A 57,671-nucleotide genomic window follows, 5' to 3' on the forward strand; every position below is an offset into this window, starting at 1 on the left:
AACCAGCAGGATCGTCGCTACGGTACGCGCTACCACCGGACCACAGGGGCCAGGCTGCTCGTCACCAACGAAACGCAAGTTCACAAAACCAGCTTCGATGTCCCGTGGGCCAGGGATGTACCGCGCCCTACCGGGAACCGTGCCGTCAGTAACAAACTCACCATCACCCAGGCTCTGGAACTCACCGCTTGCATCGGCTGGCGTCAACTGGATCTGTTCGCCCAAATTAAAGCCCGTCGTACAGCCCGTGAAGTCCGTCAATTCGGCCATCACGGCTTCCTCGACGGTGATGTTCAGCGTGGAGGTTCCCATACACTGGCCGTCGTTGAAGGAGAATTCTACATCGTAGCTCATGTCCTGCTGCAGATCGGTAATGACCGGCTCAACGCTGTTAGGGTTTTCGATACCAACGGGGTTGATGATCTCAACGGTGATGTCTTCCTGCAGGGCCTGCGGGATGTTGAGGTCAACTACCTGCGATCCCATATTACATACCGCGTAATCGTAGGGACCGAAGTCCAGATCGGGTACGGAAGAGAAGCCGATGGATTTCTCCAGGCTACAGGAACCGAAAGCACCCGTGATGTTCAGCGGAACGGGAGCGTCCTCACCGAAGCCAGGGTTCAGGCTTACCGTCACCTCATTCGTCATCTCATCAACCGTCACCGTTCCGGCGCTAACGGGTTCGAAGGCGTAGTTGAGGTCCGCACACAGGCCACCAAAGGTGAAGGGCTCGCCGGGGCAGAGTACTACGTTGTCACCCAGGTCGTCCAGGAAGTCGGGCAGTACCTCGGGGAAGGGAAGTACGGATTCAGAACAGGTACAACCATCGGCTTCGATCACGAGGAGAAGCGGACAGATATCTGCCTGATCTACACCGGTGAAGGTGCCCATGAAGGTTTCCGTAGCGTCTTTCTCTAACATAACTGCTTGGACTTGCTCGGTACTCACCATTCGATCAATGTCGCGGTCCAGTTCACCGTCGCCATCTACGTCAGTAAAGAGGCTCAGCGTTACGTCGTCGTCGAAGTCGTCGCTTTCGGCGGTGAAGTCGAAAGTGAAATCAACGTCGAATACGCCGGGTACGTCCGTACAGGCGGCATTGAGTGTCGCCTCTTCGGCCGTGACGGCGGGAACTACCTCGAGTTCGAAGTACAAATTATCCGTTGTGCTGACGGGGATCTCACAAACTTCACCGGAAGTAGCACAGGTCACTTCGATGCGCGTGATTACCGTTGCGCCAACGAAGTAGGGGCCACAATCCAAGTCACCCACCACAAATGGGATCTTGAGGCAGACGAAGCCACCTTGCGGCAGTTCAGGAGCGGGGAAGCAGAGTTGCTGATCACCGCTAGAATTGATGTCAGTCGTAGTGATATCACCCGCTTCAACTTCGTAGCCGGTTGGTGCGATTGCCATCAGGCTGTCGAGGTTGAGGCTGATGCCCGCGGGGAGGCGGACACAAATTTCGGCTTCGGCAATGTCAGCCTTGCCGACGTTAGCTGCCGTTACGGTGATGGCGTCGCCAGCTTCGGAACAGCTAACCGATAGTGGATCCTGGTCGGCGTCCACCTGGAAGAAGACGGCGGGTTCGGTACCCGGTAGCATTACGTCGATGTTCTGGCTGAAGGCCAGGTCACCTTCGTAGTCGATTGCACAAGCGGCGTCACCGCGAGGGCGGCTTACAATGGGTACACCGGAGGTAAAGTCACAGCTCGTTGCGGCCGTGAAGGTGATCGTCAGTACCTGGCCGGGCTCGAATCCGTCGGGGCCGAAGAGTGCGTTAATCTCTGCTTGGTCGAAGACGCTACCGGTGCCGAAGACGGCATCAGTGGTTGGGTCGTTCGTTGGGTCAGCCAGCGCGCTCATGGCACCACCGGTGACGCTACCCATAAAGTTGCTTACGTCGAGCCCTTCGGGGATGTAAACTACTGGGCTGAAATTGCCAATGGGAGAAGTACCGTCGTTGAAGAACTGAATGTCAAACTCTTCTTCAGTACACAGCGGCACGCTCATTGGCTCGTCGTAGCTCGTCGAGATATTGGCCTGGCCACCGATGTAGCGGTAGCATTCGCCGGTTGAGCCACAATCGGGCATAAAGGCTACGAAGGCAGCAGCGGCTTGCTCAGCGTCGTCGCTACATCCGATGATGGGGAAGGCACAAATTTCGGCGGCGGCACAGAACTCCAAATCAGTCTCTAAATCGAAGACGAAGGCTTCTCCGGCGGCAAGGCCGGGAGGGATTACCAGGGCGTAGACAGTGCTGGAATCCGTAACGAGCGCCTGGGTGAACATGAGGTCGTCACCGTTATCGCGGGTGATGCCGTTGAGCACCGCACCATTACCGACTGTTATTGCGATTACGCCTTCCAGTGGAATGGCGGGGTCGTTATTAATGACCGTTGCGGTATTAACCTCATCCATCATCGGTGCATCCTGCAGTGCACCACCGGGTGCAATCGTCAGCGTAGCCGACTGGGGTTCGGGAGCGTTGATGATCTGGTACATGACCTGGTTGCCGATACTCCGGTGAGGGTTGATCTCGTCCGCGTCATTATCGGGAAGACGCTGGAAGGGGAAGTATAGTAGGACATTACCTCGAGGGGTTCCGTTTAAGAATCCTTGATCGGGCTCTACTACGTCGCCGTTGTTATCTCTCACCTTACCATCCCAGTAACCGGCACCTGTGGTAGTACGTTGCCGGTAGGGGAAGAATTCGTAGTCGGGAAGATGCTTATTAGCCCAAGAATAGGTGGCCGTAAGAGTCGGCAGAGGTTCGTCCGCACACACTCGTAGTAATGGGACTCTAATGACTACACTATCCGTAGTCGGGCCACCTACGGCAATCAGAGGAATACTACCTCCTACCGTGGTCACGTCATCTTCGCCAAAGTCGAAATTATCGTAGCCATCCGCACGGACACCATCCGCGAACTCAGCGTCCGTAAACCGTACTTGGCCAATCCCCGCGTTGGGTGCAAATGCGGGAACACCACTGACTATTGCGGAATCAACCGCCGTGCTGGTATCAGCGAATAGCGGAATTGGATCCTGTCCAATTACATCCACGAAAGCGCCACCATTAAAGTAGTAGGGACTAGATATATCTAGTACAATCTGCTCAATACCGGTGATGGGACGCACCTCATTTGGGTACCAACCTGCGGGCACAGCATCATTAAAGAATGGAATTGCGATTTCAGCATCACAACCATCTTCTGAGTATTCAATTCTGGGTTGAGCGGAAATTTGGGGATCAAAGAAATTGAAAACCGTAGGGATCTGAGGGCAACCCTGTTCAAAAACTCCAGCAAAGATATTTGCGCCACGGTTGGAGTACTGTTCCGCGAAGAAGTACCCAGTAAATGTTGTCGGAATTTCTGGATTGGGAGCGCCGTTCACCATATCCACCTGTCCGGGGTTATCAATTAAGACAGTAGTCCAGACGGCTTCAAATTCGTCGCCAGGAAGAAACTCTCCTCCAATGGCATCCAATAGCTTCTGGGCTGCATTGGGTTCTCCATTTCGACTTGGATCACCACGAAATAAAAGACTCAGGCGTTTACCATCTCGCTGGTCTAAGCTATTATCTCCACCACGACTATAGGTATATCCGCCATTAGGGAAGCCAGGATTAAACACCTCACCTATGCCATACGTGTTGTCAAATCGAGGGTCACTTCCTTCGGTACCAGCGACTAGCACACCCGTTTGCCCTGTTGGCCCGTTTACAAGACCTGAAAATTGACTACCAATATCAATTCTCATCCCATCCCGAATTAAGGTGAATGACTGTAAGCGAGTTAGTTGGTGGTCTAAGACCGTAGGAAAATTATCAGCTGCATTCCAGTTACGGTTGCCGGGAATCTCCATGTTAGTTTCAAAACCAATTTGACGGAAATCGTTGCCTGTACCGCCTAATTCTCCGGCAAATCGGGAGCTCATGGCAGCTTGATCTTGGATGCGCCACAGCGTAGTCAGTTCGATGGTATCGCCCGCTAGTACGTTTTTACCCTGAGGGTCAAGGGTATCGATTTCCGGTACCAGCGTGGAGCGGGTATCATCCGTAAATCCACGGCTTATCCGTCGGCCGAATACTTGAGTGTCGAGGTAGCAGTCACAGTCACAGTCATCGGGGTTTGCTTGCAAATTACTGGAGGATCCCGTAAGGGTTGGGCTACAAGCACAGTCACCAGTAGGACAGGTTGATGAAATAGACCCTGCCAAAATGAGAATTTGGAGGGGGGAACAGTAATTCGTGTCCAACGTCACATCAAAAGTGAAGAAATTATCCTGCCCTTCAGCCGCTGAACCCGCAGGTCCTTCAATGGTAAAGGTTAACCCTTCCTCGGTATAAATCAACGCGGTGTCAGCATCAGCAATTGGCGTTACTACACCTCCGGTTTCAAAGTTGATGTTGGTGATGACTATGTCGTCCGTCAACTGAGGGGTACCTACGAACGAAAATACCCCATTTGCCTCGCCATCATTGTTGGGACATTCAGTTAATGGATTAGGACCAAGGTTATACTGAAAACGCAGATTGCGGGTACTTACAAGCGGCACATTACATCCGTTCGTTTCGTTACGCCCGATGAATCCAAAATTGTATCCCTCCAAAGTACCGGCCAGATCATCCGTGCCGTTAACAAAGGACGAGGTAGAAGTAGCGTTGAACTCCGGTGCCCCCGTATTTGTATCGCGCGCGTTTGTTCCACGAGTACCACAACCACGACGACCGTCTACACGGACTTCGTTGATCTGGCAATCCTGGTTACTGCCAGCTGCGGGTGGCGTAGCGCTGTCTTCAGCATCGCAGGTGATCTCATAGAAGTAACGTAGGGTGAACATATCACCAGCCGCGAGGTCGTCAAAGTTCCCATCGCCGTCGAGATCCTGAAGGGTGGTATTGGTCAGCGCAGAATTACCACGAAGATCAATTCGAATGGTACCCGCAACGTTGGCGGTGGCGACACCTTGAGCGTTAAATTCATCTGCGGTGAAACGGCGAATTGTAGACTCTGGTAACGTTCCTTGCTCGTTGCCATCTGCATCCAATACGAGGATGCGATCTAAAGCAAACGTTGTAGATGCACATGCACGCAAAGTGATGATCAGATCCCGGATCTCACCGATCACTTCGTCATCGTTAGTAGTACCAATGTTTACGTCAAATACGTAGGGTGCATCCGCACATACATTAGGTAGTCCATCTTGAGGAAACTCCATATCGTCGGCCTCTACCGCAGTGCGGTCGTATTCTATTGTTAAGAAACCGGGCAGATTAAAGGTGTTGCCAACGGTAGCCGTCTCGTTAACGTCGGCCGGGCCAGTACACACTTCACCGTCACAAGCGCTCACGACTGTGTAAATTGGGCTGAAGTCAATGTCGGGGTAACACTCTTCAAAAGTGTAACAGACGGTGATTGCATCCGTCTCGTTGAACATGAGCGGGTCATCACTTAAATCAACGTTGGCCTCCAGGCGGCCGGTGGCCGGGTCGATAGTAAAGTCCGCGCCTTCTGCTAAGTCAGCACCATCATAAACAACACGCGTAATCGTAATACCTTCATCAAAACCATAATTATCAGCGGTGAAGATGAATCCGGTTGCACCACTGTTTAATCCAGAATTAGTCACCGTGATCGCCTGACAGGCGTCATTGCCCGGTAGACCAAGTTCAACGAGACCAGGTAATGGGGCCGTAAACTGTACCCGCGGAATAGCCACGTCGCCACCGTAAGACTCCGGTGCGGTATACTCTCCTTCACAAGCTACTCCAGCGGCGCTGGTGTACTCCCACTGATAAGTAATATTTGGTGGATTGGCCTCCAAATCCGAGCCACACTCCGCGCGGATACCGAAACAAACGTAAACGGCGCCACTATCGCGGCTCACTGAAGAGATCAAGAAGCTTGGTGCTTCGGGGTTTTGAACGGAAATTTCCCGCAGGTCCGTTTCGGAACTGGGGAAGACAGCGTCGTCACCTTCGGGGATTTCGGCGAAGCCACCGTACTCAAGCCCTTCGTCGAAGAGCAGCGTCAGTTCGATGTCCAATAGTGGGTCCTCGCTTTTCGTAAAGAGGAGGATACAGGTCGTATCGGCTGCACCACAAACCTCAAGTGCGTCCGGCACCGGGTAGCAATCCGTTCCGCGGAGGTCGATGATGCGGAGTTGGTTGGGGTCCGGTGACAAAAAGGGTGCCGTGAACACTACTTCACCACTCGCCAACGTTACGGAAGGCATCGTGACGAAAGGGTGTTCTGACGCCAATTCTTCGTTAGATCGCTCCTGAGAAAGGACGGATTCAGGCAAGAATCCCCCAAAATTTTCCGCCCGCAGGTTAGTGGAGGCACAAATAAGAAGGAGAAAGGCCCAACAGGAGAGGAGCCTAAAAGCTTGTGGACGTAAATTCATGAGTTACAATTATAAATTGTAGAGTGCTGTGAACCAGTAAGTTACAGAGTAGAAAAGGTATGAGTATAAGGTCGGCAGGCGGTCGTACTTACACTATGGGTAAAACCTGCGTACCAAAAGTACAAAGTGACGCCCTAACTACAAAGCACTTCCCCTGCGTGGGAGACGTTAGATTTTAGAGGTTAGATTTTGGACACGCGGCGACCGGGTGCTTACATCCTACCCCGAAAGTTTAGTAGCATTCAAGCTCGGACTCCCATCATTTTCAACCTTTGGAAGTAGGAATTCAGGCTGTAGCTTCTCTTTGGTAACACTAGCACCTATCCCATTCAGCCCCTTCCATTTTCTTAGCACCCGCGGCAGCGCCCGTTTCAAAATGCTAGGAGTTAGACCTTAGATCTTAGATACCTCCCTGGTCTAAGATCTAAAATCTAACGTCTAAAATCCCTGACCCGAAACGAGCGAAGAACTGTCTAGCAGCTTAATTTGCTCAACCCTTCCGCCACTGCTTATACGCTCCAATCAGTCCATTCGTGCTGCTATCGTGGCTGGTCACGGCCTCGTCATCAGTTAACTCGGGAAGGATGGCCTTCGCAAGTTGTTTACCTAACTCAACGCCCCACTGGTCGAAACTGTAGATGTTCCAGATGATGCCCTGGACGAAAATTTTATGTTCGTAGAGGGCGATCAATTGGCCGAGTACGTAGGGCGTGATCTTTTTTACCAGCAGCGAGTTAGTGGGGCGGTTGCCGTCAAAGACCTTAAAGGGGACCAGTTCAGCAATTTCCGCGTCGCTCTTGCCGGCATCCCGTAGCTCTGCACTGACCTGATGGGCCGTCTTGCCATTCATGAGTGCTTCCGTCTGCGCAAAGAAGTTGCTGAGCAGGATGGCGTGGTGGTCACCCAGGGGGTTGTGGCTGATGGCGGGGGCGATGAAGTCGCACGGGATCAGCCGGGTACCCTGGTGGATTAACTGGTAGAATGCGTGCTGGCCATTGGTTCCCGGCTCGCCCCAGATGATGGGCCCGGTTTCGTAGTCGACCGGGTTACCGTTGCGGTCCACCGATTTTCCGTTAGATTCCATGTTGCCCTGCTGGAAGTAGGCCGGGAAGCGGTGCAAATACTGGTCGTAGGGCAAGATGGCCTCTGTTTCCGCACCAAAGAAATTGGTGTACCAGATACCGATGAGCGCCAGCTTAGTAGGCAAGTTTTCTTCGAGGGGCGCGTGGCGGAAGTGCTCGTCCATGCTGTACATACCGTCCAACAAACCTTCAAAGTTGTCGTACCCGACCGTCAGCGCGATACTCATACCAATTGCGCTAGAAAGGGAGTAGCGGCCGCCTACCCAGTCCCAGAAGCCAAAAATGTTGTTGGCATCAATCCCGAATTCCTGAGCGCCATCGATGTTGGTGCTCAACGCCGCGAAGTGCTTGGCCACGTCTTTTTCAGCGCCACCCTGTGCGTAGAACCAGTCGCGGGCGGACCGCGCGTTGGTCATCGTTTCTTGGGTCGTAAAGGTTTTGGAAGCTACCAGGAACAGGGTCATTTCCGGGTCAACCTTTTTCAGCACCTCGGAGAGGTGGGTGCCGTCGATGTTGGAGACGAAGTAGACTTCGCGGCCTTCGATCCAGTAAGGTTTCAGGGCTTCGGTAACCATTACCGGGCCGAGATCGGAACCACCGATGCCGATGTTGACGACCTGCGTCAACTTCTTACCGGTGTAGCCAGTATGGTCGCCACTGATGACCTTTTCGGAGAAGGTTTTCATCCGGCTCAGCGTATCTTTTACGTCGGGCATCACGTCTTCTCCGTCGACCAGAATCTTGCCTTCTCCACGATTGCGCAGCGCGACGTGCAGTACGGCGCGGCCTTCCGTCCCGTTGATCGTTTCCCCCGAAAACATCTTCTCAATGGCCTCCTTCACGCCACATTCTTCGGCCAGCCGGTACAGCGTATCCAGGGTTTCCTGGGTGATGATGTTTTTGGAGTAGTCCAGTAAGATGTCCTCGAAAGTCTGGCTGAAGTGCTCGAAACGTTGGGGGTCCTGCGCGAAGAGGTCCTTCATGTGCCGCGCTTCCATTTCGTGGGCGTGCATTTCTAGTTCTTTCCAGGCGAGGGTTTGGGTGGGGTCAATTGCGGGTAACATGGGTCAATTTTTGCGGTCTGTGGCTAGGGCAACAAACTTAGTCAATTTTTGTGCGCTGCCGCGGGTGCGAAGAAATGGGATTTACCGGTCCCCAGGCTAAGGTGCAACAGCCACGCAATGGGCATTCTTAGACGGAGGATAGAGCGCAATGCCAACAAGGAATTGATCGTTAGCTTTGCACCTTTACTTTCCGCCCCAACCCCAATGAGTGTAAGCGTACAGAACCTGACCAAGATCTACGGCGACCAACGGGCCGTGGATAATATCTCCTTCGAGGCCCACCCCGGGCAGATCCTCGGTTTCCTCGGGCCCAACGGCGCCGGGAAGACGACCACGATGAAGATTCTGACCTGCTACCTCAGCCAGAGCGCGGGGAAAGCCTCAGTCTGTGGCCACGACGTGGAGACCGACAGCCTGGCCGTCCGCCGGCAGGTAGGCTACTTGCCGGAGCACAATCCTTTATATAAGGACATGTACGTGCGGGAGTACCTCCAGTTTGCCGCCAATGCCAACAAGGTGCCAAGCGCCAAACGGAGGATTGAAGAATTGGTAGACATGACCGGCCTGGGCCGCGAAGCCCACAAGCAGATCGGAGCCCTTTCCAAAGGCTACCGCCAACGGGTTGGCCTCGCTCAGGCGATGCTCCACGACCCAAAGGTGCTGATCCTCGACGAGCCAACCTCCGGGTTGGACCCGAACCAACTGGCGGAGATCCGACAGCTCATCAAGCAATTGGGGAAAGAAAAAACGGTTATCTTCAGTACCCACATCATGCAGGAGGTCCAGGCCCTTTGCGATCGGGTGATCATCATTGACCGCGGCCGCCTCGTTGCTGATGACCCAATCGAGATGTTGAAGCGACGCCTCAGTGGAGGTTCCTCCCTGATCGTTTCCTTCGATAAGGAGGTGGACCAGCAACGACTGAACGGCATTCAGGGTGTCACCAAAGTGGAAAATCAGGATAGCCCCTTCACCTACCGCCTTTACCTGGAGGGGAAGGCCGACGCACGGGCGGAAGTATTCCACTTTGCCGTAGCGAACTCACTGGTGCTGCTCGCCATGCGGCAAGAAGACCTCAGCGTGGAGGAAGTATTCCGCGCCCTCACCAGTAAAGCGACCGCTTAATCGGCTTAACCAACCATTCGCCGCCGCGGACAACCCTTTAGCGCATGACTCTACGCTTACTCCCTTTCCTCTTCCTACTGGCTTGCGCCTCTTCGTTGATGAGCCAGACCAAGCTTACTGCGGACTTCTCTTTCCCGGACGGGATCTACCTGAGCCACGCAGCCGTACTGGCCGTCCAACCGGACCTGGGCTGGGAGGCCATTAACGGGGAAATGGTCCAGCTACCAGAAGCCTACCGGGTTCAGATTGAGGGTTACCAGTACAAGGACGCTACCCTTGACCCGGGGATGATGCCTTACGCGATTGGGCTGGACGGTGAGCTTTACCTATTCGTACAACGTAATGTGGCGCGCAATTTTTACGAGTTCACCGGTTTACGCTTGGTGGGAACGCTCTCTACCATTGCGTTCGATACGGTGGTAACCACGCGCCAACTGATGAAGGCCTACAACCCGGCGAATGGGTACGCCTTTCGGGAAGCCTGGGTAGAGCGGGAAAAGAACGTGGTGATGCATAAGGTCCTCCACTTCCCGAGTGGTCGCCTTTTTCGGAAAGAGCAAGAAAGTCTAATGGTGTCCATGTCTGAAGACAAGGAACTCAGCCAGGCGCTGCGTGAGTTGCCGGAGGTGACCGATGAGTACCTCGACCGTGCGGTGCGGTTGTACAATGAGCGCTACCCTACCCTGCTGCGGCCGGAGTGAGCCGTCCCGCTGCAAAGCTTTAAGTTTCAAGCCAATTATTATGCTAGCCATTTTTCGCAAGGAGATCAATTCATTTTTCAGTAGCCTCATCGGTTACCTGGTGATTGGAGTTTTCCTGTTGGTGACGGGCCTGTTCATGTTTGTTTTCCCGGATACAAGCCTGCTTAACTTTGGCTACGCGAGTCTCGGGCCCTTCTTCTCACTGGCGCCCAACATCCTCACTTTCATTATCCCGGCCATCTGTATGCGGGCCTTCGCGGAGGAACGGCAGACGGGAGCCATCGAACTGCTTGTCACCAGGCCGCTGAAGGATATTGAAATCGTGCTGGGGAAATTCCTGGCCTGCCTCGGGCTGGTCCTCATCGCGTTACTCCCCACCCTACTCTACTACTATACCGTGTACCAACTTGGCTCTCCGGTGGGTAATATCGATGCGGGTGGGACGATTGGAAGTTACATTGGTTTGGTCTTTCTGGCCATGGCCTTCGTGAGCATTGGGTTGTTTGCGAGTTCGCTAACGAGTAACCAAATCGTCAGTTTTCTATTGGCCCTGGCGCTGTCCTTCTTCCTCTACTTTGGTTTCAGCCTCGTGGCGAGCCTACCGATCTTTTTCCTGAATGGGGAGAATTTCATCGCCGGGCTGGGGATGCAGCAACATTTCCACAGTTTGGGCCGGGGTCTGATTGACAGCCGCGACGTAATCTATTTCGTTTCGTTGACCGCGTTCTTCATTCTCCTCACCGTCATCAGTCTGGAGCGGCGTAAGTGGTAGCAGCGTGGCGGTTTACGGCTAAAGAACTTGCGCTGCGTACGTCAGCTTACTTTTCTGCCAGTCCTACCGTTAAATAATTGTCTACTGACGGTAGTACCTTTGCCGTTGAAATTATAAGATTCGAAATCCAACGTGGTTTCCCAGCCCAGCCAACCTATGTTAAACCGCCTTTTACTCTGTACCCTCGTTGCCGGCCTCCTCTTTTCGTGTAAGGATGACTTCAGCCTGGAGGGTGATTTTCAGGATGTCCCAACGGCTTATGCCTTCCTGGACGCCGATGATGATCGCCACTTCGTGCGGGTCCAGAAGGCTTTCCTGGAGGCGGGTGGTGACGCTAACCAAAACGCGGCCATTGCGGATTCTATCTTTTACGGGGAGAACGACGCCATGGTGATCCTACGCAATCTAACGCGCAACGATAGCACGGAATTAATGCGCGTCAACGGAGAGGACTTCGGTCTGGACCGTGAAGATGGCGTCTTCGCTACCTCGCCCAACATCCTGTATACCCTGGAGGACGGAGATCTGGAGCTCCGTGGTGGCGACGAGATCAACCTGATCGTCCGCCGGCCTGGGGAGACGGATGCGGTGGCAGAGACTTCCATGCTGCGGGAGATTGAAATTACCCGCCCTGTGGAGCCCTTTGCCGTGATTGACGACTACCGCCGTTCCCTGAACGTCACCTGGTCTAAGGGAGACAACGCGGCGGCCTACGCCGTGAGTGTAGTATTTAAGATCAATGAGATCAACCTTAACGATCCCGCGCTGACCCAGGAAGTCGAGCTGGAGTGGATGGTAAATAATGAATACATCCCCGGCGATGACGAGGAGTCCGGACGTTTCGTGACGATCCGCATCGATAATGAAGCCTTTTACCGATTCCTGGGGGAGAACCTGGAGCCTGATGATAATCTCCGCCGTCGCTTTTTAGGGATGGACATCAACGTGGTAGCCGCAGGTGAGGAGATCGTCGAGCGCCGCCAACTCGATAACGCGAATCAGGGGATCACTTCTTCTCAGGTTACCCCCACCTACACCAATCTGGAGGGTGGCCTCGGTCTGGTAACCAGCACCACGCGCACCTCCCTGGAGAACGTGGCCCTGGATAATTCCAGCATCGACAGCTTACGCGACGGCATCTACACCCGCCTGCTGAACTTCTAGGTTCCTACTAACAAGCAACCCTAGCCTGAATTGGCGCTACTTGGTGTTCGAATCCTCCATGATGGATTTGCGCCGGTAGTATTCGATGATCTTCTTCGCCGTGCTCAAGTTGGTCACCTCCGCAATTTCAGAAGCCAGCGCGTTTTGCACCTTTTTGGGGCTACCGAAGTGGGCCATCAGTTTCTGCACTGTTTTATCACCGATGCCGGGAATCTTGTGTAGTTCCGTCCCCACCATACCCAGACTGCGCTTGTTGCGGTGATGGCGGAGAGAAAAACGGTGGGCCTCGTCCCGACACTGCTGGATCAGCCGGAGGGATTCAGATTTTTTATTGATGTGCAGGGGCACCGTATCGTTCGGGAAGTAGATCTCCTCCAGGCGTTTGGCGATACCTACTACAACCATCTTCCCACGTAAACCTAAGAGGTCAACACTTTCCATGGCGTGGCTGAGCTGGCCTTTGCCGCCGTCAATGATAACGAGTTGGGGCAAGGGTTCCCCTTCGTCCAGTAACCGGCGGTAGCGGCGGTGGACGACCTCCGTCATACTCGCGAAATCATCTGGCCCGACGACGGTCTTGATGTTGTAGTGGCGGTAGTCTTTCTTGCTCGGTTTACCATTCTTGAAGACCACACAGGCACTCGCCGGATTGGTCCCCTGAATATTGGAGTTATCGAAACACTCGATGTGCATGGGTAGCTCGTCCATTTGCAGGTCGGACTGCAAGGTCCGAAGTACTCGCTCAGCTGGGGTCTGGCGGTTGGCATTGTTTATGCGCTGCTTCTTACGCTGAAGGAGCATGTACTTCGCATTCTTGACGCTCAGATCGAGCAATTTGCGCTTGTCGCCAATTTTTGGAACGGTTACCGCCGCGTCGACACCGGGGAGTTCCAGGTCGTGATCGAGAATAACTTCCGGTGCGATACTGTTGAAGCGATCCCGCAATTCGGGGATGGCGTAGGTCAGGAGGCTCTCTTCGTCATCGTCCAGGTTCATTTCAATCTCCTGCGTCGTGGTATGGATTATGGCACCGTTGACGATCTTGATGTAGTTCAGGAAAGCCTCGTTGTGTTCGGTGTCGACGGCCATTCCGAAGACGTCGACATCCCGAATGGTAATGCTGACGATCTGCGATTTGGCCTGGTAATTCTTGAAGCTCTTAAGTTTCTCCTGAATTTGAGCGGCCCGTTCAAATTCCATTTCCTCGGCGAGTTCCGTCATGCGGGCTTCGAAGTGACGGCGGACTTCGGCAAAGTTGCCCTTCAGGATGTTGCGGACCTGGTCGATCTTTTCATTGTAATTCTCCTCGCTTTCCTCCCCCACGCAGGGCCCCTCGCAATTCTTGATGTGGTATTCGAGGCAGACCTTGAACTTGCCCGCTTCGATGTTATCCTGGCTCAGATTCAGGTTGCAGGTACGTAACGGGAACAGTTGTTTGATGAGATCGAGAATGATCTTTAGTCTACCCTTGCTGGTGTAAGGGCCAAAGTATTGCGAGCCATCCCGCCGCACCTGGCGGGTGATGAAGACGCGGGGGAAGCGCTCATTCTTGATGCAGATGTAGGAGTAATTCTTATCGTCCTTCAGGTTGATGTTGTACCGGGGCTGATGGGTCTTGATCAGTGCATTTTCTAGCAGTAGCGCGTCTGCTTCCGTCTCCACGATGGTGAACTCGAGCCGGGCGGCGTTCTTGACCATGATGCGCGTGCGGTGGAGACGGTCCTTACGCTCCCCGAAGTAGCTGGCGACCCGGTTGCGCAGCACCTTGGCTTTACCTACGTACAAAATAGTATCATCCGGCCCGATGAACCGGTACACGCCAGGCTGCTTGGGTACCGTATCGGCGATGGCTTTAAAATCTTCCGTCTTCATGCCCCAGGGGAACGCATCCGTGGTGGATGTGTTGAATTAATCCCAACCGAATTATACAATTTGTGGCAACAAACAGCAGCCGCTTTAGCATCATCCCACTTTCTCAATCACTCAGGCTTATTCCACTTGTGCTGCTCAAGTGCATTGAAGAAGAGGTTTGGTGATTTTGCCCGCGTCTCGTACTTAAAACGGCGGCTCACCACCAAACGATCCTTAGTGGAGAAAAGGAAGATCATCGGTTGGTTTTCGTACACAATCTCCTGGAAGCGATCGTACAATGGGTAGCGATCTTCGGCGTCCAGCGTCGTCCGGATTTTGCGGAGCAGTTGGTCAACCTCCCGGTCGGCAAAACCGCCGCGGTTGGTACCATTCGGGGGTACGGAAGTAGAAGCGTAGGTTTGGGTAAAGTCCTCGGGGTAAGGCTCGAAGCTTTGGCCTACGATGGCGGTGGCGAAGTTCCCCTTGTCCAATTCACCGAAGAGGGTGCGGCCGTCTTTGGGTACCACTTTGATGTCGACGCCAGCGGCTGCGGCCCATTCGGCTACGAGGGAACCAATGGCTTCACTCGTCGGGCTGGGGAAGATGAGGAACTCAAAGGATAACTCCTGCTGCTCACCGTCCACCTCCCGGTCGAGGATGCCGTTGCCATCGCTGTCCGCCCAACCCGCGGCAGAGAGGGCAGCTTTAGCTGCAGATACGTCATAATCAACGGGCTCCAGCGCATCATTGTAATAGGCTTTGGCAGGCATGACCGGCCCGGTAACGCGGGAAGCCAAACCACCGGGGAAGAGTTGCTCAATGAGCTGATCCACGTCCACCAGTTGTGCCAGGGCACGGCGGGTAGCGGCATCTCGAAAGATGGGTAGTTGTTGGTTAAAGAGGATACCGAAATACTTGAGCCCATCAATCACTTCGAAATCGTAGCGGTCGCGGAGGAAGGCATCATTTGGTAGGTCTTTGAATTGCTCGATGGGGAGGTCGGTTACTACGTCCACCAGTTCGTCACGGAGGGCGGTGCCCATAGTGTTGGCGTCCTGGATGATAGTAAATTCTAAGCGTTCGGGCTTGGCTTTTAACCAGGGTTGGCTGCTGCCTTCCGCCCAGTACTGATCCTGCTTGACGAGGGTGATCCGCTGACCACTTTCCCATTCTTCCAGGCGGTAGGGGCCGCTACCAATCAGATCTTCGGGAGACCGGCTGGTTTCCAGGGCATTAAAGGTTTCGGCGAAGGCCTGCAGGTCTTCATTATTCTTTGCCAGCCGCTCGGCGCCGCGGTCGGTTGCGAGTTCCTGAAGGCGAATGGTCCGCATTTTTTTCTCCGGGTCGTAGGCGTATTCGGGATAGATAACCAGGCTTCCGATCGCGTCCTTGGCCAGCAGGTAAGGGCCGGAGGTCATCACTTTGAAGCGGCGCTCGTCGTTCGGGCTGGTGATCACGTTGGAGACGGCCTCGTAGTAGGATCGGTACGCGCCACTACCAATCAGTGGGTTCAGGACGAGCTTCATGCTGAAGACGACGTCCGCTGCCGATACGGGCAGGCCATTCGGCCAGGTCGCGTCGGGGTTGATGCTGTAGGCGTATCCCACCATTCCGTTGGCTTCTGGCTTCACGTCCGGCAAACCGGCTAGCATGGGGACGAGGCTGTAGTCATTCGGGTCCTGCGCGTTGAGGGATTGGAAGATCATCTCGTGCACGTAGCGGCTGGTCCTAGATGCAGAAAGTACGGGGTTCAGCGTAGGCGGCTCACTGCTCATACCGATCCGAACTACGTTATCGGCGTGGCGGAAAGCGACTTCACTGGCCGACACGGGCTGTTGGGCTCCGCCATCAGTTCCGGCCTCTTCGGCTGCGGACTGGCATCCACTAACAATAAGGAGTAGGAAGAAGAAATATAGCTGGGTCAGTCTCATGGTAGGCGAAGATACAGCCCTTCGCCGGGTGCGAGTAATTCTCCCCTAGCCCGCAAGAGCTGGAATTATGCCTCATTGAAGGCATTAGCTATAGCGGACCACTTATTGGTCGCCATCTCTTTATACCTTCCCGTTGCATTAACGACATCCCCATCACTCCACGACCAAGCTAATCAGTCCCCATGCGCCCCATTCTTTTTGCCCTTTTATCTTTACTAGGCACCTGCGTCAGCGCCCAAAAGACGCTTTCCGTGCCCGTGCCCAGAACCCCAGCACCGCCGGCTACGGACCAACGCCTGTACGATATTGCCGATGCTGCGGACCCCGCACGACTGGAACGGGACATCACGCAATTGGTGGGTTTCGGTACCCGCCACACGCTTAGCGATACGACTTCGGATACCCGTGGCATTGGTGCCGCTCGCCGCTGGATCTTTGCCGAATTTGAGCGGATCAGCGAGACGTGTGGTGGTTGCCTGGAGGTATTTTACCAGCGCAACCTCGTGGAGGGCAACCCGGAAAGCCGGATCAAAGAAGACACCTGGGTAGTGAACGTTGTCGCCATCCAGCGGGGGACGCGGGACCCTAACCGGATCGTAATGATGAGCGGGGACATTGACAGCCGCGTAACGGATCCGCTCGACGGCACCTCCGACAGCCCCGGCGCCAACGACAACGCCAGCGGCATGGCAGGCACGCTGGAGGCCGCAAGAGTACTGACGCGATACCGCTTTCCGGGGTCAATCGCTTATGTGGGTTTGAGTGGCGAAGAACAGGGGCTTTTCGGCGGTAAGGGCTTGGCGGACTACGCCAAAAAGCAAGAATGGGAAATCACCGGCGTACTGAATAACGACATGATTGGCAATATCACCGGGATTGACGGCGTGACGGATAATACTTCGTTCCGCATTTTTTCAGAACCCTACTACCCGGAGAGCGCGAACGACGAGCGGGCCAACATTTACCGTCGCTTTTTCGGTGGCGAAGTGGACGGGCCAAGCCGTCAACTGGCACGTTACATAGACCGGCTAACGCGCCAATACACGACCAATCTGGACCCGATGATGATCTACCGATTGGACCGTTTCGGCCGCGGTGGCCACCACCGACCCTTTAATGACGCCGGTTTCCCGGGGATCCGGATCATGGAAACCCACGAAAATTACAACCAGCAGCACCAGGATCTACGAACCGAAGATGGCATCTTTTACGGTGACCGGCTCGAACACGTCAATTTCCCTTACGCAGCCAAACTGACGGGAGTGAATGCGATCACCCTGGCCGGCCTCGCCGCCGCTCCCCCACCGCCGCCGCTGGTGATGATCGGTGGTACCGTTCGGCCCAGCGCACGGCTAAAGTGGGAGTCTCCGGAGACGAAGACGCCCATCGCCGGCTACTACGTGCACTACCGGCTGACGACCAGCGCCCAGTGGGAACACAAGCGCTTCGTGCCCGCCGGACAACTAGATTACACTTTCAAAAATTTGGTGGTGGACAACTATTTTTTCGGCGTCTCTACCGTCGGAACGGACGGTAACGAAAGCCTCGTTGTCTTCCCGAGTACCTTAATTCCCCGAGGGCTTTAGCGGCCCATCGACTGGTAGTGGCTAGGGGACTCTCCTGTAGGAATGAAGGCCGCCGTCTCACCGCGAAGCTGATCGTAGAGTGTAAACTCCTCGTCGCTACGCAGGCGGTTTACCCGGGCGAAAAAGCGGGTCGCGAAGCGGTAGGTACGGGAGCGGGCGTCAGCGTCAATATCGACGTTGGCAATCATTTTCAAGATCTCCCGACGCTTCTCTTTAAAGGTCAGACTTACCCGATCGATCACTTCGTCGTTCTGGGCGTACCCGAGGTAGACGCGGTCGTAAATACTACGCTGGCCGGTATCGGTGGACGCCGTGGCGTAGGGCGCACCGACGAAGCCGGTGAAGTCGAAGTCGTAACCGACGGGGATGAGTTTACCCTTTACGTCGATGACCTTTACGTTGCGGCGGAGTAGCAGGCTCCAGTCGCCATTACCGACGAGGTACTGGAAGAAAGCGTGGGTGGCTTCGGCTTCCTGGTCGTAGTTGTCCGCCCCGAGACCGCGGGTTTCGGGTGCTTCCACGCCACCGTTGCGGGCGGCCATTTCGTCGGTTGCTTCAATGATGAAAGCAGTCATCACGTGGTTGGCACCGCCGTTTTCGTCTTTAATCGTCAGCTTGAGCAATTGGGTGCGGTAGCTGTAGGGCGTTAGCGTTTGGTAGATCTGGTAGGCTAAGTGCTCTTTCAGGATCAATTCCTCGGCGAGTTCGTTTTCGAAACAGGGCACTACCAGTTTATACTTGTCGTAGGCAGCTAGCCCGCGCTTCTCAAGGTCCTTTTTCTTAAAGTCGATCTTGAGCGGAGGCATTTCACAACGATTGCGACGGAACTTGCCGCGGGTGGTGATCTTCACGGAAAATTCTTGCTCTAAACCGGCAGCGTCCACGAAGGAGAACAACGCCTGCTGGGCGGCTTCCGAGCGGGCCATGATGCTATCTACGGGCAGCTTCAGCGTTGCCGCCAGGTGCTCGTCTCCGTTGGTATGGTTCATCAAATCAAATACGGAACCCGCGAACGAAAGCGCGGGAAGTAAGAGCAGGGCCAGGAGTAAGTTCAGTCGGGTCATAATTACCGGCTTTACGTGGTCTGTGAATTTGGTCAATACACCCATTCCATTCATTGCGAAAAAATGGGCGCTGTCGCAGGTGCGGTGTAATGGGTACAATCCCCCCGCACGCTGAGTTTGAAACGCGTTAAGGGTGCAAATGTCAACACAAAAGACGGGGCGGACTACCGAATTAACTTTGGGTTTACGTATGCCAAAAATCATGCTCCAGAAGTAAACGTTGCCAAAAATCTAGTTTGCCGAACGATAGTTTTATGCTTTCCGCAAATAGCCTTTCCTTGTAAGGAAAAATTGAACTAAATCGGACTAGTTCCTTTGAACGGAAAATGTCCGGTAAAGACAGACTTTAACATTTGGGATCCACCTTTCTACCTTCACGGTATGAAAACACCCCGTATTGCCTTCACGGATATTGACGGAACCTTGCTCGACAAAGACCGCCACATCGCCCCGGCCACCCGCCGCGAAGTGGACCGCCTGAGCGCCGCAGGCATTCCTTTTATCCTAATCTCCAGCCGGATGCCAAGGGCGATGACCCACCTGCAAGCTGACCTGGATATTGAAGGCCTCCCCTTAATCGCCTACAACGGCGGACTCGTCGTAGTAGACGGCCGAACCGTTTCCAGCCAGGCCATCGATCTTAAAGTTGCGGAAGTGATTCGGGAATTCAGCCAGTCCGCCCCCCTTTCCGTTAGTCTTTATTACGTCGACGAATGGTACGTGGAATCCATGGACCATTACGCTAAACGGGAGGAACACAATACCCGGACCTCACCGACGGTCCAAAACCTGACTACCACCATCGCCAATTGGCGGGAGGCCGGCCACGGCGCCCACAAAATCATGTGTATGGGGGAGCCGGGGCGTTTGGACCGACTCATTACCCTGCTGGAATCTGAGTTCTCAAGTCAGCTCCACCTCTACCGCTCCAAGGATGATTACCTAGAGATCGCGGATGCGCGCATCTCCAAACTAACCGGCGTCCGTACCCTCCTAGAGGATGCCTACCCATATCTCTCCCTGGGCGACTGCATTGCCTTTGGCGATAATTACAATGACGTTGAAATGCTGGAAGGGGTAGGCATTGGGGTAGCCGTCGGCAACGCCCGCCCGGAAGCCAAATCCGTCGCTGATCACGTAGTCGCCGGCAATAAAGAGGACGGCGTCGCCGAAGGTTTGGCCAAGTACTGCCCTACCCCACCGGCTTGAACTCTTTTGGAGCCGATAACATATAAGGTGGAATAGCTAAAGCACCGCCCTATCAACCAACTCCACCTAGAATCTTCGCCCTACCTCCTTCAGCACAAGGATAACCCCGTCCACTGGCACGCCTGGAATGACGCTGCGCTGGCTCGTGCCCGGGCGGAGGATAAGCCCATTCTCGTAAGCATTGGTTACGCCACCTGCCACTGGTGCCACGTGATGGAGCGGGAAAGCTTTGAAGATGAGGCGACGGCCGCGGTGATGAACGAGCACTTCGTGTGCATCAAAGTGGACCGCGAAGAACGGCCCGACGTGGATAAGATCTACATGGAAGCGTGCCAGGCCATCAACGGCAGTGGCGGTTGGCCCCTGAACGCCTTCCTGCTGCCCGACGGGCGCCCCTTCTACGCCGGAACCTACTACCCACCGGAAGCGAAGTACAACCGACCGAGTTGGCGGGACGTCCTGCATTCCCTCAGCACCTCTTACTCTGAAAGACGGGAAGAGGTAGAAGAACAGGCGGAGCGCTTAACCAAAAATATCGCGGGAGGTGAGCTCAATATGCTCCGCATCGAACCGGAGGCGGACGACCACCTCAGTTGGCGGAACAACGTCATGCAGAAATTGCGGGACCGCTACGACCACCAGCACGGTGGCTTCGGAGGGGCACCTAAATTCCCGGGCAGCCAATCGCTGGAAGCCCTGCTCGCTCACGGCGTTCTACACGGCGAGACAGGTGATATTTACCTCGCCCGCCACGGAATGCTGGCCATGCTGGACGGTGGCATCTACGATCAATTGGGCGGCGGCTTCAGCCGGTATACCGTGGACGGTGCCTGGCGGGTCCCCCACTTCGAGAAGATGCTCTACGACAACGCCTTGTTGCTGCGGCTCCTGGCCAAGTTGCAGATGACGACGCCGGACGAGCGGTTTCGCGACGGTATCAACGAGACCATCACATGGCTCAAACGGGAGATGCTCCTGCCTTCCGGCGGCTACCGGGCCGGCCTGGACGCCGACAGCGAAGGCGTGGAGGGTAAGTACTACGTGTGGCAGCAGGAGGAAATTGAGGGGTTACTTTCCGAGCAAGAGGCTGCCGTGATCATTAAGTTCTACGGCATCACTGAGGCCGGCAACTGGGCCGAGGAGCACACCAATATTCCCTACCGCCCTTTGCCAAAAGAGGCCTGCGCTACTGCCTTGGATATCTCCGTTGCTACTTTCGAAGGGCTGCTCACCTCCGCCAAAAGCAAATTACACACCTTCCGCTTCGAGACCCGCGTCCACCCGGGAGCGGATGACAAAGTCATTTTGCAGTGGAATGCTTTGCTCGTTTCCGCTTTCACCTGGTGTTACCGAGCGACCGGTGATGTCGAGTTACTCAATCTGGCTACGGAGCTTTGGGATACTTTGCGTACCCACCTGTTTAAAGACGGGCGTTGGCACCGCAACTACACCAACGGCCACCTCGGTGCCCCAGCTTTTCTGGACGACCTGGCGGCGCTAACCGAGGCTGCGATCGATCTGTATGCCGTCACGTTTGACATGAAGTATCTCATAGGTTCTGATGATTTGGGCGCTGCCGCGGGTGCATTGTCCGGTGGCCAGCAACTAGTGAAGTACACCCTCGAAAACTTCGGGAATAACGACAGCCCGATGCTCACCCTCCGGCAAAAGGGGAAGAATGAGTTACCGGTAGAAAGTGTTGACCTTTTCGATAACGCCCTCCCCTCCGGCAACAGCCAATTTATGCACAGCTTGCTTAGAATGAGCCACCTGCTGGATGAACAGAGCATGGAAGAACGTGGGGAAGCCATGCTCGCCGCGATGGCTGGCAGTATGGAACGCTACCCGGGAAGTTTTGCGGGATGGGTCCACGCCGCTTTGCTGCACGCCGCACCGAAACGAGAATTAGTCGTCACCGGGCCCGACGCGGTGGATGTGGCGCAGCAATTCCTGTCGCCATACCGACCAGGTTTGTTGCTGGCTGCGGCGGAAGAAGAAAATCAAGACGTTTCCCTCTTCAGGAACCGTTATCTTGCTGACGGGCTTCGCTTTTACCTGTGTGAGAACCAAGTGTGCCAAAAGCCGGTTACCACCGCGAAGGCCGCCTTGGAACTGCTGGAAAAGCAAGCAACTAACCTTAATCCGAACAAGTAAAACCCATGCAACTACGTGTACTCCTGGTCCTAACGTTGATGGCCGCTGGGTTTGCCGTTTCCGGCCAGCAGTTGACGCGTTACAGCATGCCCTGGCTGGATATCGTACAGTTTAATCCGGCTTACGCGGGGTTGGATAATTCCCTCAGCGTCACCGGTGCCTACCGGGCGCAATGGACGGGCCTGGAAGGCTCACCTACGGGCCAGCGATTGAGCGCCCACTTACCCATCTATTTCCTCAATAGTGGTTTCGGAATTGAAGCCGAGCGGGATGAATTGGGTGCCCGCAGTCTTAACAGCGTGAGTGCTTCCTACAATTACCAATTAGTCCGGGGCGCTAACGTCTTTTCCTTCGGGGTATCAGCTCGCTACCTCGCATTGGGACTCGATGGAAGTTTGCTACGGACGCCCGAAGGGGCCTACCCAAACGAAGGAGTGTTCATCCACAACGATGATTTGTTGCCCACGGGTAACGTCAACGAAGGCTCACTGGCGCTTGGGGCGGGTATTTATTACCAGGGCAATACCTTTCAGGGTGGTGTTTCTGCCAAAAACCTGAATGGCCCCGTGCTGGCATTTCCCGGATTGGATTACACTTTGGGGAGGCAGTACCACGGGTACCTGGCCGCCCGATTCGACGTCCTTACCAGTTGGGAAGTATTGCCGTTTGCTTACGCTATCAGTGACGGGACGCAAACCCAGCTAAGCGGCGGGGCCAGCTTCCGCTACCAGGAAAATATTATGGCGGGAGCTGCGTACCGGACGGGGGATGCCGCTAGCGCCGAAGCGATCGTGCTATCCGGCGGGTTTAGTCTTAACGACAACATCACGGTACATTACGCTTATGACCTGACGCTCTCTCCGCTGCGAACGGTGCAGGATGGCAGCCATGAAATCACGTTGAAGTACAATTTGCGCAAGCGGATTGGCGCCGGCGTCCCCCCGCCAATCATCTATTATCCAAGGGCTAAGCAGTGATCGCTGGCCTTCGTAGGTCATTTGTTGGCGGCCAAACATCGTAACTGTCGGCACGTTCCCATTTGGGATGCTTGAGTACTGCTACGGTGGTGGGTAGTTACGTAAAGTTCGTACCTTAGCTTAACAACCAAACGAAAACGTCCTAGACGGCCAAACAACCGGCCTTCGGTAATGACACCACTTAATCTGTTAAAAGTTGGTCCCCTCGCCAGCTTTTGATACTAAGCCAAGCAGATGGGGCGTTCGCTCGAGTAGTGAGGCTGCGCCACAACGTTAAAATGAGCCCGACCAGCTATTTAGCTAGTGAGGGTTCGTGAAGTCTGCTATCTTTGTATCGCTTTTTGAAATGAGGTAAACTCGGGTACTTTAATGAAGAATTTTTTCAACCCCTTTCTCGCTCTTTCCTTCCTGGCCATCGTATTGACCAGCTGCGGCACCACCGACTCCGGTGAACTCGTCGGAGCTAGCGACCGCCCCGACTGGAAAGGCATCTCTCCCTACGGGATGGTCTACGTACCCTCCGGTACGGCCCACGTTGGTAATTCCGACCAGGATATTACCGGCACCTACATCCAGCGCCCCCAAAGAATTACCATCAATGGTTTCTTTATGGACGACACGGAGATCTCCAATAACGAATACCGCCAGTTCATTCACTGGATTCGCGACTCTATCGCTCACGACATGATGGGTGACTTCGACGAAAACGGCAACATCGACTGGGAAATGGAACTCGACCTTTCCGATGAGTCCCTCGCCGACATGTACCTCGAAGAAAGCTTCGCAGGCCGCCGCCAGACCAACGTGAACCTTTACGACTACTCTTACCAGGATGTTGATTGGGGAGCTGCCGCCCGCGCCCGCCCCGAAGGCCGCAGCGGAGAGGGTATGGCCGAATACGTGGACAACACGCCGGTCAACATCTACCCAGACACGCTGGTGTGGGTTCGTGACTTCACCTACAGCTACAACGAGCCAATGGCCCGCAGCTACTTCTCCCACCCTGCTTACGACAACTACCCGATCGTAGGTATTGACTGGAAGATGGCCCGCGCCTTCTCTCACTGGCGGACGACCCTCTGGAACAGCGTTAACGAAACCCTGATCGAAGAATTCCGCCTCCCCACCGAATACGAATTCGAATACGCCGCCCGTGGTGGCCGCGAACACGCTCAGTACCCCTGGGGTGGCCCGTACGTACGGAATGGCAAAGGCTGTCTCCTCGCCAACTTCAAGCCTGGCCGCGGTAACTATGCTGACGACGGCGGTGGCTACACCGTACCGGTCGATGCTTACTACCCTAACGATTACGGTCTCTACAACATGGCCGGCAACGTAGCTGAGTGGACCGTAACCGCCTTCTACGAAAATGCTAACAGCTTCGTCCACGACTTCAACCCGGACATTCGTTACAACGCCAAGGACGACGATCCCATCGGCATGAAGCGTAAAGTGATCCGCGGCGGTAGCTGGAAGGACATCAGCTTCTACCTCCAGTGTGGCACCCGCGCTTACGAATACCAGGACACTACGAAGTCTTACATCGGCTTCCGTAACGTTCTGAGCTTCACTGGTCGCTCGATCAACGACTTCTAATTCAGCTTCGGCCCGAATTTAAAAACGGCGGTTTCCTGCGGGAGGCTGCCGTTTTTTAGTCTGAAGTCTATAGTCTTTAGTCTGTAGTCACGACTACGGATGACGACTATAGACTACAGACTATAGACTCCTGACCAGTAATGTCACTAACTAACGCCCATATCAAAAAACTTGTCTTTGACCTCGGCTTCAGCTTCATCGGCGTCGCTAAGGCCGAGCGGATGACGGAGGAAGAGGCGCGGTTAGAAGAGTGGCTCAACCAGGGCAAGCACGGTACGATGCAGTGGATGGAGAACCACTTCGATAAGCGGGTGGACCCAACCAAACTCGTCCCCGGTGCGAAGACGGTGATCTCCCTGCTCTACAATTACTTTCCGGAAGACGATGGCCCCAGCCTGGAGGCGCCAAAGATCAGCCGCTACGCGTACGGGAAGGATTACCACCACGTCATTAAGGGCAAACTCAAGCACTTGGTTTGGCAGATTGAGGAAGCGCTGGGGGCACCGCTGGACGGACGCGTGTTCGTGGATAGCGCCCCCGTTCTGGAGCGGGACTGGGCCAAGCGCGCCGGCGTTGGCTGGACGGGGAAAAATACGCTCCTCATCAACCCTAAGGCCGGAAGTTATTACTTCCTGGCGGAATTGATCTCCGATCTCGACGTGGAGCCCGACCAACGAATCAAGGATTACTGTGGGACCTGCACCGCATGCATCGACGCCTGCCCTACGGAAGCCATTAGCCCGCAGGGGTACATCGTCGATGGGAGCAAGTGCATCAGCTACCTGACCATTGAATTGCGGGAGGCCATCCCTGAAGAGTTCAAAGGGCGGATGGAAGGCTGGGCTTTTGGGTGCGATATCTGCCAGGAGGTTTGCCCTTGGAACCGGTTTAGTACACCGCACCGGGAGCCGGACTTCCTCCCCCACCCCGACCTCCCCGGAATGTCGGCGCGGGAGACACGGGAGATGACGGAGGAGGTATTCCGGCGGGTCTTTCAGAAATCCGCCGTCAAGCGCACCAAGTTTTCGGGCTTGCGGCGGAACATTGATTTTCTTGATCCTGAACTATGAGGCTGACGTCCCCCACCGCTTCCGCACTGCTCCTATTCCTACTCCACCTGGCACCTGCGTGCGCGCCAAATAACGATTCTGAAGCTACGGCGGAGCCACGCAGAACAAACATTGTGGTATTAACGGATACGGCGGATTGGGCACCCAATCACCTCAGGCTACTGACGGAGCAATTCGCAAAAAGTGGGTCCCGCGTACTGACGAGTGGAGAATGCGGAGAAACGGCCGCCCAGTTGATACAGCGTTTACCCTGGCTGTTGCAACCGGGTGTCGATACTTTTTATGTGGACCCAAGACTTGCCGGGCCAGAAGTTTATGATAGCCTGACCAATTATCTGGAGCGGCAGGGCCACCCCGCTGCCGTCAAAAGGTTGACCGCTAAGGATGCAACACAAAGCCCTGAACTGCGATAGCGCTGAAGTCGTCGTAGGACATCGTGACGTAGCCGGCGTCCGCCCAGAGACGGCCGAAGTTACCGCGTAATTCAACGGTTTCGTCGAGGCTATTGTAGCCCACTACATTTAGGTAGTGGGTTTCCGTAGCGGCGCCCGCCGGCTGGTACGTTGCCGTGGCGTGGCGTTCAAAACCGGGTGGCGTGCGCAGTTCTACGAGCACGGGGTTGCCGCGGCTTAGTGCTTTTTTGATCTCGAAGATCCGGTTGCGGTTGCGGGTCGTTTCGCGGAAGAGGTAGAAAAAATTCGTGACGCGGATCTTCGGCACGCTATAGACGGCGCCCGGGATGACGTTGCTGCCGTAGGGTACGATGTTGGCCGAGACGGTGCCCTGCTCCACGAGGAAGCGCAAACCGTCTTCGATGTTGGGGCGGGTCCCCTGGTTGGCGAGACTCATCATGAGGTAGTCCGGGCTGTAGTTTTCCTTGAAGTTTTCGCTCAGGTTCTTGTAGTACTCCAAGGAGGAGGTAAGTGCGTAGGCCCATTCCTGGTTAGAGTTGGCGACTTGCCGAATGGGCATCATGTAGCTCTTCACGTTTTGCCGGGCCAGCTCTTCGCGCCCGCCGCTGCCGATGCCTTCCACGTTGTACATCATCGCGTCGATCGTCTGCGCGTCTTCAATGCCAACCATCATCTGGTTACTGCGGGCCGTAGTTACCGGAGTAGGCGCGGAAGCATTCGGTCTCTGGGCGCTCAACGCGGGTGCAAGGAGAGTGGGTAAAAAAGGACCTGCCAGAAATAAGAGTGAAGCAACGAGGAGGTTCCGTGGGATTTTTTTGAACATGGGGAATCAACTAAATTAAAGGGGGCAAGCGGACGGTAGGGAGACAACGACGTACCTTGACCAAGTAGTGCGAAGTAACAATACGCCCACCGTAAATCCGCCGCTGAGTGAAGCCTAAATCCAGAATTGCTCCAACGCCCTCAGGGTACCTGCACGAGGGCAACCTGGCTAACTTTCTGCTGAATGCCGCCCTGGTACGGGATGGCGGGGAATTGATGCTCCGCGTTGATGACTTAGATCGAGCGCGGTACCGGCGCGCCTACGTGGAGGACATCTTCCGCTGCCTGAACCAACTCGGCATTCAGCGTACTGAAGGACCGGTGGACGTCGCCTCTTTTGAAGAAGAATGGTCGCAAGAAAAACGCCTCCCCCAATACCGAACAGCCCTCGATCGCTTGCGGGAGAGCGATTTAGTATTCGCCTGCCCCTGCAGCCGAAAGGAATTGCAAAATGGCACCCACGTGCACGGCTGCCTGGACCGGAAGATAGACTTGGACACAAGAGATGTCGCCTGGCGCGTCGATACCCGGCAGGTCAGCGAAGAGCTACTCATTCCGGATTTGGTGCAAAAGGAGCCATTCGTGGTGGAGCCTCATACCGTTATCCCAGATTTCGTCATTCGGAATAAAGCCGGGCGCCCGGCGTACCAATTGGCCTGCACGGTGGACGATCGGTTATTCGGCATCAACACGGTCGGGCGGGGGCAGGACCTTCTGCCGAGTACCGCGGCGCAGATGATACTAAGTGACCTACTGGGTTTTGATGCATTAATGAGCCGTATCACCTTCCTCCATCATCCGTTGATCACTGCAGTGGACGGCTCAAAACTTAGTAAATCGGCTGGGGCCCGGAGTGAACCCTTGCGCATTGATGGCAGCATCATCCAGAGGTTGGAGGGGTTGACCAAACAGTGGTTGGGCTAGTTTTCTACACTTTTTTTGTCCCTTGATGTGTAATCCTAAACTGAGCTGCATCCACGGGCCAAAAAAAGTATGCTCCGTTCCCTGTTAAGTATCGCCTTTACCCTCTTACTCTGTACCTGCGGCAGCGCCCAGGACACCCTCAACGTAAACTCCGAAATCAATATGGCCACCGTATTTCTGGATGGGGCCCAAGTGAGTCGGAAAGCGAATAGTTCCGTGCCATCGGGCAGAAACGTGATCACCTTCACCGGCTTGACGACGGACCTCGACCCGGGTAGCATCCAGGTCAACAGCAGCGGGGATGACTTTCTCGTGCTCTCCGTGAGCCACCGCCTGAATTTTGGTAAGGCGGGAAAAAAGGACCCCAGGTTCCAGATCTTCAATGACCAACTTAAAGCATTAGACCGCGAGGAGGCCGAGGTACGCACGAAGTACCGGATTGCGAAGGATGAAGAAGAGATCCTGGCCCAAAACCGCGTCGTAGCCGGCAACGAAAATGGGCTAAGCGCCGAGGAACTGAAAGCCACGGTGGCCTACCAACGGGAGCGACTCACTGCCATCAGATTATTCTACCTGGACGTGAGTGACCAGCTTGACGGCATTGAAGAAAAACGAAAAGAGATCGGTAAACTGATCGCCCAACTCGGTAAGGAGATCCAGATCAAACCCACCGCGGAGATCGTCGTAACGACCCAGGCTGACCGGGCAACCCGCAGTAATTTCACCCTCACCTACCTCGTCCCCAACGCCGGATGGACGCCCCACTACGACGTCCGGGTTACGGACATCTCCCGCCCGATCGACCTCCGCTACCGTGCCAAAGTGCATCAGAAAACGGGAGAAGACTGGAGCAATGTCCGCCTGAAGCTGAGCACTGGCGACCCCAGCGTGAACGCCGTGGCGCCCACCCTAAACACTTGGCGCGTATACAATGGTAGCGCCCTCCCCACCTACCGCCCTACCGACGACCGCTCGCAAGCATCCTTCGGTTACCGTTCCGTTAGCGGTACGGTGACGGATGAAAACGGGGAGCCCCTCATTGGCGCTTCGATTTTGGTGACCGGCTCCGCAATTGGTACCGTCACTGACTTTGACGGGCGCTACCAACTTAATCTTCCCGAGGATGCTACTACCCTTAGTGTCAGTTACACTGGCTATGCGAGTACAGTAAAGTCCATTTCAGGCAACCTGGTAAACGTGCGGCTAGAGGAAGATCAAATGATGCTCGAGGAAGTTGTCGTTGTAGGCTACGGGTCTACACGCGCTGGCTCTAACAAAAATCGTCGGCGGCGAAACAAGGCGACAGCCACGGCATCTAGCAGTAATATGTTGGCCGATGTCGTCAGCACCTCCGCTCCCGTCCCCGTACAAACTACCCGCAAGGCTACGACCGTGAGTTTCGACATCGAATTGCCTTACACCATCCCCAGCGATGGCGTGGCGCGCGACGTGGACATCCAGCAGTACAAATTACCCGCTACCTACACCCACTTCGCCATCCCGAAATTGGAAGAAGCAGCCTTCCTCAAAGCGGCCGTCACCAACTACGAAAAGTACGAACTGCTGAGTGGCGATATGAACCTGTTCTTCGAGGGCACCTACCTGGGCCAGTCCCGCCTCGACGTATCCAATACCAGCGACACCCTGCAACTCAGCCTCGGCCGTGACCCGAACGTCATTGTGCAACGGACGGCCACGGACGATTACCGCGAGCGGAATTTCTTTGGGGGCAAGATCAGCGAAAGCCGGGGGTACACGTTGTCGGTGCGCAACAAAAAGAGCCAGCCTATAAACCTGGTCGTGCAGGATCAAGTTCCGGTGAGCGGCGACGAGCGGATTGAGGTAAAACAGGAAATTTCAAACCGTGGCAAACGGGATAACAACAGGGGCATCATCACCTGGCGGACGGAACTACCCGCCGGCCAGGAGTGGAAGGCCACCTTCGGCTACACGGTGAAGTACGCGAAGGGCCTACGCATTCAGCTGGAGTAATTCTTCACCGAAACAAATTCAGAAGATTATGAGAGGGATGCGCTACTGCGGTATGCGCGTCCCTCCTTTTTCGGTCAGGGCGCCGAAGAGCTCGTTAAGGCGGTCCAGCAAGGAAGTATCCCGGCTATTAATGATGGCCCGGCCGTCGATGTGCGCCACGCGGGTCAGCTCGCCCATCGTGCCGGTGGTAAAAACTTCATCGGCAGTATAGAACTGACTGACGGAGAGGCGACGTTCCTCGGCGGGGATACCGTGCTCGGCGCAGAGGTTAAGAACAGTCTGGCGAGTAATGCCGGGAAGGCAGTAATCCGCGTACGGCGTGAGGACCACCCCGTTTTTGATCAGAAATACGTTGACACCGTTGGCTTCCGAAACGTAGCCGTCCTTGTCGAGCATGAGCCCCGCGTCGGCATGAGCGTAGTTGGCTTCGATCTTCGCCAGGATGTTATTGAGCAAGTTGTTGTGGTGGATCTTACTGTCCAGACTATTCGGACTGTTGCGGCGGACGGAACTCGTCACCAAAGTAATCTGGGGCGGGTAGACCGGTGGTTTGTGCTCCGCCAAAACGATGAGGGTGCAACCGAACTGGTTAAGTCGGGGATCCATGCCCGAGGTGATCTTCCGGCCGCGCGTCAGGGTAAGGCGGATGTGTACCCCATCGGTCATCCCGTTGGCCTTCAGCGTGGCGAAGATGGCTTGCCGAACTTCCTCCCGGCTGGGAATACCGGCGAAGGCCAAGGTGTGAGCGGAAGCGAAGAGCCGATCGAGGTGTTCCTCCAACGAAAATACCCGGCCGTCGTACACGCGGATCCCTTCCCAAACGGCGTCGCCACCCTGCACTACGCTATCAAAAACGCTGACCTTGGCTTCGTCGCGATGGACCATTTCACCGTCGATGTATACGAGCAGGTCTTTATTGGCGGGATTGAATTGTTGGAGCATAAGGGTAGAATTTGGGTAGCAATCAAATAGATGAAGAGATAAGTATTTGGGTTATCGCGGGCCTACCGGAGTGCGGCGGCGAGCATTTCCTCGTAGAAGGGCTGGCATTTCTCGGCGACAGTTCGTAGTGCCGGAGGCAAAGTAAATTTCCTGGATTGGTAAGGTTTGAAGCCCGTGCTAGCGTGGGTTCCTTTATACCAGTACTGCGCCCAGACGCCATCTTCGGGCCGGGGGCCAGCCGGCCAACTGAGCATCTGATCAGTAAAAGGTAGCTCCAGTCGTTCACAGAGTTGCCGCAATACGCCTTCCGGGTTTTCCAGCAGGCACCTGGCGTCGACGACCGCCGCCAATTGATCGCTGGTTATCAACTGCTGAAAGAGGGCGTGTTGCTGGGGGATACCTACGTCGGCCGCGGTTACTTGGTCCACTACTTCGCCGAAGGAGCGAATAATCTCGCGGGGTGAGCGGATCAGCAGGACGTTCTTGCACTCAGCCAGGAAGGCATCATTTAGCTGGATTAGGTGGTGGGTCATTTGTTTTAAGACGACTACGGGGTGGCCGTAGTCGTGGTGCAACATCGTCTGAACGACCTTCTCCCCATCGTTCTCCATGCTGGCGAGAATTTCCTCGCGCCCGGGGTGGTCCGCCTCCGTGGGTTGGTGGGTCAAGTAGTGGGCGTAGAGTGGCTCGTCCACCACGGCAGTATCCGGCCGCTGGGCGAAGGCGTACATTAGTGCGGTGCTGACGTTGCGGGGGGAGGACCAGAGATTGATCCGATTTTGCGTGGTGCCCATTGGCAGTGGTTGGTGGCCGTAAAGCTATCCGAAGCTGGACAGACGAACAAACTAAATACAGGCGGAACGGTGGAAATGTAATTAGCGGACGCCCAATCAAATTCCCAATGCACCGCGGCCGGGAATGGCGCTGCCGTGGGGGTCTTCACCGGGGTAACCCAGTTCCTCGTCTACCCGGTCGAGCATCTCGTCGGTGAGGAGGTGTTCGAGGCGTTCGGCTTCGTCGTGAATCTGTTCCGGCGTAAGGCCAACTTCCTGATTCAGGTAGGTCTCCCAGAGGCGGTGGGCGCGTACCATCCGCAATGCCAGGAGTTTGCCGGCGTCGGTCAACACCAATTCTCCTCTGTTAAGCAGGCCTTTGGAGCGAAGGGATTTTAGTTGTCGCTTCCATCCACCTAAGCCGAGGTCCAGTTGCTCGCGGATCGAAGCGGGGTCTGCCACACCGTGCTTCTGGTTCTGGCGAAAGATGCGTTTCAGGATATCCTCACGAATCGTCAATTGACGGCGCTGCCGCCGGTACCAAGCTTGGGATACCAGACCCCGTTTGGGCGCAAAGGTGACGGTGAGTAAGTAGAGTCCCGTAGCGACGAGGGCCATGGCCGGGCCGGGAGGAAAGTTGAACTTAATGGCCACGACCATCCCTACGATGGCCGAGATCATGCCCAGACCACCAGCGATGGGGAGCACTTTATTTAAACGTTGAGATAGTAGCAAAGCGGTCGCCGCCGGTGTGATGAGCATCGCCACGACCAGAATCACCCCGACCGTTTGCAGGCTCGCTACCACCGCAAAACTGAGGAGCAGCATTAAGAAGTAGTGAAGGGTCTTCACCGATATCCCCATCGTCTGCGCTACCACCGACTGGAAGGTCGTCGCAAACAAGTAGCGGTAAAAGACGGCAACGGAGATCAGGACGTAGGCCATCACCAATCCCGTCAGCAAAAGGTCGCTATCGCTAACGCCGAGGGCATTGCCGAAGAGGAAGTCCTTCAAATCCAGGTGCACCCCGTCCCGCCGGCTGATCCGGCTGATGAGAATGACGCCCAGCGAAAACATGGAGGTGAAAACGATACCGACGGCGGCGTCATTCTTCGTCCGGACGCGCTGCTGAATCCAGGTGATACCAAAAGCCGTTAGCAGACCAGCGCCGACGGCTCCGGTGAAGAAGGCCAGGGTGCTGTACCCGGCAATCATGTACCCCACCACGACGCCGGGGAGGATGGCGTGGGCCAGGGCATCTCCCACCAGCGACATATTCCGTAGTACGATGAAGCACCCCAACACGCCGCACATCAGGCCCACCATACTGCTGGCCACGATGGCGCGCACGTTGTAGACTTCGGAGAGCAATTCAAACAGGGAGGCTTCGGTCATTGGGGGCTTACGGCTTGGCGTACCGGCACAAGGTACAGTCCTCATTCTAACAAAATAGCTACTACCAACTAAACGTGAAAAAAGTAATAACAAATGCAACAAACCTTTATATGCACTCGCTTAGACCTTATCTTCGCGGCCAAATGAGCAAGGCTTAAGTCGTTCGTTACGAGAACGCTAGGGATTTACCCCTGATTTGAGTCCGCTCACGTAGTTTTTAGTGAATTATCCCCCAGCGAATTACTGAAACACATCTCAAATGAAATCAGATATCCTCGTGCCCACTGTCACTGACGTCATCATCGCCGTCGTCCCCCGTCCCGAAGCTGCCGCCGAAGAGTTATGGGACGTTTACATCATCAACCAGCGGGGAGAGCCGATGGACAACATCCTCATCACCAGCCAGGGTTACGGTAGCGTGGACGGGCAGGACATGGCCACCACCACGCTTCGCCATTTCCACCAGAATCTGGCCACGGGAGAGGCCCTGAAGATCGAGCCCATTCAGACGGCTCTCTTCGGCCTCAACAATGAGTACTGGATCAGTTTCAACAATGGGGAGGTAATGCTCGACAAGAAGTTCATCTTTAAAGCGGGTACCATTTCCGAAGATCAGTTGGTCGAAGTTCCCGTCATTAAGCAGCGGGGCATTATGGTGCGGTAAGCGCTCAGCTAAGTGCATTGTAACCCGGTTTTCATCCTTCTCGCTGTTCTTCCCTGTTTCTGGTCTTCGTGACCAGCTCTGGCTTCCTCGCTACCAACCCCGCAATCCATCCATGGCCCAAGACCGCCCCGCCCCCAAGAAAGTTGAGGAGTCCCGCACAATCATGTCTGAGCTCGTCATGCCCAACGACACGAACCCCCAGAACAACCTGATGGGTGGCAACATGCTGCGGTGGATGGACATCGCCTGCGCCATCTGCGCGGGCAAGCATACCAACCGGCCGGTCGTGACGGCTTCCGTGGATAACGTGGCCTTCGGTTCCCCCATTCGCAACGGGGAAGTTGTCACTCTCGAAGCCACCGTCACCCGCGCGTTCAATACGAGCCTCGAAGTTTACGTGCAGGCCACCGCCGCCACCATGCAGGGCGGGAATCCACGGCGGACGCACCACGCTTACTTCACCTTTGTGGCTTTGGACAAGGACAACGGCTCACCGGTTACGATTCCCGAAGTGGTTCCCCTTTCCGAAATTGAGGAACAACGCTTCTCGGGTGCGCTCCGCCGCCGAGAACTCCGCCTCGTGATGGCCGGGCGGATGGAGCCTAAGGCGGCGACGAACTTGCGGAAGATCTTTGAGTAAAGATCAGTTGCGTGCCCCTTGGAGGGTGTCCTTTTGTCGTATCCTTCAGCTTGGTGTCATTCCCCTCCAATATCGGGATGGGCCAACAAGATTTATCCGCCCCTCACTCGCCCGGCCCCCTACCCCGGTTTACCTTTGTGCACCGAAGCCTTTAGGGCAGCACCCACGAAAGTATTCCCCATGAAAATTGTTTCCTACAACGTAAATGGTATCCGTGCCGCCCTTCGCAAGGGATTGGCGGAATGGACGGCCGAAGTCGCTCCCGACGTCCTGTGTATTCAGGAAACCAAGGCGCACCCGGAGCAGGTGGATATGTCCGAATTGGAAGCGCTGGGTTACGTCCACCAGCAGTGGCACAGCGCGACTTCGCGGAAGGGCTACAGTGGCGTCCTCACCCTCAGTAAAGTGGCACCGGACCACGTTGAACTGGGTATGGGTAACGACAAGTATGACCGGGAAGGCCGCGTCGTCCGTACCGACTTTGGTGACCTGACAATCTTCAATTGCTATTTCCCCAATGGTGGCCAAGGCGACGAACGGCAGCAATTCAAGTACGAGTTCCTCGACGATTTTTTGGAGTACATTCTGGAGGTGCAAAAGAGCCGTCCGGGCATCGTCGTTCTCGGCGATTATAACATTGCCCACGAGGAGATCGACCTCCATTCCCCTAAGACCAACCACAAGAATACCGGCTTCCTGCCCGACGAGCGGAAGTGGATGACCAAGTGGTTTACCCAGACGGGCTTTCTGGATACTTTCCGCCACCTCTACCCCGAACGGGCGGCGTACACCTGGTGGTCCTACCGTGCCAACGCCCGCAATAATGATAAGGGGTGGCGCATCGATTACCACAGCCTTAGTCCGGGCTACGCCTCCCGGCTCCAGGACGTTGAGCACCTGAAGGACGCGCTGCATTCCGACCATTGCCCCATCGTGCTTAGCTTAGCCATTGAAATGCCGGAACTAACCTCACCGAGCAGTAATTAGCCCATCCGACTGACCATTGGAACATTAGCCCCACCACCATGCAACGCATCTTTCTCGACAACTCCGCTACCACCGCCCTCGACCCCGACGTCCTCGCGGCGATGACCGACGTGATGGCCAACAATTTTGGTAATCCCTCCAGCATCCACGCTGAAGGGCGGAAAGCGAGGTCCTTGATTGAAGCCGCGCGGAAAACCGTCGCCAACACCCTCAACTGTAGTATTGGAGAGATCTTCTTTACCTCCGGCGGCACTGAGGCCAATAACATGGCGCTGAAAAATTCGGTCCGCGACCTCGGCGTCACCCGCATCATCTCTTCTCCCCTGGAGCACCACTGCGTACTGCACAGTTTGGACGCTATCCAAGAATCCGGTAAAGCTACCGTGGAGATGGTCCGCATTGACGAACTAGGTCACGTCGACTTACAGGACCTGGAGGCACGCCTGCAGCGGACGGACGAGAAAACCCTCGTCAGCCTCATGCACGCAAATAATGAAATTGGTAATCTACTGCCGGTCCAGGCCGTGAGTGAACTGTGTCAGGCAAACGGTGCCTTGTTCCACTGCGACACGGTGCAAACGCTGGGTTACTATCCTATCGATCTGGAACAGACCACCGTCAACTTCATGAGTGGCTCCGCCCACAAGTTTCACGGGCCGAAGGGGGTTGGCTTCGTTTACATCAATTCCGACAATATTATCAAACCCTACCTCGACGGCGGGGCACAGGAACGCAATATGCGCGGTGGTACGGAAAACCTCTACGGCATTGTTGGCCTCGCTACCGCACTTGAGAAGGCGACAGCTACGATGGAAGAGCGGGCTGCTAAAATTCAAGAATTGCGGGACTACCTCCGTTCGGAGTTACAGCGTAACTACCCTTCCGTCACCTTCAACGGAGATCCGGACCGGGGCCACTTCAAAGTGCTCAGCGCGAGCTTCCCCCAGAGTGATAAGGGAGATATGCTGCTGATGAACCTGGACATGGCCGGTATTTCCGCCAGCGGAGGTTCCGCCTGTAGTAGTGGGATTGACGTGGGTAGCCACGTGATCGGTCATCTCCACCCGGATAGCCTGCGCCACACCGTGCGCTTTTCGCTGTGCCATACGAACACCAAGGAAGAGATCGATACCGTCGTCGCTAAGCTGGCCGGAATGTTATAGGTCCGCCGGCACTAATGTTGCCGAGGAACCACGTGTCGTGCTTACCTTATGCCTTTGATTTGAAGTCTCCGTCGCCCCTGGTGGGTGGTCGGGGCAGGATTTTCGCTAAGGTTTAACCGCACTACACTCCATGCAGCTCAACACCCTCGACTGGACCATCATCGCCGCATTTTTCGTCGTATCCCTGGGGATTGGCCTCTACGCCAGCCGAACGTCCGGTGACTCCACCAAAGAGTTCTTCCTCAGTGGCCGCAACATGCCCTGGTGGTTGCTTGGCGTCTCCATGGTGGCGACCACTTTTTCCGCCGATACGCCCAACTTGGTGACGGACATAGTCCGGCAAAACGGGGTGGCCGGCAACTGGGCCTGGTGGGCCTTTTTACTGACGGGGATGCTGACCGTTTTCGTTTACGCCCGGCTGTGGCGGCGCTCGGGCGTCCTCACCGATTTGGAGTTTTACGAGCTGCGCTACTCGGGCGCACCGGCCCGCTTCCTCCGGCAGTTTCGCGCCATTTACCTGGGCGTTTTCTTCAACGTGATGATCATGGCAACGGTGTGTTTGGCGGGCATCAAGATTGCGGGCGTGCTCCTCGGTTTAGACGCCGTTACCACCGTGCTGATGGTATCCGTAGTGACCGTTGCTTACTCTGCGCTGGGCGGTTTTAAAGGGGTCGTCATTACCGACTTCGTACAATTCTCCTTCGCCATGATTGGAGCGGTCTGGGCGGCAATCTATCTCGTTGGCCTACCCGAGATCGGTGGCCTCGACGCCTTGTTTACCCACCCCGTGGTGAGTACGAAATTGGACATCATTCCTTCTTTTGACGACCCGGCAGTGTACGTCCCGCTGCTCATCGTTCCCCTCGCCGTTCAGTGGTGGAGCGTCTGGTACCCCGGGGCCGAGCCGGGTGGTGGTGGCTACGTTGCCCAACGGATGTTGGCGGCCAAGAATGAGCGCCACGCCGTGGGTGCCACTTTGCTGTTCAACGTATTCCACTACGCACTACGGCCCTGGCCGTGGATCCTGATTGCGCTGGGTTCCATTATCATTTTTCCGGACATCGCCAGCTTGCAATCCGCCTTTCCGGAGATGGACCCAACGAAGGTGAAGGATGATTTGGCATACCCCGCGATGCTCTCGTTTCTCCCGTCCGGACTGCTCGGTCTGATCATTGCTTCGCTCATTGCGGCGCTCATGTCCACCCTTTCCACGCACCTGAACTGGGGTTCGAGTTACATCGTCAACGACTGGTACCAGCGATTCATTAAGCCCGAAGCTTCGGAGAAGGAACTGGTGGGGGTAGGTCGTATTTCTACGGTGGTGCTGATGGTGCTGGCGGCTTTCCTCGCGCTGGCCCTTTCCAACGCTTTACAGGCCTTCAATATCCTGTTGCAGATTGGCGCGGGCACGGGGTTGATCTTCATTCTGCGTTGGTTCTGGTGGCGCATTAATGCCTGGACGGAGGTGGCGGGGATGTTCATCTCGTTCGCCGTTGCTCTTATTCTCGAGTTTGGTGGGGAGTCACTTGGCCTGGGCGGCCTCGCCGGCCACGAAAAGTTGATTCTTGGCATTGCCATCACTACGGTGGGCTGGCTTGTGGTAACATTCCTAACGAGCCCCACTGACGAGGCGACGCTGGAGAAGTTTTATACGAAGATTCATCCCGGTGGCCCTGGTTGGGCGCCCGTTGAAAAACGCTTACCTGCGGGTGCTGCAGCCAAGCCAGATCAAAACCTCACCCTCCGCATCGCCGCCGTCTTTATTGGTTCCGTCGCCGTATACTCGGTCCTTTTTGCCACCGGCTTTTACCTTTACGGCAACCTTTCGGCCACTCTCATTTCCAGCCTGGTAGCGGTAGCTGGTGTCGCCTTCCTCTGGGTCCAACGTAAAGCCCTTATCTAGTATTCCAGTCCCCAAAGCACCAGAACAGGCGCTGCCGCAGGTGCAATAAAATTGGGGGTAAAAAGGATCGGGCTTCATCCGAATGACCATTCCCTCAAGCCCCGTTCCCTACCTTCGCGGGATGATCACTTACCACACCGCCGACTACGTTTATCCCATTACCTCTCCTCCAATTAAGAAGGGTATTGTCGGGGTGGATGAGTCCGGAACGATCGTGGAGATCCTCAACCCGGCCAGCCCTACTTACGCGGCACCCGCGGCAGCGCCGAATTATCACGCGGGCATTTTGATCCCTGGTTTCATCAACACCCACTGCCACCTGGAGCTGAGCCATTTGGCGGGGAAGAGCGCGACGGGGAAGACCTTGCTCCCCTTCCTGGTGGACGTAGTCACGATGCGCGCCAGTGAGCAGGAAGTGATTGACGCCGCAATCGCCGAGCAGGACAAATTGATGTGGGAAGCCGGCATCCAGGCCGTCGGGGATATTTGCAATAAGGCCGATACCGCTGCCACGAAAAGAGCAAGTCCGATCCGCTACTACAGCTTCGTGGAGATGTTTGACTTCTTGCAACCGGCAACCGCGGAAAGCAATTTCGCGACCTACAAAGTAGCCTACGAAGAGCAGGCCGGTGTGGCGAGTGGCAACGCGAAAAGTGCCGTGCCCCACGCCCCCTACACGGTGAGTGACCCGCTGTACGACCTGATCAATTCCGTAAATACCGGCTCCGAAACCGTGAGTATCCACAACCAGGAAACACCGGCGGAGGACGAACTATTCCTGACCGGCGGCGGTGGCTTCGTCGACTTCTTCAAAGGATTCGGGGCAAGCCTGGACCACTTCACCGCTCCAAAAACGACTTCCCTCCGCCACGCCATCCAGCGGATGGACCCGAGCAAACGGACCATCTTCGTGCACAACACCCTGACGCAGGAAGAGGACATCGCCGCCGCTGAAGCTTGGGGACAAAACGGCGTATTCTGGGCAACCTGCCCCAACGCTAATCTCTACATCGAGAACCGGCTGCCCCGCTACGAGCGCTTCCTCAACGCTGGCGTCAAGGTGACGGTCGGCACGGATAGCCTGACTTCCAACTGGCAACTTTCGGTGCTGGAGGAACTGAAGACGATCAGTAAATACCAGAGCTTTATTGGGTTGGAGACGCTGCTACAGTGGGCGACGATCAATGGTGCTGAGGCGCTGCAGTTTGACGAGGAGCTTGGCAGCCTTGAGGTGGGTAAAATGCCAGGCTTGGTGTGTCTCGGGGGGCTTGAGGGAGATGGGCCAGCGAGTTATCGTATTGGGCCAGCTACTGAAGTGACGCGGGTGGTTTAATGGCGAGTGTAAACCGTTTTCGACAAGAAGGAAAAGAGGGAAAGGGAGCTAAGGAGGGAGAGACCGCTGCGCGATTTTATTGTTGCGCAAAGGAGATTAGGGCGAGAGAGACGGAAGAGAGGTGCCTCTTCGTTTCTCAGCTACGTAGCTTGTGTGGTGTGTTTTCGACAAGAAGGAAAAGAGGGAAAGGGAGCTAAGGAGGGAGAGACCGCTGCGCGATCTTTTTTGGTCCGCAAAGGAGATTAAGGCGAGAGAGACGTTAGAGAGGTGCCTCTTCGTTTCTCAGCTACCTAGCTGGTGTGGTGTGTTTTCGACAAGAAGGAAAAGAGGGAAAGGGAGCTGAGGAGGGAGAGACCGCTGCGCGATCTTTTTTGGTTCGCAAAGGAGATTAAGGCGAGAGAGACGTTAGAGAGGTTTCTTTTTGATACTCAGCCAATCTGAATCGTCCTTAGCAAAGAGAGCAAAAAAAGACCCGTCCCCCTAAGAGAGGAACGGGCCGGTACACCTTTAAAGCTAATAATACTTAAGTGCCTTTGACGACTTGGGCATCTTCGGCGGGGCCGTGAGATTTGCCGTTCGTTGTCGTAGGCTTAGCGGAAGGTACGGTGTTTGTTGGGGATTTGTCAACTAATCCCGCCGGTAATTGCATGCCGCTCTGATTTAAAAAATCGTTGAGCTGCGGTACCATTCCGTACAATCCTTTGACAAAGTTACCAACTCCCTGGCCATTTCCGCTATCGTAGACCACAACTTTGTCGATCTCGATGTCCTTGATCGCTTCGGTCTGAATTTTGGTCAGGGCCTCTAACTTGTCCAGCATCAGGTAGTTAATGGCGCTCTGTGGGTCACCGCCGGCGGCATCAACTAATCGCTGAAAACCTTCGGCTTGTTTGCGCAGGACCTCCTCTACACCCTGGGCTTCAGCCTGATAGCGGGCGAGAGCTGCATCGGCTTCACCGCGGGCGATTTCCCGGCGACGCTCGGCTTCGGCCTGGGCGGCGATGATGGCTTTTTGCTTTTCGATGTCGGCGACGACTACTTGCTCGGCTTCCATGCGGGCCTTTTCGGTGGCGGCGCGGGCCTGTTCCGCGGCGGTCTGGGCCTGGTAGGCTTCCTGCTCGGCTTTGGCCTTGGCGACCTTGCGGGCGGCTTCGGCCTGGCGATTGGCTTCGGCGAGGGCTACGTCGCGGGCGGCGTTGGATTCGGCGATCTTGATGGCGGCTTCGTTCTTTCCCTCCTGGGCTTCGGCCTGGAATTTAGATTCACCGATCTCTGCGCGCGAGTTAGCGTCGGCCACCTTAATCCGCTGAGCCTGGGTCGCTTCGGCTTCACCGACGAGGGCGCGGCTATTAGCGTCGGCGATCTTGATGCGTTGCTCCTGCTGGGCTTCGGCTTCTCCGATCTCCGCCTGGGCGGTGAGGGCGGCGACTTTCGTGCGCTGCTCCTGGACGGCTTCGGCGCGGCCGATGCTACCGGTACGCTTCTCCTGGGCCACTTTCACCTCGGCCTCGTTGATGGCGCGGGCGGCGGCTTCCTGTCCAAGGGCAGCGATGTAGCCAGATTCATCCTGAATGTCCGTTACGTTCACGTTGATGAGGCGCAGGCCCACTTTGTGGAGCTCTTCCCCGACATTGGAGTATACACTGGAAACGAACTTGTCCCGGTCGGTATTCAGCTCCTCGATGTCCATGTTGGCGATCACGAGGCGCATTTGGCCCATGATGATGTCCTGGCTAAGACGGGCGATCTGGTCACGGTCCAAGCTCAGGAGGCGGTTGGCGGCAGCGAGCATGAGGTGCTCGTCTTCCCCAATACCGACGGTAAACTGAGAGGGGACATTGACCCGGATGTTCTGCTTGGAAAGCGCATCCTTCAAGTTCACGTCGATGGAGAGTGGCGTCAGGTCCAGGTATTTGTAATCCTGGATGACGGGCCAGACGAAAGCGGCGCCACCGGCGTAACACTTAGCGGACGTTCCTCCACTCGTCTTACCGTAAACGACGAGGATCTTATCCGACGGGCAACGTTTGTACCGGCTCACCAAAAAGGCGCCGATCATGAAGAGTATCCCGAGTAATATTGCTGCGGGTATCAGCCATTCTGAAAAGACCATAGTGCGATAATTTAATAGGTGAAAAGAGTAAGGTGAATTTTAAGCGGAAATGGGTTGGACGACCATGATGCCATCAGGGTCCAGGTCAACTACTTCAACGAGCGTGCCGGTCGTAAGGGCTTCCCCGTTAATCGATTTAGCCTTGAGTTCCCGGTTGGTCCCCTTTACGGCGACGTTGATAACGCCTTCGCCACCGGAGGGGATGGGCACGTAGACCTTCCCCTGCTTCAGCAGCGCGTCCTGCGGCTGGTAGTTGACGTTGATCTCCTGGCTCAGCATAAACTTGAACATCCGGCTTACGATAAACACGCCGATGATGCCCGCCGCCGTACCGGCTACGAAAGCAATCGTGGGGTTCTCGTAGGTGTGGAGCATCAGCCGGACGACCCAAGCGCCAACACTCAGAAAGGTGAGTGTGGATTTAAGGATACCGAGGCCGCCGTCCAGGTCTACGTCCAAGTCAAAATCCAGGTCCAAACCTCCAATGATGGAGGCCAGTAGCAGAATAAAAAGGAGCGCGCCGGAAGCGAGAGAGATTATGGTAAGTAGCTCGATCATGTCGTTGAAATTAACAATACTATAACGGTGAGCCAGGGCAGCTTAGTTGAAGGGCTTTAGCGCCGTTCGTCGAGTTCGGCGGGATGCTCGTCGAGCCAGCGGCCAAATGGTGATCTAGCCGTGATTATTCCGACAAATTAATCATTGACGAAGCAACTTCCTGGACGCTGGCCATTTTAAGCAGTAAAGCAATTCACTCATGCCCCGCTACGCCATTTCCGATATCCACGGCTGCGCCAAAACCTTTCAGCTGGCGCTCGATCGCATCAACCTGCAAAAGACCGATGAGCTCTTCCTGCTGGGTGATTACATCGACCGGGGCCCAGACTCCCTCGGCGTCCTTGAGATCATCTGGCGGCTGGAGGAAGAAGGTTACCTAGTCACCTGCCTGCGCGGCAACCACGAGCAAATGCTCATCGAATACGTAGCCGGAGACCGCCCCCTATACGGGTGGTCTCCACCACCGGAACTAACCAGCAAAACGATGGACTGGATGAACGCCCTACCCTACTACCACGAAACGGAAGGCTACATCCTCGTACACGCTGGCCTCAACACTCGGGCGACCTACCCCTTCAAGGATACGAACGCCATGCTGTGGGAACGGTACTGGTACGATTACGTCGATTACAACTGGCTGGGCAACCGGACCATTCTGCACGGGCATACCCCAACGCGGCGGCTAGAGATGACCAAGTACCTCGCCAACCTTGCTGAAAATCAATACCTGGATATTGACGGCGGCTGTTCCCAGCAAGCAAACGATATGGGCTGGCTTGCCATCTTCAACCTGGATACGCAGGCGGTGGAGTTCGTGAAGATGGCGGATTAGGCCTACTTTGCAAAGACAAACGTCAACAATGGGAGCCGAGAAAATTGAGGACCGTAAATATTCTTTAGAAGAATACTTCAAGCTTTGCCTAGCTTCCGAATGGAAGTATGAGTTCCACGACGGAACCATCTACAGCATGGCGGGGGGCAAAATTGCCCACAACCGGACGAAGAAGAACGTTTACGATACGCTCATCAAATCCGACAGCACCTGTACGGTTTTCGATAGTGACGTAGCCGTAAACGTTCAGTCGCTTAATCGATACTACTTCCCTGACATCAGCGTGATCTGCGGTGAGGTAGATACCTCCGACGAAGGTGGAATCCAACGGCTATTCAACGGGCAACTCATTATTGAAGTCCTCTCCCAGAGCACCGCCGAAAAGGACCGGGTGGAGAAATTACACGCCTACGCACGGATGGACAGCTTTCAGGAATACATCCTCATCGACAGCCGTAAATGTCAGATTGAAACCTTCTACCGGGAAGAAGGCAACAAGTGGACTATCGGCAGTTACTATCGAATGGACCAAACTTTACCGATTAAAACCATGGGCCTGCAGCTTCCCGTATCCACCATCTACGCTGGAGTAAACTTTACGGATGGGCAATAACATCGCCCTAAATCGCCTGCAAAATATCGTATTGCGCCACCAGGAACATCCGCCCAGAACGATCCGTCGTCACCACGGCGGGGTTTTCCTTGGTGATGTGCTTGCTCAAATCGGAAAGCGTCATATCCGTTCCCACTTCGGGGAAGGGTTCGCGCATGATGGAGGCCACCTCGTGTTCGGCGTTATCCATCGGGTTGGCCAGCAGGTAGTTGAGGACGTCCGTCTCTACGATTGATCCAACCATTTTTTCGCCGTCGACGACGGGCATTTGGCTGAATTCGTGGGTCTTCATCATCTTCAGCGCTTCCCGCACCGTAGCGCCGGAACTAATGCTGGCGAAAGCCGCATCCTTTTTTCCGGCGACGAGGTCGCGCACCTTCAACTCCGCATCGAGGAAGCCGCGCTCGCGCATCCATTCGTCGTTGTAGATCTTACCCACGTAGCGGCTGCCATGGTCGTGGATGACCACTACGACGAGGTCATCCGCCTTCAACTGGTCCTTCATCTGCAGGAGGCCGGCTACGGCACTGCCGGCGGAGTAGCCCAGCAACAGCCCTTCCTCGCGGGCGAGGCGACGGGCCATGACGGCGCCGTCCTTATCCGTCACCTTTTCGAAGTGGTCGATCACGTCAAAGTCTACGTTCTTAGGTAGAATGTCCTCCCCGATGCCTTCGGTGATGTAGGGGTAGATCTCCTTCTCATCGAATTCGCCCGTCTCCTTATACTTCTTAAAGACCGATCCGTAGGTATCAATTCCCCACACTTTCACCTCCGGATTCTGCTCCTTCAGGTACTTGCCGGTACCGGAGATGGTACCGCCGGTACCTACGCCCACCACCATGTGAGTGATCTTACCGTCGGTCTGTTTCCAGATCTCCGGGCCAGTAGATTCGTAGTGTGCTTTACGGTTGCTCAGGTTATCGTACTGGTTGAACCAGTAGGAGTTAGGGATCTCCTTTGAAAGTCGTTCCGCAACTGAATAGTAGCTCCGTGGGTCGCCCGGCGTCACGTTGGTGGGGCAGACAATCACCTCGGCACCCATGGCGCGCAGGATGTCGAACTTCTCCTTACTCTGCTTATCGGAAGTCGTAAAGATGGCGCGGTAGCCCTTCACGCAGGCGGCCAAAGCGAGGCCCATCCCGGTGTTGCCGGAGGTACATTCGATGATCGTCCCACCAGGCTTGAGGCGGCCTTCCGCTTCGGCGTCCTGTACCATCTTGAGGGCCATCCGGTCCTTGATGCTGTGGCCAGGGTTGAAGGTCTCTACCTTCATAAGGACGCGACAGGGTAAGCCCTTCACGACTTTGTGCAATTGCACCATTGGGGTGTTTCCGATGGTCTCGAGGATGTTATTCTTTACGTCCATGTTTAGTCTGTAGTCTATAGTCTGTAGTTAACCGCTGCGGAAGGTGATAGTTGGTCAGTTTCAACTATTCCGCTACCATTACTTCTACGGGAATTTCGTAGCGGCGGAGGTATTCTCGGACCATGAAGTTGGCCTGGCTTTCTTCGAGGATAGGAGCATCGAGGATGACGAAGTATCTCTCTCCCCCAAGGCGGAAGCACTCTTCGGCGAGGACGGTCATCGCTAAGCCGTACACGCCGTGGAAGTCGTCGGCGGCGCGGCGGGCCAGGGCGAAGTTGGGGTGCACGCTCGTCGTCAGCAGGTAATAGGTGGAAGGCAGGTGTTGCAGCCCAATGCAGTCGTAATCCGTCCGCTCCTCCCCCGCCTTGCTGATGCGGTAGCGCACGGCCTTCTTTCGTTTTCGCTCCACTACGTAGTCGGGAGTATCCTCGACGTATTCCGGGCGTGGTTTGTCCGCGCTGAAGTTGTGGTCGTATTCTCCGGGGAGCAATTCTGGCTCGGCTCTGCTTTGGTCCGGGTTGGCGGCGGGTTCAAGGCCGGCAACGTCCGGGGCGGCAAAGCGACTACCGGGCTTCGCTAGGGGGCTCCACTGCGACTGGCCGTAGGCAAATCCCACGGTCGTCAGGGCGGCTACGATTAGGGTTGGGTAGTACCAGGTCGGTAATTGAAAAAATCCGGGCAGGCGGCGAATCTCGTTCGGCGATAACTTCCGCCACGACTGCCGTAGCCGCCACTTTACGCCCTTCAATTGACGGCCCGGGCGTTTGTACCAGGCGGGTTTGCCGCGTTTTGCCCGGATGGCCGTAGCGAGGTATTCTTGCCCCGTAGCCACCGTCGGGAAGTACTGTCCGACATCCAGTGGGTCGGTGGTTCCGTCCGTTGGTAACGCGGGCGCTGCCGCAGGTGCCGGGTTGAGTTGGAGGGGACGTTTCCCAAAGGGAAGTTTGGCCACCGGTAACCGCTGGAACATGCTCTTCAGTTTCGGGGGAGCCTGAATGGCAGCCACCCAAAGCGGTAATCGGGATCGGGTGCCGGCAAATTGGTCCACCTTACTCGGTTCGATGACCACGCGTAAACGGTTGTCGGGTAGAACCTCCAGCATACCGAATCCAAACAGGATACACTGCCGCCGTAACTCCTCAAACTGACGTGGCGGCCGATCCTCAAAGATGGAAGCATCGTAAGCCATCCATTGGGCCGTGGCGTAGAAGCGCTTGAATTGTTCCACCGCGTAGATGTAGCGGAAGGATTTGCGCGTCGACAATACCAGGCTGGTTACCGCCCATGTCATCACCATTACCAGGATCAGGGCACCGTACGCGGTGTTAGCGTCCCCGTCACCTCCGGGAGCGGTCGCAAACCAACGCCAGGCGTTAAAACCCAGCACCTGCGACAGCGCCAAAGTAACGGCCGTCGTAACGAAAGCAACTACCAAGCCAAGCATGGTGATCCGAAACCAATTGGTACGATAAAGAATCTCCTCCGCGGTAGCGTGGCTGGTTGCCTCGACGGTAGCCGTGAACCAGTTGAGGTCGGGCTGCTGAAAGGCCAGCCGCGCATCAATCGTCACGCCCTGATAGTAGTGGACTTTGGGCACCACCCGCGTCCCACTACTGCCGGACCGGGGCCGGAGTTTGTAGTGCTGGCGCAGGAAATTGATGGCCAGCCCGCGGATATTTTGCTCGGTGTACGGGATGGGTTAAAGGTAGTATTTCGATCCGGAGTGCAAGCGGCCAGGTGGTGACGCTTCCCCGAAACAAAACTTACCTTGGGCCAATGACTACGCTAAATTGCAACGGCCGCCTCCTCGTCCTGGACCGCCCCCTGATCATGGGCATCCTCAACGCGACGCCGGATAGTTTCTTCGCCGAAAGCCGGGTGAATAGCGTCCAGCAAGCCGTGGACACCGCCGGGCAAATGCTGGCCGATGGCGCCACCTTCATCGACGTCGGCGGAATGAGCAGCCGACCCGGTGCGGAATTGATATCCGCCGCAGCCGAAATGGACAGAGTGCTCCCCATCATCGAAGGCATCACGGCCGCGCTGCCGGATGCTTACGTGAGTTGCGATACCATTTACGGAGCCACCGCACGGGCCGCCGTGGGGGCAGGGGCGGCGATGATCAACGACATTAGCGCCGGCAACCTCGACGCGGAGCTCTTCCCTACCCTCCCCGCTCTGAAGGTGCCCTACGTACTGATGCACATGCCCGGCAACCCCGCGGACATGCAAAAGCGGACGGACGTCTACGGAGACCAGGTGGTGACCCACGTCTGGGATTTCCTGGCCGCCAAGCTGGGTGAACTACGCGAGCTAGGTGTCTTCGACGTACTGGTGGACGTAGGTTGGGGCTTCGGAAAGACCGTCGCGCAGAACTACGAATTGCTTGCCAACCTTTCCGTGTTCAAAACGCTCGGGGTACCGATTCTGCTAGGCATCAGCCGAAAGTCTTCCATCTGGCGGCCACTTGGCATTACCGCCGAGGAAAGCTTGCCGGCGAACACGGCGCTCCATCTCTACGCTTTGCAACGGGGTGCTGACGTTCTCAGGGTGCACGACGTTCGGGAAGCCGCTCAGGCAATTCAGCTCCACGAACTACTCACGCAAGCACCCCGTATCTAAGGACCAACTTCCCCGTAGCGGAACCGTTACGATGAGGCACTTTAAACATCTAGGCAATGGCCAACTATGGAAATCCGGGACCTCCACCAGCCAGCGGTGGCAGCGCGCGGACGGTGATCATCCTGGCAATTCTTGGCATTCTCGGTACGCTGGCTTACCGGTATTACCAGGGCGCTCCCGGTAGCTTCCTGGCTCAACCCGCCGAATACCAGTTGCAGTACCGGCCGGCTGATTTCCGGGTGGACATCGATCCGGAGACCGCCCTCCGCATTCTGCAGCATCCCAAGCGCTACCGGCGGGAATTCGACCAATTGGTCTACGAAATCAATACGGACATTCTCCGCCACGTAGGCAACCGGATGGGGCTAAACGATAGCCTCCGTACGGAGGTTGTTCGGGAATACGACCTGCAGCACCAGCAGTTTGCTGATCTCTACTACCAGGATTTCATGCGGATGCGCGATACCTCCGCTGCCGTGTACGAAGCCTGGTACGAAGAAGGCGGAGGTAAGCTGACGGAGATCTTTGAGGAGGTGGCCTCCAACTACACCTGTTTCATGGTCAATAAAATTTTGGCCGCCGTCGTCCGGATGCGCAACGGCAACATCATCGCCAGCGGGCGCGAGGTGGAGAACCCCTGCAAGATTGCCACCGGCGAAGCCCTCCGGCCCATGATGGCCCGCATGGCCGAACGGGCGGCAATTGATGACTTTAGCAAGTCCCGCGGCATCTTTCAGGAAAAGGTGGAGAATGTGATCGGAGAGCTCGCCACAATCGAGGTACGGGATAAAAAAGGCATCGAAAAAAAGATCAACTCTACCGTCGCCGGCTTCAACGTGTCGGAGTCCGACATTGAGATCACGGCGATCTCCATCCTGAAAGTGGGTTTCCGCTTGAATCAACTCTTCGATCTACAGCTGGATGAAGCCCGCAAGACCGTCACCATCACCCTCCCGGAACCGACTATCCTCAGCCACGAAGTGCTGCCCAAGGTGGAGAAACTGGACATTGGTTGGTTAAGGGAGTTAGAGGGCGCAAACATCAATGCTTCCGTCAACAGCTTGCGGGAAACCTTCCGGGCCGAGGCGCTGGAGAGTGACGTGATGACCCGCGCCAAGGGCCAGGCCGAAAACCTGATGGAGACGATGTTCTTACCCCTCGTCCGCCGCCTGGGGCCGGATTATCGGATCCAGGTCAAGTACGTCCCGCTACCCATGCGGGAAACGCAGGGGACCTTGGGGTAATACCACCAAAGCAACGCCGTTAAGCATTCTCGTGGATGGGGCCACCGCGCTCCCGTAGTGCACCGCCACTGCGGCCCCGTAGCACCATGATGATCTCACTAATCAGGGCGGCGGCGATTTCTTCCGGCGTTTCCGCACCGACGTCGAGGCCGACCGGAGCATAGAGGTTGGGGTACGCGGCCAATTCCAGATCGGGCAAACTTTCATCCATTTTCAGCATCCGCTTGCGGGGGCCGAGCATCCCCAGGTAGATGGGCTTCAGGGGCAGAAAGTGCTGTACCATTTTCCGATCCCATTCGTAATCGTGGGACATCAGGACCACGGCGGTTGCTTCATCGACGGGGACTTCTTTCACTTGGCCATAGTCCAAAACGCGGTCCGCTAACGAGGTAATTTCCTTCGTCATTTTTCGGAGGGGCGCGACTACCCAGACTTCCCAATCCAGCAACTTGGCGGCCCGTAGCGCTGCGGGGATATCGTAATTGTAGCCAGTCAGGATCAACCGGGGGCGCGGGTGGAGCACCTCGAAGAGTACCCGGTGCGGAAAGCCCCGTTCCCCTCTAATAGTCTTAACAGAACTTCTACCCTTAGCCAGCGCATTAAGGGACTCTCCGTGAAACTGGTGGGGAATGGCCGGTTCGAAGGGTAGGTATAGCGTAAAGCGATCCGCTTCTGGCTGAAAGAGGCTTACTTCAAACTGGGGCTCTCCGGACATTAACACCGTGTCAAGATGGCGAAGCATGACCCGGGGAATTCGGGTGTCTACGACGGAACGAAGCAATTCAATCTCATTCCACTGCTCGGTGAAGTCCATTGGGATGAAGGCCACTTCGATCCTGCCCTCACAGCCCAGACCGATCCCGATGGTGGCATCTTCCCCCTCCGTCGTGTCGTAGGTCCGGGCCACCGGCCGGCCGAGTTGGATGGCCGACTTTGCCCGTTGCAACGCATCCCCCTCCAGGCAACCACCGCTGATGCCGCCGACGAAACGACCGTCCTCTGCCACCAGAAGCCGGGCTCCTATCCGCCGGTAGCTCGACTGTTTTACGTCGACGACCACCGCCAGGGCGCAGGGGGTATTCTCCGCTTTCAACTCGTCGTAAAAGCGGATGATGCGGCGGATTTCTTTCATTGATCGTCTTTCAGTTGGTCCCGAAACTGCTCGAATTCGGCGTAGGTGTCCAGGTCTATTGGAACGAAACCTAAGTCAAACATTACCAAGTCAGTCTCTTGATTGCGTAACAACTTGCGGGCACCGCCCTGTCCCGTTTCGTTCAGTAAGGCCTCCCGGTAAGCGACGGGGAAGATTGCGGGAACGCCGGGGCCTTCCGGGTAAGCCGTAGCGAGAATATGTCGGGGTTCGGTGCGGTCCTGATAGGTTTGCGCCATCCGTTGTAAAACGAGCGAATTAATCTCCGGTTGGTCAGTCAGTAAAATGAAATAACCATCCACTACTTCTAAATCAATACTGCGCATGCCAGTAGCGATACTGCTACTCATCCCCCGGTCCGGGTCCGGGTTGCGAACGATCGCTAGCCGACCAACAAAAGAGGATAACTCAGATACAATTTCGTCGTGGTAATGCCCAGTCACGATCACCGTTGGCCCCGGTAGGGAAAGGCTGGCCCGGACGATACGTTCCAGCAGCGTCTGCCCACTGAGTTCCAGTAGTTGTTTGGGTTGCCCCATTCTCCGAGAAGCGCCTGCGGCGAGGATTATCCGAGCGGTGAAGGCATCCGCCATCACATATTTTGTTTGCGGGAGATGACGATTTCCGTGATGGCCGTCTCCGGGCTAATCCGGGAATTATCCAAATCGTAGTCCGCGCTGGTCATGTCCAGCCGGTAGCTGATGCCCTCCTTATTGCCGTAGACCCGGCTTTCGATTTCGGAACCGTGGAAGGAAATGGCGCCGATACGCTCCACCAATTCTTCGTAGGTCGTCCCCACCCGAATGCCCTTTTCGGTGACGACGGCGGGGGAAGTCACGTAAATATCACCGACGATATTTTTGTCCAGGGGGTCGGGCATCAGGTAGCCCAGTTTGCTGCCTTCGGCGCCGTCGATGTAGTAGACGTCAAAGCTGCCCTCCCCATCTTTGAGGCGCCCCTTGCGGAGGACTTCCGCGTAAGCGCCGAGTGGCTCCCCGGGCTTCAACCCCAGGAAGGTTCCATTGCTAATGAGGTAAGGATCTTCCGGGTCAACGTCGTAGATATCGGTATTGTCCTCGTTTGGGCTATCGATTTCGGGAGTCATTTCCGTGTCGAAGCCAGCGCCTTCTTCGGGTGGGCCGGCGGCGTCTCCCCCACAGGCGGCACAGGTAATGAGTAGGATAGCAGCGGTAATGAAGTGGAAGACTTTCATGGAGTTGGGCTTGCGCAGTTTACGGGGTTCATCCCGTCAATGATACGAAGCGGATACGGAATGAAGGTCGTACAGGTTCAGGTGCCCGGTTCCGTATTACTTGATCCATTGCTTGGCACCCGCGGCAGCGCCCAAATGACTACTAGCTTGGAGGATTCTCGCCATTAACAGAAAAACCCCTCGCTATTGGATAGCAAGGGGTCGTTCGGTGCGTGTGAGCCCAGCAGGATTCGAACCTGCGACCGCCAGATTAGAAGTCAGGTGCTCTATCCACTAAGCTATGGGCCCGGAGCAGCCGCGAAGGTACGCGTAATATGGATAATCCGACGTAGCCGGACGCGGTTTAGTCATTTAATAGCGGGCCAGTTGTAGAAGTTGCGATCACCGAAATTTTGCTTCCAACAGAAGATTAAGACTTGCGTAGGACGGCAGACTCACCCCTCGGGGTTCGCGCGTAGTGACATTGAGTGGGTAGCGAAAAGCCATTCCGTCATTGGAGTATTTAAGGATGGGTAAATGCAAGGTATTATCTGGCTTGCCACCTTCAACGATGAGCCAGTTGCCGTCGGGCGATGGGTGCCAGTTGCCCGTCCGCAAAACGTCGCCAGCGGCAATTAGAAAGAATGTGCCGTCTTCGTTGAAACTGAATTCCAGACGGTCCAACGCAGCGTACGGCACCACCCGGCCTGCCAAACGATCGGGCTGGGTATACTGTACGGACGCCGAATCGACGTCCGGGTAGCTCCGGTCCACCGTGATGGTCGCTTCCGTCAGTTTCCTACCCAGATCTGCAATAGACAAGCCAGTGGGCAACTTACCCGCAACGGGCTCCAGCGTAACGTACTGCAGCCGGTGTTTCTTCCGGTGCTGGTCGAAAACCTCAACGAGGAAGTTCCCGTCGCCATCCCGGTAAAGGCGACGGCGCTGTTTCCCAAACTCACCGGAGGCGTAAGTCTGGGCGATGCGTTGAAATACGCCATCCAGCTGAACTGGTGCGAAAGGACCGAACCTGGAAATTAGCTGGCCGGGCTCAATTACTAAAGTGTTGGACATCTCCCAATCATTTGGCCGCTCGACGTAATAGGGCCCCAATGATTCATCGTCATTGCCCGTCTCCCGAAAACCAAAATAAATCAATTCCGAAGCGCCTTCCGCCGCCTGGTAGCGGTAGGTTCGGCCGGCCAGTTCTTTTCCTGAGATCCGGTGCAGACTGGTGTCCAGTTTGGAGAAGTAACGGTTGCGATAGAAAATTCCTTTCCGGTACAGATCTATATTCAAAATCTCTGGCGTAGGGTTGGATAACTTAACGGCTACCTCCAGGGTATCGCCACCCGCCAGGGAGTCGTAGCGGCTGATCGTAAGTTCTTCCGGATACGATAGACGTTCCAGTTCCAGCGTGGAGTCCGTTACGGTGATGATGGTGCCCGGAGTAAATAGCTCACTCTTTGGCCCAGCAGCCTCCTCCACTGGATTCTGGGTTGCGAATATCCACTGGGTGCCGACTAAAGCATCAACTTTTTCATCCTCCCGGCAAGCCGTAAAGCAGCCAAAAATGGGCAGCAGCGCCAACAGGTATTTCATCGGTGAATAGGGTAAAGCGTTAAACGGGTCGGTAAAAAACGCTGGCTAAAAGTTCGTCCCCACTCCAAATTGGATCAGGCCCGATTCTTCTTCTGAGAAGCCCGCCAGCACGCTAAAGGTAAAGGATTTAGACAATGGGATCACGTAGAAACCGCCTCCGTATGCGGTACGCCACGGCTCGTTTTTCTCATCATCCATGAGCAGCTGCCCTCGGTCATAAAAGGCACGAATGCCCACGGCGAAAGGAATGACCCGACTGCGAATAAGCGCTACCGGCATCCGAAACTCCGTCTCGTGGTAGAGGTAACCGTCCCCCACAAAGCGGTTGCGCTGGAATCCACGGAGGCCATTGTTTTGGCCCAGGGAAGGCAGTTCGTAGAAGGGTGCACGCCCACTGCTCCGCGCGTAGCCGCCGCGCAAACTCAGGCTAATTGGAAAGCGACGGGCAGAAAAGTGGATTTCCCCCGCCACGCGCGTCACGCCAAAGTCGACGGCGTTCTTGCGCCCGAAAGCCTGTTTATGGCTAGCCTCCAGGTACACGCCTTTGGAGGGAAAAACGGGGTGGTCCCGCAAATCAAATACGAAGGAAGGTTGGAGGTAGCCAAACACGAAATCGCCGTCGCCGTAGAAGCGCTCGGGTCGGTCGAGGATGGTCCCGTCACGGTCCGTCGTCTTGTTATTTTGGTAGCCCAACATCAGGTTGAAGGTGCTGTTATCGGCAAAGCCACGGCGTAACCCACCTTCAAAGGAAAAATGGTCGAGCGCGATGAGGCTAAATTCATTGCGCTCCACTTCCGGATCAATCCGCGTATCGTTCCCGATGCCGAAGAAGAAGTTGTAAAAATCAGGCCGGCCCACCCGCGTGGCGAAAACCAGATCGATGTACTGTATAAACTGCCCAAACTCGGCGCTGGCCTCAAGAGTAGCATTTCCTAGTGTACTGCCCTCAACGTAAGCTTTGTACCGGGAACTAAATTTTCGGTGGGTAAAATTTCGGCGCGTGTGTTTGAAACCGGCGCCCAAACTCGCGCCATTTCGAGAGTTAAAACCAATCGATCCAATCGGCGTCGTTTCGTTATAGGCAAATGCCGTCCGGTCGTAGTAGTACAGCTCCGGCCGCCAGTTACGGACCGAGCGAAAGCCACGCTCCAGCTCAGCGGGGGCGGCAATTGTCTTATCGTAGATCAACACTTTTGGCGCGCGCGGCTCATCATCGCTAGCCTGGTACTCATCGTCTCCTTCCCCACCAATGATCCGGACGCGGATGGCTTTACCTACCGGCCCGGAGGTCTCGAAGACGTCGTCGTCGGCCAGTCCGTAGATGCGGACTTCTTTGGTTTCGCGTGGCAAGAAAGTACGCTGGTAAAGGATCTTGCCGGCGCTCTTGCCCTTCACGTCGGTGGTGGTTACGGTAAGCCTTCCGTCTTCGGTGGCCGCCAAGAGGTAGTGCTCCTCGTCGTTCGTCCCGACAATATCGACCGTTTTGGCGTGGAGCTCGTAGTAGGCATCGGCGTATTCTTCCAGATCGTCGCGGCGGGTCTTGAGTTTGCTTAGGATGCCTTCCTGCAATTTCCGATACCGCTCATTTTCTTCCTCTTGCGCTGCCGCGGGTGCGGGGTTTTGTTGGACGGCCTGCGCCAGCACCTCATCCGTAAGGGCAGCTTGAATGGATTGTGCCTGCCGTAAAAATTCGGGCCGGCTCAACGGTGATAGGAGAAGGCGATCCATGTGCCGCGCCTGGAAGGTGAGACTACGGATGTCGGGTTGGTCGTAGTCAAAATCTTCGAGGTTGGGGATGGCCCACCGGCGGTCCGCCAACCAGGGGAAGAAGCCATCCATTTGTGAGAAGGCGTTATCCCGGTCGCGGGGGATGGGGCGGATATTTTCGACGTCGTCTTGCTTGAAGAGGGCCCACTTCCAGTTATCCTCGTGGCGCGACCAATCCCCTACGAGTAGATCGAAAATGCGTGCGCGGAGAAATTCTTCGTGGTTGATGAGTACCTCCTGATCGTCGTAACGCTCCCGGAAAAGTTCGAAGCTTTTCAGGACTTTATCAGCGCCAAAGGTCCCCGGGATATTGGCCTTCTTCTTATCCCCCCGCGGACTAATCTCTAGCGTACCCAACATGCCCCCGAAGGTGGGATTGTAACTACCCAACGTCTCCCCGGAAGACAGGACAAACAATTCCGGCGCAGCGTGCAGAATATCTAGCTCGTTGAGCAACGGGTCAATGATTAGCCCTCCAAAGGGATGGCCGGTCGTTGTCTGGTCGCGCACGGCATCCCCGATCAGTGTTTCCCGGACCTGGTAATTAAAGGTGCCAGCGGGATCCTTATCTACGGAGCGGAAGGTGTAATGTTTACCATCCGCAGCCTGGAGGCGGAGCGACGTCGTCTGCCGCCCCCCACCCTCCCGAATGGGAGTAAAATTGCGCGGGTCGTCATCCAAATTGAGGATGGGGAAGGCAACCGGCGTCGTCCAAATATCCCGGTAGTGCTTGCCCAGAAAGTACTTACCAAATTTGGACCGACCGTACTGCGGCCCGGCCGGGCGGACGATGGTGTCACGGACCAACGGCTCCAGAAAAGTGCGCATCCGAGCTGAATCCAAATTACAGGGTGGGAAGGCCGGGTTGGTGGGTAACGTATCCTGGCTACGGTCGCAGGGCGCGTGGTAGATGAGTTCCTGGCGAGCGACGGTGCCGTCCTCAGCTAGGACGTATCGATAGTTCACGGTACCATCCGCCGCGTAATGCAGTTCCGTAAACCCGGGCACACGGCTGACGTGAATGGCCGGTTTGTGTTTGGCCGCCCACTTCCCTTCACCGGCGGCCCCGGCGTTGACGATGTGATTATTCCCAAATTTGATGAACTGTTGGCTAAGGTCCTGCGCGCCTAACCACATCAAGCCGAGGTACTGACTGTTGTAGTCCCGTAACGCACTACCGAGCTTGTCAAAACGCCGGTTGGTCAACTCTTCCGGAGTGCCAATATTTTGGCGAAAGGATAAGCGGAAGCTGCCAATGATGGGTGGGGCAAAATGATCGCGCGCGGGATACTCACCCCCGTAACGGCCCTGAGACTTTGGGGGGTAGTGGCCCGCAATGATGGTATTCAAGTCCTGATTTTCATCAATACCGCTAAGTATCTCCGCCAGGGAAATGGAGGGGTCGGAAAAGTCACAATTGGCATCCGCCGGCACGGGCTTATCGTGGGGGTGGTTCCACCACTGCGTGTTGATGAGCATCAAGCGCGTGGTGGGTGCCAGGTCCACGAATTCTGGGCCGGGGCAGCCATTCGCTAAGGGCCAACGTAGATTGTCAAAATCCTGATCTTTGAAGTAGTCCTCAATGGCCTTGACGCAGGTCAGGCCTTCCCTTCCTGACTTATCCCAATCGCGGTCACCAGGCAAGAGGTAAAACTTGGTTTCGGGGTTTGTTCGAATGAGTTGCAAAAGCGGTTCGAGCCCAGCAAAACCAGCATCGTTGCCAGATCCCTTTTTGTATGCAAGGATCTTATCGGAGCATTCGTCGATGTAGTCACCCAACAATAGTACGGTGGCGGGGTCACCCGGCGCGTTGATGCGCTGGTCCAGCGTCCGATAAAATTGGGGAGATGCTTCGGCAGTATTTCCAGCGACCAAAAGCCTTACCTGACCAAACGTTGCAGCGGGAACGAGAAGGAGTATTAAGCAAAGCGTACGTATCGTCATCCTGGGGTAGTCCTACAGTTGTACCTACCTAATCCCTCCTCCGGGTGGATGTTCGTCCGTACGCTGTTTTCAGTAGGCCAGGATCACCTCAAAACCTACGTAGTCACCACGGCGGATGCCGGGCAAACCACTCTGCATATTGTTCCAGCTGAGGCGGCCATCGGCTGGCAGGTTGCCTATTTCTCCGGATCGGCCAACGTAGTGTAACCCGAGCCGCACCTTCCCCGGTTTGAGGTGGTAGTTGATGCCAACGTCGTACACCGTCTCCGTCCCACCGAAGAAACTAGTAGCGACGACCGTCGGGTAGTCCTCGAGACTCGTCGTCCCGTCGAAACCGTAAACCATCACGGAGGGCTCGAGGTAGCGGGGGCGGCTCGGGTCATCTCCGTCCAGCACGATGTTGTAGCCCGCCCGTACGGCGTAAGTCGCGCTGGTGTAATCATCCTCCAGGGAACTGCGGCGCATGGAGTGGTACTCTCCTTCGAGGTGGAAGTGGCCAAAGTTCACCAGGGCATCCACCCCAACGAGGCTGATGCCTTCTTCCGCCGCACCCGTTGGCCCTTCCGACGCCAGGTTGAGGGCAATTGCAGCGGTATTTCTTCGGCCAAAGCTATTGGCTGCCGGGAGCCCGTAGGACCAGGTACTCTTTTCGGGGTCGCCGAACATGAAGTTCAAGCGGCTAACGTAAAGGCTGGAGTAGAGGCGGCCCGCCGTGATGCCATTGTTCTGCGCGTTGAATACACCCGCCCGGTAGTCAAGGTGCAGCTTACTCGTAATCGGAACCAAACCACCCAGGTAAGCCCCACCGGCACCGCCGGGGCCCGTCCCCACCAAGTGTTGGCGGACGTACCACTGCGTCCAACTTTTTTCAAAGCTACTGACACCCATGGCTCCGGACATACTTTCCCGACCGATCGGCGGCCGCATGTATCCACCAATTACGTAGAGTGCTTC

At 55.8% G+C, this 57,671-nt stretch carries 42 protein-coding genes and 1 tRNA gene (2 of these 43 only partly in view); 23 read left to right on the forward strand and 20 right to left on the reverse strand.

From position 1 onward, the window contains the following. Positions 1–6,315, reverse strand: partial view of a hypothetical protein gene (locus A3850_RS00320; protein WP_197493954.1) — the 5' portion only. 39 nt of this gene lie to the left of the window's left edge; 6,315 of the gene's 6,354 nt are visible here — the first part of the coding sequence; it begins with the start codon at positions 6,313–6,315; its stop codon lies beyond the left edge, outside the window. A 592-nt stretch (positions 6,316–6,907) separates the two neighbouring features. Then, a complete protein-coding gene (pgi, locus tag A3850_RS00325; protein ID WP_068212675.1) occupies positions 6,908–8,563 on the reverse strand; it encodes a glucose-6-phosphate isomerase in 1,656 nt (551 codons plus the stop codon). Positions 8,564–8,767: 204 nt separating this feature from the next. On the opposite strand from pgi, the gene gldA reads away from it, so the two are divergent. From gldA to A3850_RS00345, 4 genes are all read left to right on the forward strand, one after another. Next, positions 8,768–9,688 carry a gliding motility-associated ABC transporter ATP-binding subunit GldA gene (gene gldA / locus A3850_RS00330; RefSeq protein ID WP_068212678.1) on the forward strand — a complete coding sequence of 307 codons (921 nt, stop codon included), beginning with the start codon at positions 8,768–8,770 and terminating at the stop codon, positions 9,686–9,688. Positions 9,689–9,732: 44 nt separating this feature from the next. Then, a complete protein-coding gene (locus A3850_RS00335) occupies positions 9,733–10,389 on the forward strand; it encodes a hypothetical protein (protein ID WP_157500776.1) in 657 nt (218 codons plus the stop codon). A gap of 40 nt (positions 10,390–10,429) precedes the next feature. Then, complete coding sequence (gene gldF, locus A3850_RS00340; protein ID WP_068212684.1) at positions 10,430–11,161, forward strand: gliding motility-associated ABC transporter permease subunit GldF; 732 nt, start codon at positions 10,430–10,432, stop codon at positions 11,159–11,161. Between the two features lie 156 nt (positions 11,162–11,317). Then, entirely contained in the window at positions 11,318–12,325 is a 1,008-nt protein-coding gene (locus A3850_RS00345; RefSeq protein ID WP_157500778.1) for a hypothetical protein, read from the forward strand. A gap of 36 nt (positions 12,326–12,361) precedes the next feature. Here the strand turns inward: A3850_RS00345 and uvrC are convergent, their stop codons facing one another. Together uvrC and A3850_RS00355 are read right to left on the reverse strand one after the other, a co-directional pair. Next, positions 12,362–14,197 carry an excinuclease ABC subunit UvrC gene (gene uvrC / locus A3850_RS00350; RefSeq protein WP_068212688.1) on the reverse strand — a complete coding sequence of 612 codons (1,836 nt, stop codon included), beginning with the start codon at positions 14,195–14,197 and terminating at the stop codon, positions 12,362–12,364. Between the two features lie 107 nt (positions 14,198–14,304). After that, on the reverse strand, positions 14,305–16,107 hold the full coding sequence (locus tag A3850_RS00355; RefSeq protein ID WP_068212690.1) for an ABC transporter substrate-binding protein: 1,803 nt from the start codon (positions 16,105–16,107) through the stop codon (positions 14,305–14,307). 182 nt (positions 16,108–16,289) lie between these two features. Between A3850_RS00355 and A3850_RS00360 the strand changes: the two genes are divergently transcribed. Then, positions 16,290–17,693 (forward strand): M28 family metallopeptidase, encoded by a 1,404-nt coding sequence (locus A3850_RS00360; protein ID WP_068212693.1) that lies wholly within the window; start codon positions 16,290–16,292, stop codon positions 17,691–17,693. Here the strand turns inward: A3850_RS00360 and A3850_RS00365 are convergent. Beyond that, positions 17,690–18,757: a hypothetical protein gene (locus tag A3850_RS00365; protein WP_157500780.1), complete on the reverse strand. Its 1,068-nt coding sequence runs from the start codon at positions 18,755–18,757 to the stop codon at positions 17,690–17,692. The two genes, A3850_RS00360 and A3850_RS00365, sit on opposite strands and share 4 nt — an antisense overlap. A gap of 381 nt (positions 18,758–19,138) precedes the next feature. On the opposite strand from A3850_RS00365, the gene A3850_RS00370 reads away from it, so the two are divergent. From A3850_RS00370 to A3850_RS20055, 6 genes are all read left to right on the forward strand, one after another. Next, positions 19,139–19,966: a Cof-type HAD-IIB family hydrolase gene (locus A3850_RS00370; protein WP_068212699.1), complete on the forward strand. Its 828-nt coding sequence runs from the start codon at positions 19,139–19,141 to the stop codon at positions 19,964–19,966. Positions 19,967–20,017: 51 nt separating this feature from the next. Beyond that, positions 20,018–22,120, forward strand: a complete 2,103-nt coding sequence (locus A3850_RS00375) for a thioredoxin domain-containing protein (RefSeq protein WP_068212701.1) — start codon at positions 20,018–20,020, stop codon at positions 22,118–22,120. Positions 22,121–22,125: 5 nt separating this feature from the next. After that, complete coding sequence (locus A3850_RS00380; protein WP_068212703.1) at positions 22,126–23,097, forward strand: PorP/SprF family type IX secretion system membrane protein; 972 nt, start codon at positions 22,126–22,128, stop codon at positions 23,095–23,097. Between the two features lie 369 nt (positions 23,098–23,466). Then, positions 23,467–24,693 carry an SUMF1/EgtB/PvdO family nonheme iron enzyme gene (locus A3850_RS00385; protein WP_068212707.1) on the forward strand — a complete coding sequence of 409 codons (1,227 nt, stop codon included), beginning with the start codon at positions 23,467–23,469 and terminating at the stop codon, positions 24,691–24,693. Positions 24,694–24,833: 140 nt separating this feature from the next. Further along, the gene (gene queG / locus A3850_RS00390; RefSeq protein ID WP_068212709.1) at positions 24,834–25,763 is read left to right on the forward strand and encodes a tRNA epoxyqueuosine(34) reductase QueG; all 930 of its coding nucleotides are present in this window, start codon (positions 24,834–24,836) and stop codon (positions 25,761–25,763) included. After that, entirely contained in the window at positions 25,760–26,176 is a 417-nt protein-coding gene (locus A3850_RS20055) for a hypothetical protein (RefSeq protein ID WP_157500782.1), read from the forward strand. The genes queG and A3850_RS20055 overlap by 4 nt, the downstream gene beginning before the upstream one ends. On the opposite strand, the gene A3850_RS00395 is transcribed toward A3850_RS20055, so the two are convergent. After that, entirely contained in the window at positions 26,142–26,999 is an 858-nt protein-coding gene (locus A3850_RS00395) for a C1 family peptidase (RefSeq protein WP_068212711.1), read from the reverse strand. The two genes, A3850_RS20055 and A3850_RS00395, sit on opposite strands and share 35 nt — an antisense overlap. A gap of 107 nt (positions 27,000–27,106) precedes the next feature. Here A3850_RS00395 and A3850_RS00400 point away from each other — a divergent pair, with 107 nt between their 5' ends. Then, positions 27,107–27,922 (forward strand): glutamate--tRNA ligase family protein, encoded by an 816-nt coding sequence (locus tag A3850_RS00400; RefSeq protein WP_068212714.1) that lies wholly within the window; start codon positions 27,107–27,109, stop codon positions 27,920–27,922. A 69-nt stretch (positions 27,923–27,991) separates the two neighbouring features. Beyond that, complete coding sequence (locus A3850_RS00405) at positions 27,992–29,914, forward strand: mucoidy inhibitor MuiA family protein (protein ID WP_068212717.1); 1,923 nt, start codon at positions 27,992–27,994, stop codon at positions 29,912–29,914. Between the two features lie 42 nt (positions 29,915–29,956). Here the strand turns inward: A3850_RS00405 and A3850_RS00410 are convergent, their stop codons facing one another. The 3 genes from A3850_RS00410 to A3850_RS00420 all read right to left on the reverse strand — a co-directional run bounded on the left by A3850_RS00410 (position 29,957) and on the right by A3850_RS00420 (position 33,069). Continuing rightward, positions 29,957–30,856: an aminotransferase class IV gene (locus A3850_RS00410; RefSeq protein ID WP_068212720.1), complete on the reverse strand. Its 900-nt coding sequence runs from the start codon at positions 30,854–30,856 to the stop codon at positions 29,957–29,959. A 62-nt stretch (positions 30,857–30,918) separates the two neighbouring features. Further along, positions 30,919–31,650 (reverse strand): hypothetical protein, encoded by a 732-nt coding sequence (locus A3850_RS00415; protein ID WP_231915259.1) that lies wholly within the window; start codon positions 31,648–31,650, stop codon positions 30,919–30,921. A gap of 96 nt (positions 31,651–31,746) precedes the next feature. Continuing rightward, complete coding sequence (locus A3850_RS00420; RefSeq protein ID WP_231915260.1) at positions 31,747–33,069, reverse strand: iron chelate uptake ABC transporter family permease subunit; 1,323 nt, start codon at positions 33,067–33,069, stop codon at positions 31,747–31,749. A 214-nt stretch (positions 33,070–33,283) separates the two neighbouring features. Between A3850_RS00420 and A3850_RS00425 the strand changes: the two genes are divergently transcribed. From A3850_RS00425 to A3850_RS00450, 6 genes are all read left to right on the forward strand, one after another. Further along, positions 33,284–33,688, forward strand: coding sequence for a hypothetical protein (locus A3850_RS00425; RefSeq protein WP_068212726.1), 405 nt, complete (start codon positions 33,284–33,286; stop codon positions 33,686–33,688). Between the two features lie 112 nt (positions 33,689–33,800). Further along, complete coding sequence (locus A3850_RS00430) at positions 33,801–34,328, forward strand: acyl-CoA thioesterase (RefSeq protein WP_068212729.1); 528 nt, start codon at positions 33,801–33,803, stop codon at positions 34,326–34,328. Between the two features lie 180 nt (positions 34,329–34,508). Continuing rightward, the gene (locus A3850_RS00435; RefSeq protein ID WP_068212732.1) at positions 34,509–35,315 is read left to right on the forward strand and encodes an exodeoxyribonuclease III; all 807 of its coding nucleotides are present in this window, start codon (positions 34,509–34,511) and stop codon (positions 35,313–35,315) included. A gap of 38 nt (positions 35,316–35,353) precedes the next feature. Next, complete coding sequence (locus tag A3850_RS00440; RefSeq protein WP_068212735.1) at positions 35,354–36,478, forward strand: cysteine desulfurase family protein; 1,125 nt, start codon at positions 35,354–35,356, stop codon at positions 36,476–36,478. Between the two features lie 130 nt (positions 36,479–36,608). Next, the gene (locus A3850_RS00445) at positions 36,609–38,381 is read left to right on the forward strand and encodes a sodium:solute symporter family protein (RefSeq protein ID WP_068212737.1); all 1,773 of its coding nucleotides are present in this window, start codon (positions 36,609–36,611) and stop codon (positions 38,379–38,381) included. A gap of 121 nt (positions 38,382–38,502) precedes the next feature. After that, positions 38,503–39,714, forward strand: a complete 1,212-nt coding sequence (locus A3850_RS00450; RefSeq protein WP_068212741.1) for an amidohydrolase family protein — start codon at positions 38,503–38,505, stop codon at positions 39,712–39,714. Between the two features lie 523 nt (positions 39,715–40,237). Here A3850_RS00450 and A3850_RS00455 read toward each other — a convergent pair. Then, complete coding sequence (locus tag A3850_RS00455) at positions 40,238–41,827, reverse strand: flotillin family protein (RefSeq protein WP_076639909.1); 1,590 nt, start codon at positions 41,825–41,827, stop codon at positions 40,238–40,240. A gap of 39 nt (positions 41,828–41,866) precedes the next feature. After that, positions 41,867–42,385 (reverse strand): hypothetical protein, encoded by a 519-nt coding sequence (locus tag A3850_RS00460; RefSeq protein WP_068212745.1) that lies wholly within the window; start codon positions 42,383–42,385, stop codon positions 41,867–41,869. A 199-nt stretch (positions 42,386–42,584) separates the two neighbouring features. Between A3850_RS00460 and A3850_RS00465 the strand changes: the two genes are divergently transcribed. Together A3850_RS00465 and A3850_RS00470 are read left to right on the forward strand one after the other, a co-directional pair. Beyond that, complete coding sequence (locus A3850_RS00465; RefSeq protein ID WP_068212747.1) at positions 42,585–43,217, forward strand: metallophosphoesterase family protein; 633 nt, start codon at positions 42,585–42,587, stop codon at positions 43,215–43,217. 28 nt (positions 43,218–43,245) lie between these two features. Further along, positions 43,246–43,830, forward strand: a complete 585-nt coding sequence (locus tag A3850_RS00470) for a Uma2 family endonuclease (protein WP_068212751.1) — start codon at positions 43,246–43,248, stop codon at positions 43,828–43,830. Between the two features lie 7 nt (positions 43,831–43,837). On the opposite strand, the gene A3850_RS00475 is transcribed toward A3850_RS00470, so the two are convergent. Both A3850_RS00475 and A3850_RS00480 read right to left on the reverse strand, forming a co-directional pair. Beyond that, positions 43,838–45,196 (reverse strand): pyridoxal-phosphate dependent enzyme, encoded by a 1,359-nt coding sequence (locus A3850_RS00475; protein WP_068212755.1) that lies wholly within the window; start codon positions 45,194–45,196, stop codon positions 43,838–43,840. Between the two features lie 64 nt (positions 45,197–45,260). Then, entirely contained in the window at positions 45,261–46,793 is a 1,533-nt protein-coding gene (locus tag A3850_RS00480) for a hypothetical protein (RefSeq protein ID WP_157500784.1), read from the reverse strand. 179 nt (positions 46,794–46,972) lie between these two features. Here A3850_RS00480 and folP point away from each other — a divergent pair, with 179 nt between their 5' ends. Continuing rightward, positions 46,973–47,818, forward strand: a complete 846-nt coding sequence (gene folP / locus A3850_RS00485) for a dihydropteroate synthase (protein WP_068212761.1) — start codon at positions 46,973–46,975, stop codon at positions 47,816–47,818. A gap of 56 nt (positions 47,819–47,874) precedes the next feature. Beyond that, positions 47,875–49,062, forward strand: coding sequence for a DUF4230 domain-containing protein (locus tag A3850_RS00490; protein WP_068212764.1), 1,188 nt, complete (start codon positions 47,875–47,877; stop codon positions 49,060–49,062). Between the two features lie 19 nt (positions 49,063–49,081). Here the strand turns inward: A3850_RS00490 and A3850_RS00495 are convergent, their stop codons facing one another. From A3850_RS00495 to A3850_RS00525, 7 genes are all read right to left on the reverse strand, one after another. Further along, entirely contained in the window at positions 49,082–50,194 is a 1,113-nt protein-coding gene (locus A3850_RS00495) for an XdhC family protein (RefSeq protein WP_068212767.1), read from the reverse strand. After that, positions 50,191–50,805: an NTP transferase domain-containing protein gene (locus tag A3850_RS00500; RefSeq protein ID WP_068212770.1), complete on the reverse strand. Its 615-nt coding sequence runs from the start codon at positions 50,803–50,805 to the stop codon at positions 50,191–50,193. The genes A3850_RS00495 and A3850_RS00500 overlap by 4 nt, the downstream gene beginning before the upstream one ends. After that, entirely contained in the window at positions 50,805–51,425 is a 621-nt protein-coding gene (locus A3850_RS00505) for a hypothetical protein (protein WP_068212773.1), read from the reverse strand. Before A3850_RS00505 ends, A3850_RS00500 begins: the two co-directional genes overlap by 1 nt. A gap of 215 nt (positions 51,426–51,640) precedes the next feature. Beyond that, a tRNA-Arg gene (locus tag A3850_RS00510) sits at positions 51,641–51,713 on the reverse strand. Between the two features lie 93 nt (positions 51,714–51,806). Beyond that, on the reverse strand, positions 51,807–53,006 hold the full coding sequence (locus A3850_RS00515; protein WP_068212775.1) for a hypothetical protein: 1,200 nt from the start codon (positions 53,004–53,006) through the stop codon (positions 51,807–51,809). Positions 53,007–53,051: 45 nt separating this feature from the next. Further along, positions 53,052–56,648 carry a BamA/TamA family outer membrane protein gene (locus A3850_RS00520; protein WP_068212777.1) on the reverse strand — a complete coding sequence of 1,199 codons (3,597 nt, stop codon included), beginning with the start codon at positions 56,646–56,648 and terminating at the stop codon, positions 53,052–53,054. 138 nt (positions 56,649–56,786) lie between these two features. After that, positions 56,787–57,671, reverse strand: the 3' portion of a protein-coding gene (locus tag A3850_RS00525) for a hypothetical protein (protein ID WP_157500786.1). Its footprint extends 393 nt past the window's final position; the window shows 885 of its 1,278 coding nt (coding positions 394–1,278); its start codon lies beyond the right edge, outside the window; the stop codon is at positions 56,787–56,789.

Origin of the sequence: Lewinella sp. 4G2, from assembly GCF_001625015.1 — a bacterium.
Taxonomy (GTDB): domain Bacteria; phylum Bacteroidota; class Bacteroidia; order Chitinophagales; family Saprospiraceae; genus Neolewinella.

What these genes read in the sequence shown, in the direction of transcription:
- pgi (WP_068212675.1), bottom strand. Translation starts at nt 8,563, where the DNA reads ATGTTACCCGCAATTGACCCCACCCAAACCCTCGCCTGGAAAGAACTA.
- gldA (WP_068212678.1), top strand. Translation starts at nt 8,768, where the DNA reads ATGAGTGTAAGCGTACAGAACCTGACCAAGATCTACGGCGACCAACGG.
- A3850_RS00335 (WP_157500776.1), top strand. Translation starts at nt 9,733, where the DNA reads ATGACTCTACGCTTACTCCCTTTCCTCTTCCTACTGGCTTGCGCCTCT.
- gldF (WP_068212684.1), top strand. Translation starts at nt 10,430, where the DNA reads ATGCTAGCCATTTTTCGCAAGGAGATCAATTCATTTTTCAGTAGCCTC.
- A3850_RS00345 (WP_157500778.1), top strand. Translation starts at nt 11,318, where the DNA reads ATGTTAAACCGCCTTTTACTCTGTACCCTCGTTGCCGGCCTCCTCTTT.
- uvrC (WP_068212688.1), bottom strand. Translation starts at nt 14,197, where the DNA reads ATGAAGACGGAAGATTTTAAAGCCATCGCCGATACGGTACCCAAGCAG.
- A3850_RS00355 (WP_068212690.1), bottom strand. Translation starts at nt 16,107, where the DNA reads ATGAGACTGACCCAGCTATATTTCTTCTTCCTACTCCTTATTGTTAGT.
- A3850_RS00360 (WP_068212693.1), top strand. Translation starts at nt 16,290, where the DNA reads ATGCGCCCCATTCTTTTTGCCCTTTTATCTTTACTAGGCACCTGCGTC.
- A3850_RS00365 (WP_157500780.1), bottom strand. Translation starts at nt 18,757, where the DNA reads ATGACCCGACTGAACTTACTCCTGGCCCTGCTCTTACTTCCCGCGCTT.
- A3850_RS00370 (WP_068212699.1), top strand. Translation starts at nt 19,139, where the DNA reads ATGAAAACACCCCGTATTGCCTTCACGGATATTGACGGAACCTTGCTC.
- A3850_RS00380 (WP_068212703.1), top strand. Translation starts at nt 22,126, where the DNA reads ATGCAACTACGTGTACTCCTGGTCCTAACGTTGATGGCCGCTGGGTTT.
- A3850_RS00385 (WP_068212707.1), top strand. Translation starts at nt 23,467, where the DNA reads ATGAAGAATTTTTTCAACCCCTTTCTCGCTCTTTCCTTCCTGGCCATC.
- queG (WP_068212709.1), top strand. Translation starts at nt 24,834, where the DNA reads ATGTCACTAACTAACGCCCATATCAAAAAACTTGTCTTTGACCTCGGC.
- A3850_RS20055 (WP_157500782.1), top strand. Translation starts at nt 25,760, where the DNA reads ATGAGGCTGACGTCCCCCACCGCTTCCGCACTGCTCCTATTCCTACTC.
- A3850_RS00395 (WP_068212711.1), bottom strand. Translation starts at nt 26,999, where the DNA reads ATGTTCAAAAAAATCCCACGGAACCTCCTCGTTGCTTCACTCTTATTT.
- A3850_RS00405 (WP_068212717.1), top strand. Translation starts at nt 27,992, where the DNA reads ATGCTCCGTTCCCTGTTAAGTATCGCCTTTACCCTCTTACTCTGTACC.
- A3850_RS00410 (WP_068212720.1), bottom strand. Translation starts at nt 30,856, where the DNA reads ATGCTCCAACAATTCAATCCCGCCAATAAAGACCTGCTCGTATACATC.
- A3850_RS00415 (WP_231915259.1), bottom strand. Translation starts at nt 31,650, where the DNA reads ATGGGCACCACGCAAAATCGGATCAATCTCTGGTCCTCCCCCCGCAAC.
- A3850_RS00420 (WP_231915260.1), bottom strand. Translation starts at nt 33,069, where the DNA reads ATGAGGACTGTACCTTGTGCCGGTACGCCAAGCCGTAAGCCCCCAATG.
- A3850_RS00425 (WP_068212726.1), top strand. Translation starts at nt 33,284, where the DNA reads ATGAAATCAGATATCCTCGTGCCCACTGTCACTGACGTCATCATCGCC.
- A3850_RS00430 (WP_068212729.1), top strand. Translation starts at nt 33,801, where the DNA reads ATGGCCCAAGACCGCCCCGCCCCCAAGAAAGTTGAGGAGTCCCGCACA.
- A3850_RS00435 (WP_068212732.1), top strand. Translation starts at nt 34,509, where the DNA reads ATGAAAATTGTTTCCTACAACGTAAATGGTATCCGTGCCGCCCTTCGC.
- A3850_RS00440 (WP_068212735.1), top strand. Translation starts at nt 35,354, where the DNA reads ATGCAACGCATCTTTCTCGACAACTCCGCTACCACCGCCCTCGACCCC.
- A3850_RS00445 (WP_068212737.1), top strand. Translation starts at nt 36,609, where the DNA reads ATGCAGCTCAACACCCTCGACTGGACCATCATCGCCGCATTTTTCGTC.
- A3850_RS00450 (WP_068212741.1), top strand. Translation starts at nt 38,503, where the DNA reads ATGATCACTTACCACACCGCCGACTACGTTTATCCCATTACCTCTCCT.
- A3850_RS00455 (WP_076639909.1), bottom strand. Translation starts at nt 41,827, where the DNA reads ATGGTCTTTTCAGAATGGCTGATACCCGCAGCAATATTACTCGGGATA.
- A3850_RS00460 (WP_068212745.1), bottom strand. Translation starts at nt 42,385, where the DNA reads ATGATCGAGCTACTTACCATAATCTCTCTCGCTTCCGGCGCGCTCCTT.
- A3850_RS00465 (WP_068212747.1), top strand. Translation starts at nt 42,585, where the DNA reads ATGCCCCGCTACGCCATTTCCGATATCCACGGCTGCGCCAAAACCTTT.
- A3850_RS00470 (WP_068212751.1), top strand. Translation starts at nt 43,246, where the DNA reads ATGGGAGCCGAGAAAATTGAGGACCGTAAATATTCTTTAGAAGAATAC.
- A3850_RS00475 (WP_068212755.1), bottom strand. Translation starts at nt 45,196, where the DNA reads ATGGACGTAAAGAATAACATCCTCGAGACCATCGGAAACACCCCAATG.
- folP (WP_068212761.1), top strand. Translation starts at nt 46,973, where the DNA reads ATGACTACGCTAAATTGCAACGGCCGCCTCCTCGTCCTGGACCGCCCC.
- A3850_RS00490 (WP_068212764.1), top strand. Translation starts at nt 47,875, where the DNA reads ATGGCCAACTATGGAAATCCGGGACCTCCACCAGCCAGCGGTGGCAGC.
- A3850_RS00495 (WP_068212767.1), bottom strand. Translation starts at nt 50,194, where the DNA reads ATGAAAGAAATCCGCCGCATCATCCGCTTTTACGACGAGTTGAAAGCG.
- A3850_RS00500 (WP_068212770.1), bottom strand. Translation starts at nt 50,805, where the DNA reads ATGGCGGATGCCTTCACCGCTCGGATAATCCTCGCCGCAGGCGCTTCT.
- A3850_RS00505 (WP_068212773.1), bottom strand. Translation starts at nt 51,425, where the DNA reads ATGAAAGTCTTCCACTTCATTACCGCTGCTATCCTACTCATTACCTGT.
- A3850_RS00515 (WP_068212775.1), bottom strand. Translation starts at nt 53,006, where the DNA reads ATGAAATACCTGTTGGCGCTGCTGCCCATTTTTGGCTGCTTTACGGCT.